This window comes from Streptomyces nanhaiensis, assembly GCF_046614825.1.
Classification (GTDB): Bacteria; Actinomycetota; Actinomycetes; order Streptomycetales; family Streptomycetaceae; genus Streptomyces; species Streptomyces radiopugnans.
In genome coordinates this window covers 1-55,719 of sequence record NZ_JBKJFM010000018.1, presented here as the reverse complement: position 1 = coordinate 55,719, position 55,719 = coordinate 1, and the positions used below count along the sequence as shown (strand labels likewise).

The following is a 55,719-nucleotide window of genomic DNA, read 5'->3' as shown; positions in this document are numbered from 1 at the left end:
AGGGGCCGTCGTCCTCGACTCGGACCCGGCCGCCGAGTACGAGGAGATGCTGGTGAAGCTGCGCGCTCCGCTGCGGGGGTGGCCGCCGCCTGCGACGAGGCCCGCCGCTGCCTGGACACCCTGCGGCTGCTGGGCCGCCTCGGCGAGGGCGCGGCGGCCGGGGACCTGGGCTTCCTGGGGCTGCTGCTGGCCGACGGCCGGGACATCGACGGCTTCGTCCGCCGCACCCTCGGCCCGCTCCTGGAGTACGACGAGCGCCGCGGCACGGACCTGGTGGGCACCCTGGAGGCGTACTTCGCCTCCGGCTCCAGCCCGGCCCGCACCAAGGACGTGCTCCACGTCCACGTCAACACCGTGGCCCAGCGGCTGGAGCGGGTCGGGCGGCTGCTGGGGAGCGACTGGCAGTGCCCGGAGAGGGCCCTGGAGGTGCAGCTCGCGCTGCGGCTGCACCGGATGTCCGCCGCCGTCGCCCGCTGACCGCCCGGGGGGAGGGGCGGTCGGCGGGCGGTCGGCGGGTGACGGCGCTCAGCGGCCGTCAGCGGTCGTCAGCGGCCGTCCACGGAGGAGGAGGCGCCGCGCGCAGACGGCACCCTCCCGGAGACCCCGGGTTCCTCCGGCCCGTCGGGCCCGTCGGGCTCCCCGATCCGCTCCAGATCCCGCATCCGGGTCTCCTTGGCCACCCCGACCGCGAGCACTGTGAGCAGCGCGGCGGCGATCACGTACAGCGCCACCGGCGTCGAGCCGCCGAAGTCCGCCAGCAGGGCGGTGGCGATCAGCGGCGCCGGGGCACCGGCGGCCACCGACGAGAACTGCGCGCCGATCGAGGCCCCGGAGTAGCGCACCCGGGTGGCGAACAACTCGGAGAAGAACGCCGCCTGCGGGGCGTACATCGCGCCGTGGAGGACGAGCCCGACCGTCACCGCCAGCAGTACCGCGCCGAAGGACTCGGTGTCGATCAGCCAGAAGAACGGGAACGCCCACAGGCCCACCCCGGCGGCGCCCAGCAGATAGACCGGCTTGCGGCCCCACCGGTCCGACAGCGCGCCCCACACCGGGATGGCCGCGAAGTGGACGGCGGAGGCGATCAGCACCGCGTTGAGCACCGTCTGCTTCTCCAACTCCAGGTGCTTGGTGCCGTAGACCAGGACGAAGGCGGTGATGACGTAGTAGCTGATGTTCTCCGCCATCCGCGCGCCCATCGCGATCAGCACGTCGCGCCAGTGGTGGCGCAGCACGGCCAGCAGCGGCATGGTCTCCGCCTTCGCCGTCGCGGTCCCGGCGTTCTCGGCGGCCCTGCGCGCCTCGGCCTTCGCCAGGGCGGCCTTGAAGACCGGCGACTCGTCGACCGACAGCCGGATCCACAGGCCCACCAGCACCAGCGCCCCCGACAGCAGGAACGGCACGCGCCAGCCCCAGGAGACGAACGCCTCCTCCGACAGCACCGCCGTCAGCACCGCCAGTACGGCGGTGGCCAGCAACTGGCCCGCCGGAGCGCCGGTCTGCGGCCAGGACGCCCAGAAACCGCGCCGGCGCGCGTCACCGTGCTCCGACACCAGCAGCACCGCACCGCCCCACTCGCCGCCGAGCGCGAAGCCCTGCACCAGTCGCAGCACGGTCAGCAGGACGGCCGCCGCGGAGCCGAGCTGGGCGTGGGTGGGCAGCAGCCCGATCGCGAAGGTCGCGCCGCCCATCATCAGCAGGCTGATCACCAGCAGCTTCTTGCGGCCGAGCCGGTCGCCGTAGTGGCCGAAGACCAGCGCGCCGACGGGGCGGGCGACGAAGCCCACCGCGTAGGTCACGAAGGCCAGCAGCGTACCGACCAGCGGGTCGGACTCGGGGAAGAACAGCTTGTCGAAGACGAGCGCGGCGGCGGATCCGTAGAGGAAGAAGTCGTACCACTCGATGGTGGTGCCGATCAGGGACGCTGTGACGACGCGCTTGAGGGAGCCGGGAGTCGCCGGGGTCGGGGGAGGGGAGGCCATGGGCACCACTTCCGGGCAGCTGGATGGGACGGAACGTGCCGCCACACCGTAGGAAAACGCAGGTCGCGGGCGTATGTGGTGGGACACCACAGTTCCGCGCTGCGCAGTGCGCGCGCCCGCCATGCCGCGGGCCGGGGCGCGGCCGGGGCGCTCCTGCGCCGTGTCCCGGCCCGGTCCCTGTCGGTGCTCGGGCTCACGCTCTTCGCCTTCGGGGCACTGGCCCGGATCACCGGCTTCCTCCCGGTGGTGGTGGCCGGCAGCCTGCTCATCGGCCTGGGCCTGCCCTGGCCGCTCATCAGCGCCCTGACCACGGTCCAGAAGGAGACCTCGGGCGAACTGCTCGGCCGGGTGGCCGCCACCGCGAACACCCTGGTCTTCGCACCCACCGCGCTCGCCCTCCTCGCCGGCACAGCCCTGGTGGCCACCCTGGACTACAGGGTTCAGCTCCTCGCGGCCGGTGCGCTCGTCCTGGCGGCGGCCGTGCTGCTCGCGGTCACCGGCCGTCCCCACGCCGTGCCGTCCGCCGGGCCGAACGAGGATCACCTGCCGCGCCAAGCCGACGCCGCGAAGAAGGGATAGACGATGCAGGACGACCCGAGGAACGAGGGGGACCCACACGCTCCTTCCCGCCCCGCAGTCGGCGGCTCGCCGGCAGCCCACGCCCACCGACCCGTGCAACGCAGCCGGGGACGGCCGCGGTCCGTTCGACTTCTCCGCTCCGGGGCCGACCTGGCGCCCCAACAGGTCATCCCGTCCGGCCGGTCGGCAGTGGACCGATGCCGCCGTTTGATCGCGGGCTTCCTTGTCGACAGACTGCCCCTGTGAAACCGTTTGGTGTGGTTGCCGAGGCGCGGATCGGGAAGCGGCGATGAGCGCCGACCTGCCCTTCTTCCGGTATCACCCGGACCCCTTGGCGAGCGGCTCCATCCGCGCGTCCGCCGAGACGTGCGCGTGCTGCGGCCGCGGCACGGGCTGGATCTACACGGCGACCTTCTACACCGCCGATGAGGTCGGCGGACGCTTCTGCCCGTGGTGCATCGCGGACGGGAGTGCGGCCGAACGCTTCGCCGGGGAGTTCACCGACTCCTACGGGCTCGACGGTGTTGGCGAGGACGTCGTCCACGAGGTCACCCGCCGCACTCCCGGGTTCCATGCCTGGCAGGATCCACGCTGGCTCGTCCACTGCCACGACGCGGCCGCCTTCATGGGCGAGGTCGGCTACACCGAGTTGGCGGCACATCCCGATGCCCTCGACCAACTGCGGGCCGACCTGCGCATCGAGGGCCGGTACGACGAGGACAGGCTCGAGCGCTTCCTGACCCACCTGGGGGAAGCGGCGACCGTCATGCTCTTCCGCTGCACCGTCTGCGGCACCCACCTCGCCTACACGGACGCTTCCTGAAAACCGCATGTCTTGGCGGTTTTGCGGTAACGGGCAAGGGCGGTGCGGGCGGCGGCATCCGGCCGCCCTGGAGATGGCCGGCTCGTTCTCCCAGCGGTGCCTGCCCGGCCGGGTGGGGGACCCAACTCCCTTGCGGTGATGCGCTTGACCCCCAAGGAAGGTCTGGTGCTCGCCGCGCGCGTCCGTGTTCGGCCGTCAAGCGCCACTCCAGGCTGATGACACGGGTGCCTTCGGACATGGCCGGCACGATCTCGGACATGGCGGGCACGATCCCGGTCCGGAAGTGTGTGGTTGCCCGCCGCTGTCCTGTGCGGCCGGACCCTGGTCTTCGCGGTCGGTGGTTGGTGGCCGGGAGCTCCACGCCGTCGGGCGTCGAGCGGCGCGGAGGGCCGGGCGTCGCAAACACCGGACCGTGCGACTAGCGTGCCTGTGCGTGACCCATACCGAGACCGAGATCACCGCGGAGCTGGTCCGGGACCTGTTGCGCGACCAGCATCCCGACCTGGCCGACCGCCCGTTGAGGCTCGGCGCGCGTGGTTGGGACAACCAGCTGTGGCGGCTCGGCGACGACCTCGCCGTACGACTGCCCTGGGCGACGCGGTCCGCGGACGAGCTGCTGCGCAAGGAGTACGCGTGGCTGCCCGTGCTCGCCCCGCGCCTGCCGCTGCCGGTTCCCGTACCGCACCGCCAGGGTGAGCCCTCCGAGCGGTTTCCGCGGCCCTGGATCGTCACCACCTGGGTGCCGGGCGAGCCCGCCGACCGGGCGCCCGTCACGCGCGCCGCGGAGGCGGCCGACACCCTGGCCGCCTTCCTCACCGCCCTCCACCGGCCCGCTCCCGCCGGGGCTCCCGCGGGCCGTTACCACGGGGGGCCACTGGCCGACCGTGCCGAGGGATTCGCCGGGCAGCTCGCCGCGGCCACGGAGGCGGGGCTGGTCCCCGACCCGGACGCCGTCCGCGCCGTCTGGGAGGACGCCGCCGCCGCGCCCGGCTGGGCGGGCCCGCCGCTGTGGCTCCACGGCGACCTGCACCCGGCCAACGTCCTCGTCAAGGGCGGCACTTTCTGCGGTGTGATCGACTTCGGCGACCTGTGCGCGGGCGATCCCGCCTGCGACCTCGCCGCCGCGTGGCTGCTGCTGCCGGACGGCGCCGCCGATCGCTTCCACGCCGCGTACCGGCCGGCCCCGGACGCGGCCACCCTGCGCCGTGCCCGGGGCTGGGCGGTGTCGAAGGCCCTCACCTGCATCCTCATCGCAGACGCCGGCGTTCACGGCCGCCCCGGCGGCAAACCCACCTGGGGCCCGCCCGGCCATGCCGCGCTCGGGCGGCTGACCGCAACGGCCCACCGCTGACCGCACCCCCGACTTCCCGGTCCTTCGGCGAAGGGGGGTGCGTTTGCTCACCGGACCGCTTCGGTGCTCGGGCCGGGCGTGGTCGCGGTACGGGAGGGGAGGGCGACGAGCAGTGCGACCGCGACCAGGATCCCGCTCGCCCACAACGGTCCGAGGACCCCGTTGGCGGTGGTGAGGGTGGCCGCGGCGATCAGAGGGCCGACGACGGCGCCGGTGTTGAAGGCGGCGGTGGCGTACGCCCCGGCCAGGGTGGGCGCTGCGGCGGCCTCGTACAGGACCCGGGTGATCAAGGTGGCGCCCAGCGCGAACGACAGCGCGCCCCGCGCGAACACCAGGATGAGCAGGGCGGCCGGCTCCTCGGCCAGCAGCGCCAGGGCCGGCCAGCCGGCCGGCGACGGTGACCCCGGCGAAGGATCCGGCGCCGAAGAGCACCAGGGCGACCGGGACCCACCACGCGCCCAGTCCGGCGGGCCGGTCACCACCGGGGCGAGGAAGGTGAAACCGGCGAACGTGGCGGCGTTGACCAGCGCGCCCAGCAGCATCGCCCGCAGCAGCGGCGCCCTGGTGAGCTGGGCGAACTCCGCCCGCAGGGCCGTTCCGCCGGCCGTCTCCTGCCGCATGCGTCCGGCCGGGACGCCCGTCAGGATGCCGAGGGCCGCGGAACGCGGCGGGACGGCGGGGAGCTGCGGACTCAGTGGTGCAAGGGGCTGACGGCGTGACCGAAAGCCCCCGCCCTGTCCGACTCAGGACTCGACATGGCCCGCACGCTACCCGGCCGGCGCCCGCCGGAGCACCCCGGTTTCACCGGCACCCGCCGCCGGGCGGACGGTGAGTGTTCCGTCACGCCCTGGGTGGTGCGCCGGAGCCCCTGCTGGAGTTGAATGGGGGCGGACCTTTTGAGCGGACGGGGGTGGGCGTGTTGCGCGCTGTGGTGGGCAGGCCGTTGGTGGCGGTGGCCGCGGTGGTTGCCGTGGTGGCCGCCGGTGTGGGGCTGTACTGGTTCCAGCCGTGGAAGCTGTGGCAGGACGAGACCGTGCGGGAGTCCCTGCCCGCGGCATCGGGCGCGCCCTCCCCGTCGGCGGCCGGCCCGGAAACCGCCGCCTCCGAGCCGCCCGCGCAGACCGGGCCGCGAACGCTCGCCGACGGCGACCTGATCTCCCACGAGCACGCGACGTCGGGGAAGGTGCGGCTGGTCCAACTGGCCGACGGCTCCTACGTCGTACGCCTGGAGGACCTCGACACCAGCAACGGCCCCGACCTGCACGTCTGGCTGACCGACGCGCCGGTCAAGGAAGGCCGGGCCGGCTGGGGGGTCTTCGACGACGGGGAGTACGTCAGCCTCGGCAAGCTGAAGGGAAACCGGGGCGACCAGAACTACGCGCTGCCCGCCGGGGTCGATCCGGACGCGTTCACCAGCGTGAGCATCTGGTGCGACCGCTTCGACGTCTCGTTCGGAGCGGCGGAGCTGGAGCGGGTCTGACGGGGGCACCGGCGGCCTGTCCCGGCGTGGTCATCGCCATCGCCGGGGTGCTGTAGCGGCGATGCGCCTGCCGTGGCGGCGGCGCCCCGCCCCGGGCGGCTCCGGCCGTTCCGCGGCGGCTCCCTGCCACGGGCCGGGGCGACGGGGGCGGGCTCGGGAGCGCAGGTCCTCCAACGGTGCGGACTTCCGCGTGCGCGGGCCTGCCGTGCATACGGGCGTACCGGAGCGACACCCCCGTGGACGTCGCCGGCCGCCCGGGCCGGCGCGGGCCCGGACGGCCGGTGGATCTCGCGGCGGAGGACGTGCCCCCGCCGGTCAGTGGCTGTCGACGAGTCGTCCGGCGAGCCTGTCGTGGATGGCGGCGCTGGCCTTGTTCAGGCCGATGATGGTGACCTCCTTGCCGCGGGCGGCGTACTTGGTCTCGATCGCGTCCAGGGCGGCCACCGAGGAGGCGTCCCAGATGTGGGCGTCGGACAGGTCGATGACGACGGTGTCGGGGTCGCCGGCGTAGTCGAACTGGTAGACCAGGTCGTTGGAGGAGGCGAAGAACAGCTCGCCGGTGACCGCGTAGACGACGCCGGTGCCGTCGGGGTCCACGACGCCGGAGACCTCGGCGAGGTGGGCGACGCGGCGGGCGAAGATCACCATGGCGGTGATGACGCCGACGACGACACCGATGGCGAGGTTGTGGGTGGCGACGACCACGGCGACGGTGACGGCCATCACGGCGGTCTCGCCGACGGGCATCCGCTTGAGGGTCTTCGGCTGGACGGAGTGCCAGTCGAAGGTGGCGAAGGAGACCAGGATCATCACCGCGACCAGGGCGGCCATCGGGATGGTGGAGACCACGGGGCCGAGGGTGACCACCAGGATCAGCAGGAAGACGCCGGCGAGGAAGGTCGACAGCCGGGTGCGGGCACCGGAGGCCTTGACGTTGATCATGGTCTGGCCGATCATCGCGCAGCCGCCCATGCCGCCGAAGAGGCCGGTGACGACGTTGGCGACACCCTGGCCGACGGACTCGCGGGTCTTGTTGGAGTGGGTGTCGGTGATGTCGTCGACCAGCTTGGCCGTCATCAGCGACTCCATCAGCCCCACCAGGGCGAGGGCGAATGCGTAGGGGGCGATGGTGACCAGCGTGTCGGCGGTGAGGGGGACGTCGGGCAGGCCGGGTACGGGCAGGGCCGAGGGCAGTTCGCCCTTGTCTCCGACGGTGGGCACCGCGATGCCGGCGGCGATGGTGACGACGGTCAGGATGACGATGGACACCAGCGGGGCGGGCACGGCCCTGGTCACCCGGGGGAAGAGCACCATCAGCGCCAGTCCGCCGGCCACCAGCGGGTAGACCGCCCAGGGCACGTCGGTGATCTCCGGCACCTGGGCCATGAAGATCAGGATGGCCAGCGCGTTGACGAAGCCGACCATCACGCTGCGGGGGACGAAGCGCATCAGCTTGGCCACCCCCAGCGCGCCGAGCGCGATCTGCATCAGACCGCCCAGGATGACGGCGGCGACCAGGTAGCCCAGCCCGTACTCGCGGTTGAGGGGGGCGATGACCAGCGCGATGGCGCCGGTGGCGGCGGAGATCATCGCCTTGCGGCCGCCCACGACGGAGATGACCACGGCCATGGTGAAGGAGGCGAACAGGCCGACGGCCGGGTCCACCCCGGCGATGATGGAGAAGGAGATCGCCTCGGGGATCAGGGCCAGGGCGACGACCAGGCCGGCCAGCACCTCGGTGCGGAAGACCTTGGGAGAGGCGAGCCAGTCGGGGCGGGAGGGGCGCAGCCGCCGGGCTGCGGAGGTGTCAGCGGACATGCATCCGTTTCCGTATCGGGCGCGCAGGCGGGAAGGCGTACGCGCGCAGCGTGCGCGACTCCGGGTGGGAGCGGGAAGGCCGGTCGGCCGCGGCCGTCTTCGGTGACGGGGGCGCAACCGGGGATCGGCGGACGCGGAGGGCCGCCGGTCGGGCATCATTGCCCGGCAGGATCGGGGGCGGACGGTGTCCCGCCCGGAAACAAACTCTACCCTGACGTGAGGGATGACTACGACCGTGGCCCTGTAAATCGCAGGTGAACGCCGTGCGGGATCTTGTGATTCATATCACCCGGTAGGGTTGAGGCTTACAGATCCGAAAAGTGTTCGGGTATCGGAGGGGAATCGGCAGTGGCGGACGAGCAGCGGATGCAGATCGGTGAGGTGGCCGACCGGACGGGCCTGTCGCTGCGCACCATCCGGCACTACGAGGAGGTCGGCCTCGTCGTCCCCTCCGCCCGCACCAAGGGCGGCTTCAGGCTCTACACCGCCGCCGACGTCGACCGCCTGATGGTCATCCGCCGGATGAAGCCGCTGGACTTCTCCCTGGAGGAGATGCGGGACCTGCTGTCGATCACCGACCGGCTCGCCTCCGGCGAACCGCTGCCGGACGCCGAGCGGGAGCGGCTGCGCGAACGGCTGGACGCCTACCGCAAGGTGGCCGACGCCCGCTGCGAGACCCTGCGCGCCCAGCTCATGGCCGCCGAGGACTTCGCCGCCACCCTCCGCCGCAGGCTCGGCCCGCAGGACTGAGCGGCGGGGCGGGACGCCCCGGTTCCGGGCCCGCCGCGCCTTTCGGCCCCTGCCGCGGAGGGCCCTCACGGCCCGCCTGTCGCCCCGTCCGCGGGGCGAACCGGCAGGTGGGAGAGGTGACCTGCGGGGAGGGGCGGTGGAGCGGCTCCGCGACCCTCCGGTAGCGTCAGGGTATGAGCCATCCACACCCTGAGCTGAAGCCCGCCCCCGAACTGCCCGAGGGAGGGCTGAGGGTCGTCGCCCTGGGCGGCCTGGGGGAGATCGGCCGCAACATGACCGTCTTCGAGTACGGCGGCAAGCTGCTGATCGTCGACTGCGGAGTGCTGTTCCCCGAGGAGCACCAGCCCGGCGTGGACGTGATCCTGCCGGACTTCACCTCCATCCGCGACCGCCTGGAGGACGTGGTGGCCGTGGTGCTCACCCACGGCCACGAGGACCACATCGGCGGCGTGCCCTACCTGCTGCGCGAGCGCGCGGACATCCCCGTCGTCGGCTCCAGGCTGACGCTTGCCTTCCTGGAGGCCAAACTCAAGGAGCACGGCATCAGGCCGCGCACGGCGCGGGTGCGCGAGGGCGACCGGCGGGGCTTCGGCCCCTTCGACTGCGAGTTCGTCGCGGTCAACCACTCCATCCCCGACAGCCTGGCAGTCGCCATCCGCACCGGCGCGGGCCTGGTGCTGCACACCGGCGACTTCAAGATGGACCAGTTCCCGCTGGACGGCCGCATCACCGACCTGCGCGCCTTCGCCCGGCTCGGCGAGGAGGGCGTCGACCTCTTCCTCACCGACTCCACCAACGCCGAGGTCCCCGGCTTCACCACAGCCGAGGCCGATCTGAACCCCGCGATCGAGCAGGTGATGCGCACCGCACCCCGGCGGGTCATCGTCTCCAGCTTCGCCAGCCACGTGCACCGCATCCAGCAGGTGCTGGACGCCGCCCACGCCTACGGCCGCAAGGTCGCCTTCGTGGGCCGCTCGATGGTCCGCAACATGGGGATCGCCCGTGAACTGGGCTACCTGAAGGTCCCGGCCGGCCTGGTGGTCGGCATGAAGGAGCTGGAGAAGCTGCCCGACCACAAGGTCACGCTGGTGTGCACCGGGTCGCAGGGCGAGCCGATGGCGGCGCTGTCCCGCATGGCCAACCGCGACCACATGATCCGCATCGGCAAGGGCGACACCGTGCTGATGGCCAGCTCCCTCATCCCCGGCAACGAGAGCGCCATCTACCGGGTGATCAACGGGCTGACCCGGTGGGGCGCCAACGTCGTCCACAAGGGCAACGCCAAGGTCCACGTCTCCGGCCACGCCAGCGCCGGCGAGCTCGTCTACTGCTACAACATCGTCAGGCCCCGCAACGTGATGCCGGTGCACGGCGAGTTCAAGCACCTCAAGGCCAACGCCGACCTGGCCGTGCGCACCGGCGTCGACCCCGACCGGGTCGTCATCGCCGAGGACGGCGTCGTCGTCGACCTCGTCGACGGGCGCGCCTCCATCACCGGCAAGGTGCCCGCGGGCAACGTCTACGTCGACGGCATGGAGGTCGGCGGCGCCACCGAGGCCTCCCTGAAGGACCGGCTCACCCTCGCCGCCGAGGGCGTGGTGACGGTCGTCGCCATCGTCGACGCCGACACCGGGGCGCTGGCCGAGCCCCCGGACTTCCTGGCCCGCGGCTTCGTCCACGACGAGGAGACGTTCGCGTCGGCCATCCCCGTGATCGAGAAGACCCTCGCCTCGGCGGCCGAGGAGGGTGTGGGGGACGCGCAGCAGCTCGAGCAGCTCATCGCCCGCTCCGTGGCCTCCTGGGCCTTCCGCACCTACCGCCGCAAGCCGATGGTCATCCCCGTCGTCATCGACGCCTGACCGGGCCGGTCCGCCCCGCCGCTTTCCACCCCGCCCGTCCAGCCCGTACCGGAAGGCGACCGCATGAGCCCGCGCTTCGAGGAGATCGACTGGCGCCCCACCCCGATGGGCGACATCAGCCTGCGCCGCCGCCGGGATCCGTCGACCGGCCAGGAGGTGTACGAGGTCAAGCTCGGCGACGAGTTCCTCATGTCCAGCCTCTTCACGGCCGGGGAGGTCGGGCTGGCCCGGCTCGGCCTGGCCGCGCTCCCGGACGGGGGAGCCGGCACAGGCGGCGGCGCCGGGCTGGACGTCGCCGTGGGCGGGCTCGGCCTCGGCTACACCGCGCGGGCCGTGCTGGAGGACCCGAGGGTGCGTTCGCTGGTCGTCGTCGACGCCCTCCCCGACGTCATCCGCTGGCACGAGGAGAAGCTGGTGCCGCTGGGCGAGGCACTGGTGTCGGACCGGCGCTGCCGGCTCGTCCAGGGGGACTTCTTCGCGCTTGCCGCGGGAGCCGAAGGACTGGACCCGCAGCGGCCGGGCCGCCGACTCCACGCGATCCTGCTGGACGTCGACCACTCGCCGCGCCATGTGCTGCACCCGAGCCACGCCCCGTTCTACGAGGAGACCGGGCTGCGCGCCCTGTCCGGGCACCTCCACCCCGGCGGCGTCTTCGCCCTGTGGTCCAACGACCCGCCGGACGAGGACTTCACCGCCGTACTGGCGCGGGTCTTCGCCACCGCCGAGGCCCATGTCGTCCGCTTCGACAACCCCTACCAGCCGGGTGCGGCGGCCAACACCGTCTATGTGGCAGGCAAGGCCGCCGGAGCGTGAGGGCGGTGCGGGGCCGCGACCGGTCCCCCGATCCGGTCGCGGCCCCGCTGCTCTGGGGGGTGGTCAGGCGCCGCAGCAGCCGCCCGCCGGGCTCTGCTCGGTCCGGTCGGCCTGCTCGGCCTGCTCGGTCCGGTCGGTCTGCGGGGCCGGAGCCTCGGTGGTTGCGGTGGCGGTGAGCTGGACGAGTTCCGGTGTGGGGGCTGCGCAGCAGCCTCCGCCGCTCTGGTCGCCGCCCTCGGCCGCCTCGGGGGTGTCGAAGAGTCCGGCGCCGCCGCACACTCCGGTCTCCGGCAGGGTCAGCTCCACGCGGTCGGCCGACTCGATGTCGCCGGCGAGGGCGGCGACGACCGAGCGGACCTGCTCGTAGCCGGTCATGGCCAGGAAGGTCGGGGCGCGGCCGTAGGACTTCATGCCCACCAGGTACACGCCCTGTTCGGGGTGGGACAGCTCGCGGTGGCCGTGGGGGTAGACGGTGCCGCAGGAGTGGACGTTGGGGTCGATCAGGGGGGCGAGCGCCACCGGCGCCTGGAGGCGCTCGTCCAGGCCCAGGCGCAGCTCGGACAGGAAGGACAGGTCGGGGCGGAAGCCGGTGAGGACGATGACCTGGTCCACCGGCTCCAGCCGCCGGCCGTCCTCGCCGGCCGGCACCAGCCGTCCGTGGTCGTCGCGTTCGATCGCCCGGGTGCGGAAGCCGGTGACCGCGTCGGCGTGACCGTCGTCGACGGCGGCCTTGGCGGCCAGGCCCAGCGCGCCGCGGGCGGGGAGCTGGTCGGCTTCGCCGCCGCCGAAGGTGGAGCCGGAGATGCCCCGGCGCAGGATCCAGGTGGCGTGGGTGCCCTTGCCGTCCTCGGTGCGGGCGAGGTCGGCCAGGTAGGCGAGCGCGGTGAAGGCGGAGGCGCCCGAGCCGATCACGGCGGTGCGCTTTCCGGCGTAGCGGGCGCGGACGGCCGGGTCGGCGAGGTCGGGGACGCGGTAGGTGATGCGGTCGGCCGCGGCGCGTTCGCCGAGCGCGGGCAGGCCGTCGCCGCCGGCCGGGCTCGGGGTGGTCCAGGTGCCGGAGGCGTCGATGACGGCGCGGGCCAGGAGGCGTTCCTCGCCGCCGTCGGCGTACCGGAGGTGGACGGTGAAGGGCTGGGCGGCGCGGTCGGTGTCCACGACGCGGTCGCGGCCGGCGCGGGAGACGCCGGTGACGGTGGCGTTGCAGCGCACGCGCTCGCCGAGGGCGTCGGCCAGCGGCTTCAGGTAGTGCTCGGCCCAGTCGCCGCCGGTGGGGTAGGTGGCGGGGTCGGGCCGGACCCAGCCGGTGGGGGCCAGCAGCTTCTCGGCGGCCGGGTCGATGACCTCGCCCCAGGTGGAGAACAGCCGCACGTGGGCCCACTGCCGCACCGCGCTGCCCGCCGCCGGTCCGGCCTCCAGGACCAGCGGGTCCAGACCGTGTTCGGTCAGATGGGTGGCGGCGGCCAGGCCGACGGGGCCTGCTCCGATGACGACGACCGGGTACTGCTGGACGCTCATGGCTTTCTCTCCCTGGTGCGGGCGGCCGGAGCCGGAGGTGCGGGGCGGATCGGCGGATGCGGGGCCGCGGTCTCCACGGGGAAGGGCGTTCCGCCCGGACCACCGGCTCGATCGCTGTCGATGTCCTGGAGCTTGCCACGCTGTATCGACAAACGTCAAGATAGACATGCGTCGAAGCAGGGGGCGTGTGGCCATGCCCTCCCGCCGCCCGGTTCTTCGGCGCTCCCCGGAACGGCACAACGACCCGAAGGGCCCGCATCCCGATGGAAGACGCCGACCTGATCGTCATCGGCGCCGGGCAGTCCGGCCTGGCCACCGCCGCCCTCGCCCCGCGCCGCGGCTTCGCCCGCACCCTGGTCCTGGAGGCCGCGGAGCAGGCGGGCGGGGCCTGGCCGCACTACTACGACAGCCTCACCCTCTTCTCCCCGGCCCGCTACAGCGCGCTCCCCGGCGCGGACTTCCCCGGCGATCCGGACCGGTACCCGAGCCGGGACGAGGTGGTGGCCTATCTGCGTGCCTACGCCCGACGCCTGCCCGCCCGGATCAGCACCTCCACCACCGTCGTCTCCGCCGCCCGCGAGCAGGGCGCCTGGGTGGTGCGGGCCGGGGACGGCCGCCGCTTCACCGCGCGGGCGGTCGTCGCCGCGACCGGCGACTACGGCAACCCCCGTATGCCGGACCTGCCCGGGCGGGCGGAGTACGGCGGCCGCGTGCTGCACGCCGCCGACTACCGCGACCCCGGCGGTTTCGCCGGCCGGCGGATCGTGGTGGTCGGCGGCGGCAACTCCGCCGTCCAGATCGCCGCCGAACTCGGCGCCGTCGCCGACGTCACCGTGGCCACCCGCCGCCCGATCGGCTGGACGCCGCAGCGCCCGCTCGGCAGGGACCTGCACTGGTGGCTGAGGTACACGGGGCTGGACGCCGTCCCCGTGGGCCGGCTGCTGCACAGGGTCCCGGTCTCGGTGCTCGACGACGGCCGCCACCGTGCCCTGCTGCGGGAGCGGGGTGTGGACCGGCGGGAGATGTTCACCCGCCTCACACCCGAGGGCGTGCTGTGGGCCGACGGCACCGAGGAGGCGGTCGACACCGTCCTGGCGGCCACCGGCTACCGGCCCGCCTTCCCCTATCTGGCGGGCACCGGCGTCCTGGACACCGGCGGCCGCCCCCTCCACCGCGGCGGCGTGGCGGCCACCGTGCCCGGACTGGGCTTCGTCGGCCTGGAGTTCCAGCGCTGCTTCTCCTCCAAGACGCTGCGCGGGGCCGGCCGCGACGCCGCCCGCGTCCTGTCCCGCCTCGCCGCCCGCACCCGTCCGTGGCCCGGTTCGGCTGCGGAGCCGGAACGGGTCTGACCGGGAGTGCGAGCGGGGCCGGAGGGCGGCGCGGGGGCGGGGCCGGGGCGCTCACAGCCCGGTGGGGTACGTCTCCTCCTCGCCCGTGCCGTGTTCGTAGCGGTGGAGGGGGTCCAGCGCCCGGGTGCGGTCCAGGTAGAGGAAGGCGTCGTAGCGGTCGGTGAGCACGGTGGGGACGTAGTTGCCCCAGCGTTCGGCCTGCGGCCGGTAGACGACCCCGATGGCGCGGTGGTCGCTCTCCTCGCGGCGCCAGGCCGGCGCGGGGACGCCGGCGCCCCAGACGAACAGCGCCGAGCCGCCGGGCAGTGCCCGGTGCAGCAGGTCCTCCACGCTGCCGTCCCGGGCGGGCGGCACCCGCATCGTCTCCGGTGGCATGCCCCACTGCTGTGCGGCGACCACCGTTCCCCCGTAGGAGCCGAAGCCGACCAGCACCACACCCTCGGCCGCGTGCCGTTCGCGCAGCAACTGCCCGACGTTGACCATGCCCGCGTCGGCCATGTCGGTGGCCCGGGCGTCCCCGACGTGGGTGTTGTGCTCCCAGACCACCGCCTTGGTCCCCGGGCCGTGGTGGGCCGCGAGCCGGTCGAGGGTGTCGGCCATGTGGTGGTCGCGGATGTTCCACGACTCCGGGCCGCCGCGCACCATCGCCCGGTAGTAGCGCTCCGCGCCCGCCAGGATCTCGGCGTTCTGCCGGACGGTGAACTCCGCCGTCCGGCCGCCGTCGGCGCCGGACGCCTGCCTCCGGCCGGCCCGCTCCCGCAGTCCGGTCAGCAGGGAGACCACCTCCGCCCGGCACCCGGCGGGCACCACCTGGGTGGCCAGCGCGTACGACTGCGGATCCCGGGCGTACGGCTCGAAGCAGCGGCAGGCGGCGAGGGCCTGCTCCACCTGGTCGGGGTCGTGTTCGCGCACGTGGTCCAGCACGGCGTGCAGCGACTCCCACAGGCTGTAGACGTCGAGTCCGAAGAAGCCGACGCGCTCCCCGGCGGGCAGGGCGAGGTTGTACCCGCGCAGCCACCGGGCGAACTCCAGCACCTCGGTGTTGGCCCACATCCACCGCGGCCAGCGCCCGAAGCCGTCCAGCACCTCCCCGGGGTCCTCCGGGGTGCCGGGGGCGCCGGTGACGCAGTGGTGCAGGGACTGGCAGTCGGGCCAGTCGCCCTCCACGGCCACCAGCGAGAAGCCCTTCTCCGCGATCAGCCGGCGGGTCAGCTCCGCCCGCCACCGGTAGAACTCCGCGGTGCCGTGGGATGCCTCGCCGACGGCCACGTAGCGGGCGTCGCCGATCCGCTCCAGCAGGGGATCGAGGGAGTGCGGGCCGGTCAGCGGCAGGGCTTCGCCGCGTATCTCCCGCACCTTCCGCATCTCCTGTGCCTCCCGGCCCTCTCGCGCCGCCGTGCCGTCGGCCGAACCCCCGGTGACTGCCATCGCCGTGCTCTCCCTGGTCGCGCGGGTGCCTGCGGGCGGGCCCCGGCCCGCCCGGCTGCCGGTGCCCGGTCCGCGGTACCCCGGGGCGGGCGGCGTAACACCCCTCCCGGGCCGGGGGCCCGGGGCCCGGGGCCCGCGGTTTCCGGCGGCGGGCCCCGGGCACCCGCGACCCGTTCGGATGAACGCGACCGGCCCGTGAAGGGAAGGGTGAGTGCTGATGAAGGCCGTCGTATGGCACGGCGTGGGTGACATCCGGGTGGAGGACGTACCGGAACCGAAGATCCACGAACCGTACGACGCGATCGTGCGGATCACCTCGTCGGCGATCTGCGGGACCGACCTGCACTTCGTGCGCGGCACGATGCCGGGCATGAAGGAGGGGCGGATCCTGGGCCACGAGGCCGTCGGAATCGTGGAGGAGGTCGGAGCGGGCGTGCGGAACTTCCGCCCGGGCGACCGGGTGGTGGTGCCCTCCACGGTCGCCTGCGGGACGTGCAGCTACTGCCGGGTCGGCTACTACGCCCAGTGCGACAACGCCAACCCCGGCGGGCGCCGGGCGGGCACGGTGTTCTTCGGCGGTCCCGAGGCCGCCGGCGGCCTGGACGGGCTGCAGGCGGAGTACGCCCGGATCCCGTACGCCCACGTCGGGCTGGTGCCGCTGCCGGACACCGTCGACGACGCCCAGGCGATCCTGCTGTCCGACATCTACCCCACGGCGTGGTTCGGCGCGCGGCTGGCCGAGATCGGCTCCGGCGACACGGTCGCGATCCTCGGCGCCGGCCCCGTGGGCCAGTCCGCGATCGCCTGCGCCCGGCTGCAGGGCGCCGGGCGGATCATCGTGGTGGACGGCGTTGCCGACCGCCTGGACCTGGCCCGCGACCAGCACGCCGAGACGGTCGACTTCAACGCCGAGGAACCCGTCGAGGCGGTCCTGGACCTGACCGGCGGCATCGGTGTGGACCGGGTGGTCGACGCGGTCGGCGTCGACGCCGAGCGTCCCGCCCGCGGCCCGGCCGCCGAGGCCCTGGCCGGGCAGGCGCAGGATTTCGACCGCGAGCGCGACGAGGTCGCCCCCGAGCAGCGGCCCGACGGCGACACCTGGGTCCCCGGCGACGCGCCGTCGCTGGCGGCCCGCTGGGCGGTGCGGATGGCGGCCAAGGCCGGCACCGTCGGAACCATCGGGGTCTATCCGCCGCAGGTGGAGCACTATCCGTTCGGCGAGGCGTTCATGAAGAACCTCACCCTGCGGATGGGCAACTGCAACCACCGCCGCTACCTGCCCCGCCTGGTGTCCATGGTCGCCTCCGGCGAACTGGACCCCACCCCGCTGCTGACCCGCTGGGCCGAGGTCCCCGACGCCGTCGAGGCGTACCGGACGTTCGACCGCCGGGAGTCGGGCTGGACGAAGGTGGCCCTCGGCGTGGACGGCCACGGCTCGGTCGCCCCCGGCCTCGGTGAGGCGGCCGGTACCGGAGCGGCCACCACCGCGGGGACCGGGCGGACGGGGGGAAGGTGAGCGCCGCGGCAGCGTACGCGGGGAAGCGGGTCCGCGAGACCGGCGGCCCCCACCGCGCCGGGCGCCCGCGGACGGCCCGCGCCGAGCGAGGGGGAACGCCTCCGGCCGCTCCGGCGGGCCCGCCGAGTCCGGGACCGGGCGCCACCGACCGGGCGCCGAGCCCCCGGACGGCGGCCTGAACCGGGCCGCCGTCGGGCCGCAGCCGGACCGCGCAGCGGAAGCGGCCCCTCGCGTGAAGGCGTGCGAGGGGCCGCTTCCGCTGTCCGCCCCGTCTCGCGGGCACACCGGAAAACCGGCAAAACGCCTATGAGATGTCCAATTGGCCATTGAGGCGAAAAACCCCGGTGGGGAACTTATGGCAGCCATGTTCGCCAATGGCTCCTGTCGTGAACAACGCCCCATAAAGGACTGGTCGTTCGGGAGGTGTGCCGGGAATCACACCTTCGTGCTCCTCGTGTGCCCGCCGCTGAGATCCTTAATTGCCGGCGGCCGAAATTCCTGGCCGGAAAGCGTTTTGACGGGTGTGCCGCCCTCCGCGCCCCGGTTTCCGGCCGGTTGCCGGACACGCACGGCGGCCATGTTTGTCGGATCGGTGACAAAGTGAGGGGCCGTCGGATTTCCGGCGCCTTGTCTTCCGTGAATTCCCTGTGTTTATGTGGCCTGGCCTTCGCCGCCCATGGTGGGGGCTCCACCGCCGGGACGCCGAGTCCTGCCGCCCGGCCGGGGAGAGGCAGCAGCCGACCACGGCAGGAGCGGGGAAACCACATACGCGCCGTGCCGCGCCTTCGGCGGCCCGGCTTGGGGTGAAGCCGATTCCCGAAGCCCCTGACGCGAAGGGAACGGCCGGGCAACTCCAGCCCGAATCCGACAGCTAACCCCGCAGGCGTGGGAGAGGAAGCACACCCATGTCCCGTGGTCGTCACCGCCGCCCCCGCACACCCCTGATATCCCGTCAGTTCTCGCGCGTCTCCCTCGCGCTCACCGCCGGCGGCGCGGGCATCGCCGCGCCGCTGGTCGCCGCCGGCAGCGCGAACGCTGCCTCCACCGAGGTGTGGGAGAAGGTCGCCGAGTGCGAGGCCGGCGGCAACTGGTCCATCAACACCGGCAACGGCTACTTCGGCGGACTGCAGTTCTCCCAGTCCAGCTGGGAGGCCGCCGGCGGCACCGAGTACGCGCCGCGCGCCGACCTGGCCACCAAGGAGGAGCAGATCGCCGCCGGCGAGAAGCTGCTCGCCCTCCAGGGGCCGGGAGCCTGGCCCACCTGCGGACCCGCGGCCGGGCTCGGCCGGGACTCCGGCGCCCCGGCCGGCGGCACCGCCACCCAGACGCGCGGTGAGTCCAAGGTGAGAGCCGGGACGGAGACCGGGGCGAAGTCCGCGGCGAAGCCCCGGGGAGAGCGCGGGTCCACCGCCGGCTCCCACACCGTCGCCTCCGGCGACACCCTCCACTCGATCGCCACCAGCCACGGTGTCGAGGGCGGCTGGCAGGCCGTCTACGACGCCAACCGCGAGATCGTCGGCGGCAACCCGCACCTGATCTTCCCCGGCCAGGAACTGGCCCTGTCCGCCCGTTCCTCCGCTGGCGGACAGGAGCGCGCCCCGGAGCGCGCGGACCGGACACAGACCCGCCCGGCCGCCAAGAAGACCGTGCCCCAGGCCTCGCCGAAGGCCTACGCGAACAACCTCGACGGCTGGATCCGCGAGGCCCTGGACATCATGCGTGCCAACGGCATCCCCGGCACCTACGAGGGCATCCACCGCAACATCATCCGCGAGTCCGGCGGCAACCCGAACGCGATCAACAACTGGGACATCAACGCCCAGCGCGGCACCCCCTCGATCGGCCTGCTCCAGGTCATCAAGCCGACCTTCGACGCCTACCACGTCCCGGGCACGGCCAACAGCCAGTACGACCCGGTCGCCAACATCGTCGCGGCCTGCAACTACGCGGCCGACCGCTACGGCTCGATCGACAACGTCAACGGGCCCTACTGAGACGGCCGGGCCCGCGGGCCCGGCGGCCCCGCCCCCGCATCCCCGCCCCTTGTGGCGGCGCGAACGCGCCGCCACAAGGGGCGGGGCCCTTTCGGGGGGAGGCCCTCCACGGGATATCTTGATGTCGAGCAATGTTGCAGACGTGGAGCGGAGCACCCGGTGACTGACTCGACCATCATCTACACACAGACCGACGAGGCCCCGGCCCTGGCGACGTACTCGTTCCTGCCGGTGGTCAGGGCCTACGCCGCCAAGGCGGGTGTCGCCGTGGAGAGCCGCGACATCTCCCTGGCGGGGCGGATCATCGCGGTCTTCCCCGAGTACCTCAAGGAGGAGCAGCGCATCGGTGACGCGCTCACCGAGCTCGGCGAGCTGGCCAAGACCCCCCAGGCCAACATCATCAAGCTGCCGAACATCTCGGCCTCCATCCCGCAGCTCAAGGCCGCCGTCGCCGAGCTCCAGGAGAAGGGCTACGCGCTGCCGGACTACCCCGACGACCCCAAGACCGACGAGGAGCGGGAGATCCGCGCCCGCTACGACAAGGTCAAGGGAAGCGCCGTCAACCCGGTGCTGCGCGAGGGCAACTCCGACCGCCGCGCCCCCGCCTCGGTGAAGAACTACGCCAAGACCCACCCGCACCGCATGGGCGCCTGGACCCCCGAGTCCAGGACGAACGTCGCGACCATGGGCGTGGACGACTTCCGCTCCACCGAGAAGTCCGCGGTCCTCGCCGAGGACGGCGCCCTCCGCATCGAGCTGGTGGGCGACGACGGCTCCACCACCGTGCTGCGCGAGTCCGTACCCGTGCTCGCCGGCGAGGTCGTGGACGCGGCCGTCATGCGGGTGGCCGCGCTGCGCGAGTTCCTCAAGGAGCAGGTAGCCCGCGCCAAGGCCGAGGGCGTGCTGTTCTCGGTCCACCTGAAGGCCACCATGATGAAGGTCTCCGACCCGATCGTCTTCGGTCACGTGGTGCGCGCCTTCTTCCCGAAGACCTTCGCCGAGTACGGCCAGACCCTCGCCGCCGCCGGCCTCACTCCGAACGACGGCCTCGGCGGCATCCTCAAGGGCCTGGAGTCGCTGCCCGAGGGCGCGAAGATCAAGGAGTCCTTCGAGGCCGAGCTGGCCGAGGGCCCCGAGCTGGCCATGGTCGACTCCGACCGCGGCATCACCAACCTGCACGTCCCCAGCGACGTCATCGTCGACGCCTCCATGCCGGCCATGATCCGCACCTCCGGCCACATGTGGGGCCCCGACGGCCGGGAGCACGACACCCTCGCGGTCCTGCCCGACAGCTCCTACTCCGGCGTCTACCAGGCCGTCATCGACGACTGCCGCGCCAACGGCGCCTTCGACCCGGCCACCATGGGCTCGGTGCCCAACGTCGGCCTGATGGCGCAGAAGGCCGAGGAGTACGGCAGCCACGACAAGACCTTCGAGATCCCCGCCACCGGCACCGTCCGGGTGACCGACGGCGACGGCAACGTCGTGCTGGAGCAGACGGTCGGCGCCGGCGACATCTTCCGCATGTGCCAGACCAAGGACGCCCCGATCAGGGACTGGGTCAAGCTGGCCGTCACCCGCGCCCGCGCCACCGGCGCCCCGGCGGTGTTCTGGCTGGACGAGACCCGCGCCCACGACGCCATGCTGATCGAGAAGGTCCGCACCTACCTGGCCGAGCACGACACCGAGGGTCTGCGGATCGAGATCATGGCGCCGGTGGAGGCCACGAAGTTCTCCCTGGAGCGCATCCGCCGCGGCGAGGACACCATCTCGGTCACCGGCAACGTGCTGCGCGACTACCTCACCGACCTGTTCCCGATCCTCGAGCTGGGCACGAGCGCCAAGATGCTCTCCGTCGTCCCGCTGATGAACGGCGGCGGCCTGTTCGAGACCGGCGCCGGCGGCTCCGCGCCCAAGCACGTCCAGCAGCTGGTCAAGGAGAACTACCTGCGCTGGGACAGCCTGGGCGAGTTCCTGGCCCTGGCGGTCAGCTTCGAGCACCTCGCGCAGACCACGGGCAACGCCAAGGCCCAGGTGCTGGCCGACACCCTCGACCGGGCCACGGCCACCTTCCTCAACGAGGACAAGTCTCCCACCCGCCGCATCGGCGGCATCGACAACCGCGGCAGCCACTTCTACCTGGCGCTGTACTGGGCGCAGGAGCTGGCGAGGCAGACCGACGACGCCGAGCTCGCGCAGGCCTTCGGCCCGCTGGCGCAGGAGCTGACCGAGCAGGAGCAGACGATCGTCGGCGAGCTGGTCGCCGTCCAGGGCTCCCCGGCCGACATCGGCGGCTACTACCGGCCCGACGACGACAAGGCCTCGGCCGTGATGCGCCCGTCGGAGACCTTCAACCGGGCCCTGGCGAGCCTGGCCTGACGCGGCGGGCGCGGGGGCCGTCCCTCCGCACCCGCGCCCTTCCCGTGACGCCGCCGCCCCGGCCGGACCCCTCGTCCGGCCGGGGCGGCCTTCCCTGTCTCCCGGGGGCGTGAGCCCGGCGGGCGCCGCCGGTACGCCCGGCCCGCCCGTGCGCTCACTCCGCCCGTGCGCTCACTCCGCCCGTGCGCTCACTCCGCCCGTGCGCTCAGTCCTCCCGTACCCGCAGGACGACCTTGCCCGCCGCGCCGCGCCCGTCGAGCTCGCGCAGCGCGTCCGCGGCCCTCTCAAGGGGGTGGACGGAGCCGACCAGCGGGTCGAGCGCACCGCTCTCCAGATGGGGCAGGATCTCCTCCCACTGCTCGCGCAGGTACTCCGGCCGGGGCAGCCAGAAGGCGCCCCAGCCCACCCCGACGACCTCGATGTTGTTCAGCAGCAGCCGGTTGACCTTCACGGTGGGGATCTCGCCGCCCGTGAAGCCGACCACCAGCAGGCGCCCCTCCGGGGCGAGGCTGCGCAGCGAGTCGGTGAAGCGGTCCCCGCCGACCGGGTCGAGGACGACGTCGACGCCCCGCCCCCCGGTCAGCTCCGCCACCGGCTGCCGGAACCCCTCGGCGAGCACCGTCTCGTGGGCCCCGGCCCGGCGGGCGACCTCCGCCTTGGCCTCGGTGGAGACCACCGCGATCACCCGTGCCCCCAGGGCGCGCGCCATCTGCACCGCCGCCGTGCCCACGCCGCCCGCGGCCCCGTGCACCAGCACCGTCTCGCCCGCGCGCAGCCGCCCCCGGCGGGCCAGCGCGAAGTGGACCGTCAGGTAGTTCATCGGCACCCCGGCGCCGGCCGTGAACGACAGCCGCTCCGGCAGCGGGAAGACGACCGACGGGTCGGCCGCCACCCGTTCCGCGAAACCGCCGAAACCGGGGAAGGCGGCCACCCGGTCGCCCGGCGCCAGGCCGCTGCCCCCGGGGGCGCTGCGGACGGTGCCGGCCACCTCCGAGCCGGGTACGAACGGCGGCTCGGGCCTGAGCTGGTACCGCCCGCGGGTCAGCAGGACGTCCGGGTAGGTCACGCCCGCGGCGTGGACGTCGACGAGCACCTGGCCCGGGGCCGGCCGCGGGTCGCCGGTGTCGGCGACCCGTACGGCGCCGGGGCCGTCCAGGGACACCACCTGTACTGCGCGCATGGGGACGGGGATTCCTTCCGGGAGAGCGGACGGTGGGGGAGCGGCGGGGTCAGCGGTAGGTGAGCAGTGCGCGCCGCTCCCCGGTGAAGTGCGCATGGTCGTTGAAGGCCAGCAGGCTGATGCCGGAGGAGCCCGCGGCGAGGGTGGTGATCGCCGCGTTGACGGCGACCCGGTTCAGTGCCACGACCCCGGCGGGCGGCGCGGACAGCAGCCCTCCGCACAGGGCCGCCAGCACCCCGCCGGAGGTGACCACCACCGCGTCGCGCCCGGGCCCGAGTCCGGCGGCCAGCTCCCGCAGCGCGCCGGCGGCACCGGAGGCGAACCGCTGCCAGCCGCCCTCGCCCGTGTCCGCCATCCACGCCTCCAGGGCCCGGTCGAGGAGTGCCTGTACGCCGCGCGAATCACCGCGCGAGCCGGCGGGGGCGGGGGCGGGGGCGTCGGTGGAGGCGTCGGTGCGGGCGTCCGCGGGCGGGCTCTGCGGGGCGGTGCCGCCGTAGCGTCCGACGAGGCCGATGTGGTCGTACTCGTTCCACCGCGGGTCGGTGCGCGGCGCCCCGGGCAGCCCGGCGGTCCTCACGATGATCTCCGCCGTGTCGCGCTGCCGGGCCAGGGTGCCGCAGACCACGACCGGATCGCGCGGCGCGCGCCGGGCCAGCTCGGCCCCGGCGACCTCCGCCTGTCTGCGCCCGAGGTCCGACAGCACGTCGTACCCCTCGGCCGTGTCGGCGCCGAACGTGGCCTGGCCGTGGCGGACCAGGTGGATGACCGGCATCGCTGCCCTCCTGCCGTCGAAGTGCCGTCGAAGTGCTGTCGAATTGCTCGCCGGTGCCGCCGGTGCCGCCGGTGCCACCGGGACCCGCGGCGCCGCTCAGCGGCCCGCCCGGGCGATGGCGCGGCGGCAGCGCCGGTCGAGGTAGTGCACCGCCAGCCACAGGTTCCGGAACGCCGGGTTGCGGGTCTGCCCGTGGTGGTAGCGGTAGTAGATCTGCTGGGCGATCGCGGCCAGCCGGAACAGGCCGAAGACCTCGTAGAAGGTCCAGTCGCCTGCCGGCAGCCCGGTGCGCTCGCGGTAGCGCTGGACGATCTCGGCGCGGGTGAGCATGCCGGGCAGATGGCTGGGCTGGCGCCGGGTGGCCCGCGCCATCCGGTCGTCGTCGGCCTGGACCCAGTAGGCGAGCGCGCTGCCCAGGTCCATCAGCGGGTCGCCGAGTGTGGCCATCTCCCAGTCCAGGACACCGGTCACACGCAGGTCCCCGGGGTTCAGGACGATGTTGTCCAGCCGCCAGTCGTTGTGGACCACACAGGTGGCCACGTCGTCGGGCCGGTTGTCGGCGAGCCAGGACGTCACCCTGCCGAAGCGCGGGGTGTTCCAGGTGCGGGCCTGGGCGTAGCGGCTGGTCCAGCCCTCCACCTGGCGCCGGACGTACCCCGTCCCCCGGCCCAGGTCGCCCAGGCCGGCGGCCCGGGCGTCCACGCGGTGCAGGTCGGCGAGGGTGTCGACGAAGGTCTCCGAGAGCCGGCGTGCCCGCGCTCGGTCCAGCCTCAGGCCCTCGGGGAGGCGGCCGCGCAGGATCAGGCCGGGCACGCGGTCCATGACGTAGAAGTCGCCGCCGATGACCTCCGGATCCCGGCACAGGGCGCGCACGGCCGGCACGTACGGGAAGACCGGCCGCAGCCGCTCCTGCACGTGGTACTCGCGGGCCATGTCGTGGGCCGAGGACGCCTTGCGCCCGGCCGGCGGGCGGCGCAGCACCAGCTCGGCGCCCGGATAGCGCAGCAGATAGGTGAGGTTGGAGGCGCCGCCGGAGAACTGGGTGACCTCCGGGGTGCCGGCGAGGCCGTCCAGCCGCTCCTTGAGCCAGGCGTCCACCCGGGCGACGTCGAAGGCGTCCTCGGCGCGTACGGCACGCAGGCCGGACCGGGAGGCGGGCGGGCCGGGGGGTTCGGGGGAGGCGGGGGAGCGGCTCATCTCAGCTCATCCTCGCCACGACGCCCAGGGGCAGCCGGCGCATGGCGAAGCCCATGGGCGCCCAGGGCCAGGCGGGCACCTTCGCCTGGGCGCGTTCGGCCTCGATGGCCTTCACCATGGCGCGCACCCCCTTCTCGGTGGAGACCATCAGCGGCGTCCGGCCCGCCGACCCGCTCATCTCGGAGGCGATGTAGCCGGGGAAGAGGGTGGTGACCTTGATGGGGGTGCGCAGCAGCTCGGCGCGGATGCCCTCGGCGAGGGCCGCGACGCCGGCCTTGCTGGCCGCGTACGCGGTGAGGTTGCGGGGCAGGCCGCGCATGGCGCTCATCGAGGAGACGACGACCAGGTGGCCGGCCCTCTGGTCGCGGAAGACCTCCACGGCGGCCTCGCACTGGGCCAGCGCGGCGGTGAAGTTGGTCCGCACGGTCTGGAGGTTGGCGTCGAAGCGCCCGGTGCCGATCGGCTGGCCCTTGCCCAGCCCGGCGTTGACCACGACCCGGTCCAGGGAGCCCAGGTCGGCGCGGAAGGCGCGGAAGACCTCGAAGACGGCGCCGTGGTCGTTGACGTCCAGCGCGCGTACCGAGACGGTGATGCCGGGGTGGGCGGCCAGCAGCTCCTCGCGCAGCCGCTCCAGGCGGTCGGTGCGGCGGGCGCACAGGGCGAGGTCGCGCCCCCTGGCGGCGAACTCGCGGGCCATCTGCTCGCCCAGCCCGGCGCTGGCCCCGGTGATGAGGATGTTCTTGCGGGTGCTCATGCCGTGTGCTCCTGTGTGTCTTCCGTCGTGTTCCCGGCCCTGTTCCCGGCACCCTTCGCGGCGGCCGCCGGCCGGGCCGGTGCCGCCTCCCCGCTCACGGCCGCTCCCGGTGGCCGGAGAGCTCCAGCTTCGCGACGACGCCCAGGTGCACCTCGTCGGGTCCGTCGGCCAGGCGCAGCGCGCGGGCGGCGGCCAGGAAGCCGGCCAGCGGGGTGTCGTCGGACAGCCCCGCCCCGCCGTGCAGCTGGACGGCCATGTCGACGACCTCCTGCGCCATGGCGGGTACGGCCGCCTTGACCTGGGAGAGCTGCCCGAGGGCCCCGAGCGGCCCGGCGGTGTCCAGCAGCCACGCGGCGTGGAGCACCTGCAGGCGTGCCCGGTCGATCGCGATGCGGGCCCGTGCGATGCGCTCCCGGTTGCCGCCGAGGTTGGCCAGCGGCCTGCCGAAGGCGGTGCGGGAGACGGCACGGCGGCAGGCCAGCTCCAGGGCGCGCTCGGCCATCCCGATCAGACGCATGCAGTGGTGGATGCGTCCGGGGCCCAGCCTGCCCTGGGCGATCTCGAAGCCGCGGCCCGGTCCGCCGATGATCGCGCTGCTCGGCAGGCGCACGCCGGTGAAGGACACCTCGCCGTGGCCGTAGGGCTCGTCCAGATAGCCGAGCACCGGCAGCATCCGCTCGATCCGCACCCCCGGGGTGTCCAGGGGCACCAGCACCATCGAGTGCCGCCGGTGGCGGTGGGCGCCGGGGTCCGTCAGTCCCATGAAGACCGCGAAGCGGCAGTCGGGGTGCCCGATGCCGGTGCTCCACCACTTGCGCCCGTCGAGCACCACCTCGTCCCCGTCCAGGACGGCGGTCGCCGCCATGTTGGAGGCGTCCGAGGAGGCGACCTCCGGCTCGGTCATGCAGAACGCCGAGCGGATGCGCCCGTCCAGCAGGGGCTCCAGCCACCGCTCGCGCTGCTCGTCGCTGCCGTGGTGCAGCAGGACCTCGGCGTTGCCGGTGTCGGGGGCGTTGCAGTTGAACACCTCGGGCGCGATGAGGGAGCGGCCCATCACCTCGGCCACCGGCGCGTACTCCACCACGCCCAGCCCGGCGCCGTGGCGCGTGTCGGGCAGGAAGAGGTTCCACAGGCCCTGCTCGCGGGCCCTGGCCTTGAGCTCCCCGACCAGCGGCGGGACCACCCACCGGTCGGCCCGGCCGCGCAGGGCGTCGAGGTACTCGCGTTCGCGGGGGACGATCTCGGTGTCGACGAATCCGGCGACGCGCTCGACGTACTCCCGAGCCCGCGGCGAGTGGGCGAAGTCCACGGCCGGCTCCTTGCTGAAGGGCGCCCGGGGCGCCCGGGGCGGTGTCGTTGCGACGGCGAGCGTAGCCAACATACTGAGCAGTACTCAATAGTGGTGGCGCGGGGTGGCCCGGATCACCTTCCGTCCCGCGCCCGGCGGACGGGACGGTCAGCGGGGCTGGACGAGCGGCGCACCCAAGGGTGCGAGCAGCCGGCCGAGGCCGTCCACGAGGAAGCCCACCAGTTCCTCGGCCGCCACCTCCTCACCGGCCCCGATCGCCATCTCCTCCGCCATCGCCAGCCAGCCGCGCACCGCGAGCCGCACCAGCGGATCGGGGGAGGGATCGCCCAGCGCCGTCAGGATCCGCCCGGCCAGCGCGGCGCGGATGTCCTCGAACACCTCCACCACCAGATCGTCCCCGCCGGCTCCGGCACGCACCAGGGCCACGTAGTTGGCGCGGCGGCGCCGCACGAAGCCGGTGAAACCCTCCACCACGGCGCGCACCCGCTCCTCGGGCCCGCCCTCCTCCGGCAGGCGTGTGTGCCGCAGCAGCCGCTGCCCGGCGGCCCGGACCACCGCGGCGTAGTAGTCGCGCTTGGTCGGGAAGTAGTGGAACAGCAGGCCGCGCGAGATGCCCGCCTCGGCGGCCACCTCGTGGATGGACAGCTCGTGGACGGGGCGGTCGGCCAGCAGCCTCAGTCCGATGCCGATCAGCTGCCCGCGCCGGTCCTCGGCGCTCAGGCGCACCCGGGCGCGGACGGGATCGGCGGTCATGGGGGTGACGGTAACCCGCCGTCGCGCACCCGGTAAACCTCCGCCCGGCGGCGCCGCCCGCCCGTGCCGGGGCGGAGGTGGGCGGGCATGGGAAGGCGCCGGCCAGGACGGGGGGGAACCTGGCCGGCGCCGGTACGGGGCGCGGGTGCCGGGGCGGCGGTCGCCTTCGCGGCGTATGGCACTGCGAGGCTTCAGCCGGACGATCGTCCTCGCAGGCGGTGGGTGAGGCCCGGGGACACTGTCCCGCCCTCCGGCACCCGCGACGAGTACAACCGGCCTGCCGCCGCGGACATTCCTCACCGGGGTGGGTGAATCAGGGAGAAAAACCGATGAGGCGCGTCACATCGGCCGCCCGTGGAATGAGCGGACCGGTGCGGGTACTCGCGGATCATGGACACAACCGCCGAGGTGCTGCCCGAGTCCGCGCTGAGAGAAGCGGTCGACCTCCTGGTGAGGCTGGTGGAGGCGGCGGGCGCCCTGATCATCTTCGTGGGCGCCGTCTGGGCGTTCGGACGCTTCCTGCTCACCATGGTGCGCGGAGCCGGCCCGGACCGCAGGTTCAACAGGATCCGGCTCACCCTGGGGCGTTTCCTGGCGCTCGGCCTGGAGTTCCAGCTCGCCGGGGACGTCCTGCGCACGGCCGTCGCCCCGAGCTTCACCGAGATCGGGCAGCTCGCCGCGATCGCGGCGATCCGCACCGCCCTCAACTTCTTCCTCAGCCGGGAGATCGCGGCCGAGCGCGCCGAGATCGAACGCGAGCGCCGCAAGGAGGCGGACGGCTCCCGCGCCCCCGCGGAACCGGTATGACCACCGTCCTGGACCTGGCGGCGCTGGCCACCACCGCCTTCGGGCTGATGGCCGCCGCGGTGGTGCTCGCGTCCGGGAGGCGGCTCGTGCCGGCGCTGGCCGTCCTCCTGGACTTCCTGACCGCGGCGGGACTGCTGCGGCTGGCCGGCGACCCGGACTGGAGCACCATCGCGGCGGCCGCCGCCGTGATCGCCCTCCGCAGGCTGGTCACCGCCGGTCTGCGCGCCTCGCAGCCAGGCTGACCGTGCGGATACCGGCTCGGTCACAGGGCGGCGCAGGCGCGTTGCGGAAAGCAACCGCGGGGTAGTCGTGCCCGATGTTCTTCGACACCGGATACGACCTGTTGCGTGTGGCCGTCATGGCCGCGTGCTCCTACGCGGCCCTGATCGCGGCGGTGCGGCTCTCGGGCAAGCGCACGCTGGCGAAGATGAACGCGTTCGACCTGGTGGTCACCGTGGCCCTGGGCTCGACGCTGGCCACCATCCTGCTCAACGCGACCGTCTCCCTCGCCGAGGGCGCGCTCGCCCTGGCCCTGCTGGTGGCCCTCCAGTTCGTCAGCGCCTGGACGGCGGTGCGCTCCCGCCGCTTCCGGAGGCTGGTCAAGGCCGAACCGACCCTGCTGCTGAGCGACGGACGCATGCTCGGCGAGGCGATGGCGCGGCAGCGCGTCACCGGGAGCGAGGTGCTCCAGGCGATCCGCTCCCAGGGGGTCGGCTCGGTGGAGGAGGTCGCCGCGGTGGTGCTGGAGACCGACGGCAAGTTCAGCGTGATCACCCGCTCCCGGGCCGGCTCGGGCAGCTCCCTGTCGGACGTCGGGGGAGCGGCCGGGACGCGGACGGCAGGGTGATCCCGGAGAGGAAACCGCCGAACGGAGCCGGGGCGGGGCACGCACCGGGCGAATCGCCGCGAACGGCACCAAGATGGTCTGGGAGATCACGTAAGGAGTTCCCATGGCTCGTCATTCCTCCCCGCGCGGACCGGCAGCCGCCCGGGGCGCCGCGTCCACGCCCGGCCCCACCGGCATGCGGGACCAACTCGTGACCGGTCTGATGATGCTGGCCGGCGTCTGGCTGGTCCTGGCCTCGTGGTTCCTCAGGTACCCCTTCAGCGACGCCGCCGTCGACGCCCAGCGCAACGAGACCGGTGTCGGCATCGTGCTGCTGCTCACCGCCTTCGCCCGGATCGTACGCCCGCGCGGGTGGCTGTCGGATCTGATCGTCCTGCTCCTGGGCCTGTGGCTGCTGGTCGCACCCGTCCTGGTCGACTACGGCGGCCCGGAGAACACCCCCCGGGCGGCCCAGGCCAACGAGGTCGTCATGGGCATCGTGCTCGTGGCGCTGGCCCTGGTGAGCATGCTGCTGCTGTTCCGGGCACGCCGCATGAGCCCGGAGGAGGCCAGGTGAACCGAACGCCGTCCCGGACCCCGCGCGCACCGCGCCGCCCGCTCGTCCCGCTCCTGGCGGCCCTCCTCGCCCTCCCGGCCGCGGGATGCGGCACCGGCGGGGGAGAGGTCGACTCGCCGGGGGCCAACGCACGGATCGGCTCGGTCCTGGTGCGCTACGCCCATCTCGCCGAACCGGCGGACGGCCCCTGGGAGACCGGCGGCGACGTCCCCCTGTACGCGCAGCTGTACGACCAGGAACCGCCCGCCGACCGGCTGGTCTCGGCCGAGTCGCCGGCGGCGCGGTCCGTCGAGATCGTCGGCCGGGGCGGTGAGGTGGTCGAGGACGGGGTGGAGCTGACCCCGGACAGGTCGGTCGGCCTGGAGGAAGGGGGGACCTACCTGGCGCTGCGCGACGTGCGTCAGGAGATCCGGGGCGGCGACTTCGTGTGGGTGACCTTCCACTTCGAGGACGCCGGTTCGCTGTCCATGCAGGTCCCCGCGCAGACGCCCACCTACGATCAGGAGTCCTCACCCCCTGCGCTGCCCACCCTCACCGGGTGATCGCCGGTGGTGCGCGACTCCAGGAAGTAGGCCCCCAGGCTGCCCGCGAGGGTGGCGAAGACGGCGACGGAGTAGACCGCCAGCACGATCTCCAGAACCTTGGGGAAGGCGCCGGGCCGGCCCAGCGGCTCTCCGGTGACGGTGGCCAGCGCGGTGGCGTGCAGCGCCTCGCCCAGGGAACCGTAGGAGCCGAACTCGTACAGCAACTCGCCGCTGCCCAGGACGGTGATCGCCGAGACGGCCGCCAGCCAGCCGATCCGGTCGCCGAGCACCCGGCGCGCCGAGCGGGAGGAGCGCACCACCGAGGAGAGCACCCGGCCGGTGCGCAGCATCCGCACCGAGTGCGCCAGCCGCAGCACCCTCAGGAAGGGCAGCACCAGGAAGAGCAGCTGCCACCAGTTGCGGCGCCAGAAGGCCCCGGTGTCGGGAGCGATGAGCAGCCGGGCGAGGAACTCCGCGGCGAACACCGCCCACAGCAGCCATCCGGCCACGGCCATGGCCGTGCTCAGCGCACTTCCGGGCCGGGCCAGCCGCTCGCCCAGCACGAGCAGCAGGAACAGCACGCCCAGCGCGCTCATCACCGGAGTCGCGCGGTCCAGCAGCTCCTGGGCGAGCCGCTCGCGTTCGGAACGGGTACGGGAGGACGGACGGGAAGGCAGAGCAGGCACACCGCAGCCCTTCCCCCTGCGAGGCCGCGCACTCGCGCCGCCTTCACCGGCCGAGCGCCCCGCCGTCCGGCACACCGTCCGTGCACCGCCCCGCGCACCGCCCCGCACACCGCCTCGTCCCCCGGCCCCGGGGCCGGCCCGACTGGGGAACCGGCCGGACCGCTTGCGGCAAAGCGCTTGTGACGGGCGGAGCACAGTCGGTAACTTCTCACACCCCGGACCGGGGGGAGACACACGAAAACCGGGGGCCCTTGATGGCGACGCCTGCACCCAACCGCTTTCCGGACGACACCGGCGCGGACATATTCGTCCGCGAGTACCCCACCGCCGTGGTGCCCGACGCGCCGGGCTACCTGACCACCAGGCCGCCGCTGCTCGTCCTCTCCGTGCCGGGGCACGGAGAGGAGTACGAGGCCCGCGTCCGCAGGGTCGTCAACGCACTGGTGGACCCGCTGAGCGACGGCGGCAAACTGGTTCCCTACGCCATCCTGCAGGCGGGTTCCGACGGCGACCTGCTGGCCGGGGAGGCGGGCAGGCAGCTCGCGTTCGGTATCCCCGGGAACATGACCCCCGACCGCTTCCCCGACTTCGAGCTGCTGCGGGACACCGTCGCCCACGTCCGCGAGCACCCCGGGGACTGGACGGCCCCCGCCGCGAAGGAGCTCCGGGACCACGCGTACCGCAGGCGGGCCGAACGCGGCGGGCTGCCCGGCCTGCTGTGGTCGCTCGGCGGGAAGGAGGCCCCGCCGGCCACGGGCCTGCGGGGCTGGCTGCTGAGGACGTGGTGGCTGAGCCTGACCAGGACGCTGCCCCGGTGGCTGTGGGCCCGGCGCAAGACGGCACGGCTGGTCAGACCCGGGCGCCTCTCCCTCAACCGCCGCTCCCGCTGGCTCGGCGCGGAGCTGAACGTCCGCCGCAGCGGCGAGGACCTCTTCGAGGTGATGGACGCGGTGGCGGCCCGCCAGGCGCCGCGGCTGGCGCTCCCCGCGGACCACCCGCGCCACGCGGAGGCGCTCCAGGCCGTCGACCGGCTCCTGCTGCGCGCCCTCCTGGAGGACCTGGGCAGGCCCCCGGTCGGCCGCTTCCTGCCCAAGCGCCGACGGCGCAGGGCGCGCCCGGTGATCCTGCTGGAGATGCCCAGGGACGCGACTGACGGGGCCCAGGCGGCCGAGCGCTTCCTGCGCTCCTTCCGGCAGGCGGGCGCCACGGTCGGCGGCCCCGGACCGCTGGTCGTCGCGGTCGGCCGGGTCTCCGGGACGCTCCGGGCGGAGCTGGACCCGGAGGAGTGCAACCTCTCCCAGGCCGGTCTGCTGCTGCACGAGGACGCCCACCGCCCGGTGTGGGTCGGCCTGCGGGAGGAGCCCTTCTCCCGCGCCGGGCTGCCCGTGCGCAGGGTCTCCCCGAGGCGTTTCCGGCTCAGCTGGCGCACCCAGACGTCGGTGGTGGCCGGCGGCACCGCGCTGGCCGTCTCCCTGCTGGGCATCGGCGGCGCCGAACTGCTCTCCGGTCCGAAGCGGGACACCGGGTGCGCCGGCGGGGGCGACACCGCCGTGGCCGAACTGACCGAACCTGTCCCCGTCGAGCCCAAGAAGTGGTACGACGAGACGCGGGCGGTGATCGACCGGCAGAACGCCAGGGCCGTGCGGTTCGCCGAGGAGGAGGACCGGCCGGTCCGCACGGTGGTCCACTTCGGGTCGGACAGGCCCACGGACCGCACCGACACCCTGTTCGACGGGACCATCCCCGAACTGCGCGGCATCGCCATGTGGCAGGGCCGGATACTGGGCGAGGCGCGCGCCGACGAGTCGCTCGTGCCCCTGATCGTGGACGTCCGCACCACGGGCGGGGGCTTCGAGGACGCGGCCGACGAGGCACGGGAGCTGGTCAGGGAGGTCAGGGAGGCCGACCGGCGGGGCGCACAGGACCACCGGACGGTCGTCGGGGTCCTGGGCTTCGCGCAGAGCAAGAAAGCGACCCAGGACGCGCTGGACATCCTGGAGTCGGCGGACATCCCCGTGGTGGGCACCACCGCCACCGCGGACGAGATGCTGGTCAGCCAGACCTACTGGCCCTTCACCCCGCTCAACAGCGACGAGGCGCGGATGGCGGCGGCCTTCGCCAGGACGTCGAACATCGTGGCGAGACCGGGTGGGAAGGACGGCTGCGTCCCGGCCAGGCACGCCGTCGTGGTCCAGAACTCCGACGATCTGTACAGCGCCAGTCTGGCGGCCAAGTTCATGAAGCGGTTCCCGGGCGAGGAGCAGCTCGTCAACTTCTCCCAGGAGGGCGGGTTCCAGGCCGCGCCGCCCGGCAGCCCCAATGTGACGACCGCGGCGCAACTGGCCGACACCGCCTGCAGGATGCTCGGCTCGGCGGGCGGGGAAACGATCGTCTACTGGTCTGCGCGGGCCAGGGACTTCACCGCCTTCGTCAACGCCTTCGACAAGCAGGGCACCTGTGTGAAGGACGGCCTGACGGTGCTGGGCGGCAACGAGCTGACGAACGTCGCGCTGACCGGCGAGTACGCCGACAAGACGTGGCTGCGCCTGTACCACTCCGCCCACCGCCTGCCCGCGACGGACCAGCGGGCGAGCGAGAGGACGCAGCGGTTCGCCCAGGACTACGACGCCTTCGTCGACGGTCCGCCGGAGGCGGACCCCTGGCGCCACGACGGGCACTCCGCGGTGTCCTACGACGCCTTCCACGTGCTCTCCCAGGCGGTGGACGGCGCCCGTTCGGGCCAGGAGATCCACCGCAGCGCCGTCCTCACCGCGCTGCGCGCCGGCGTCTCCTTCGAGGGCGCCACCGGCGCCGTCCACCGGCCCCTCTCCCACAACAGGCCGCCGGCGGACAAGGCGCTGGTGCTCCTGAGGCAGACGGACGGCGGGCCGGTGGTCGTGGGAGTGTGCGGAGCCTACGAGGGGGGCGTGAAGAGCCAGGACCAGGGACCGCTGTGCGCGGTGGACTAGGCGTACCGCCCAGGGCGGCGCGGCCGGCCGCGCCGCCCTGTACCGGAAGGTAACCGGATCACTCTGTAGAGTGATTCCGCGATGGACACGTGGAGCGGAACGGCCGCCGGGAAGACGGCGGCGGGGGAGATACGGGGCGGACCGGCGCACATACCGTGGCAGCCGCCCACCGACGTCGAACAGCGGCTGTACGAGGCGAGGACGCGCGGCGACTGGAGCGCCTACCTCGAAGTCCTGGCCGGGGCCAGGCTCTTCCACGCCGTACCCCGGTCGTGGGCGGACGCCAATCCGGGGTTCTTCACCTTCTTCCCCTACTGGGACCCCAGGGCGCGCAGGCACTGCGTGGCGGTCCTGACGGAGGGGATGCTGCCCTGCCCGGCGCCGGACCCGGTGTTCCTGGAGCGGCCGCTGAAGGGGTACGCCGAGTGGTGGCCGGACTCCGGCCGGTGGCTGGCGGTCAACCCGGGAAGCCCCTGCGAGGCGTACTTCGCCGCCACCCCCGAGCACCGGCGGACATGGGCGGAGCACGCGGCGAGGGTCCCCCGGAACGCGGGCAGGGGCACGCTGCGCACCCTGCGGGTCGGCGGGGTGCAACAGGGGCCCGTGGCGCGCGGCCTGGCCTGCGGTGCCCTGCTGTGCGTGTCCAACGGCTCCCTGTGGAACGCGATGGGGTGGCACGGCACCGGCTACGGCGGCGAACGGGAGCGGCTGGCCGACTGGTGGGGCATCACCACGCGCGAGGAGTGGGCGTCGGCCCAGCAGCGGCTTCTGCGGGGCGAGGCGAGCGACTCGGCCTGGGAGTTCGTGCTGGAGGTCCGCCGGGCGATCGCCCGCGAGTACGGCGGACCGGTCGGGATCGACCACTGGCGCCGGATCGTCGACCGCTTCGTGCGCGCACGCGCCGGACAGGCTGCGGCCGCGCCCGGAGCCGACCACCCCGACCCGGAGGCGGAGACCCGCCGGCTCCAGCGGCTCATCGGCCGCATCGTGCGCTACGAGGCCCGCTTCCGCGCGGACGGACTGCTGGCCGGGAACGGGTACGTCACATCCGTCCTCGCCTGGGACTACGGCCGGGCCTCGAAGATGGCCCGCTGGGGCCTGGGCGCCCGCTTCTGCGACGTGGCCGAGGCCGAGCGGGCCGTGGTGCGGGCGGGCCGGGTCAGCCAGGTCGCCTACGACTCCTGGGAGTCCTTCTCGGCCGGCTACGTCCTCGGCCGCTGCCTGCACTTCGACGAGGAGGAGTTCGGCGACTGGTACCAGGAGATGCTGGCCGCCCACCGGGTCCTGACCACCGACCCGGCCGGCCCCTGGCGCACCATCCCCTGGAAGTGACGGCCCGCCGGGTGCGTGGGCGGGCGGGCGCGGGCGCACGTGCGGGCGGGGCCCGGTCACCGGGCCCCGCCCGCGTCCTCGGGGGGAGGCGTGTCGCTCGCAGTGGTGTTCTGGTGTGCCGGGCACCTCCTACATCTCGGCCCGCCGGGGCAGGAGCCGGCCCTCCCGGTGGCGTGCCCGCTCCCGCCGGAGCGGGCAGACGGCCGTGCGGGGCCCGCCGGGACCCCGCCGCTGCCGTGGGATGCGGCGGCCCCGGTGAGCGGCGCGATCACTCGAGTCGGCTGCCCTCAAGGGTTTCTCCTCTCCTCAGTGCGACCCGCCGTCGCGGCTTCCTGACGGACCGGGTTTCCGCTGACGGACCGTCAGAACGCCGCACTCCGGCGGAGAGCGCCCGACACCACCCCTTCGGGTGAGACGGCGCTGCTCCTCCGTACCGGAGTCGAACACCTGTAGGACTCCTGCGGGGCGCCGCTGGGACGGCGATGCGACCGCTTCCGCCCCTGACATCCGGCCCGGTGCCCCCTGCGGTGCTTCCGCGGCCCGCCGGCCGCTCCGGCCGCCCGCTCACCCGGACGCCCTCGCCCACCGGAGGGCCGCGGGGCGGCTGCCGGTGCATGACAAGAACGGATCAGGGCAGCCGCACGGGCATGCTGGACAGAATCCTGACCGTCACCGCCGCTCTCGCCCTGGTGTTCGCGGTCTTCTCCGTGCGCATCCAGCGTGCCCCGCTGAGCGGGCCGATGCTGGCGCTGCTGGCCGGGATCGCCTTCGGCCCCGAGGCGCTGGGCGTCCTCGACCTGCCCACCGTGGTGGAGGGGCACAGGGAACTGCACGAGTTCTCCCGGCTCCTCCTGGCGGTGTCGGTGATGGCGATCGCCCTGCGCTATCCGTTCCGCGACGTGCGCTCCAGGGTGAAACCGGTGACCGTGCTGCTGGTGGCCGCCATGCTGGGGATGGCGCTGATCACCACGGCGCTGTCGGCCGCCGTCCTCGGAGTCGGCCTCGGCGCGGCGGCGCTGCTGGGCGCTGCCCTGTGCCCCACCGACCCGGTGCTCGCCTCCAGCGTGGTCACCGGTGAGCCGGCCGAGAAGACGATCACTGCCCGCACCCGGCAGGTGCTCTCCCTGGAATCGGGCGCCAACGACGGTCTCGCCCTGCCCCTGGTGCTGGCCGCGGTGGCGATCGCCGGAACCCTGAGCGGCACCGACGCGCTGCTGGAGTCCCTGTGGCAGGTGCTGGGCGCGGTCGTCTTCGGAGCGGTGGCGGGCGTGCTGGGAGGCAGGGCGCTGCGCAGCGCGGAGGAGCACCGGACCGTCCAGTCCGGCCCCCTGCTCGTCTACACCCTGCTGCTGGCCCTGCTCGTCCTCGGCGCGGCCGGGCTGATGCGCCTGGACGGCGTCCTCGCCGTCTTCGTCAGCGGACTGGCCTTCAACGCGACGAGCTCGGTCAGCGAGCGCGCGGACGAGGACAAGAACGACGAGGCGGTCAACCGCTTCCTCGTCCTGCCGCTGTTCGTCGTGCTCGGTGCCATGATCCCGTGGCGCGAGTGGGGTGAACTGGGCTGGTGGCGCTGCGTCCTGCTGGTCCTGGGCGTCCTGCTGCTGCGCCGCCTGCCGGTCCTGCTGGCGCTGAAGCGGCCGCTCTCACTGACCTGGCGCGACACCCTCTTCATGGGCTGGTTCGGCCCCATCGGCGTCTCGGCCCTGTTCTACCTGACCATGGAGGCCCACCGGCTCGGCGCCGACCCGGTGGTACTGGCCGCCGGAACCCTGGTCATCGCCGCCAGCACCGTCGCGCACGGCGTCACCACCGCTCCCGGCCTGTCCCTCTACGCCAGGGCGGGGGAGAGGAGCGGTGAGGCGGCGCGATGAACGTGCTGACGACGGTGGCCGGCTGCGCCCTGGTCGCCCTGGCGCTGGCCGACGCCGTGATCACCTCGCTGTCGATGGTCACGGGCACCGGCCCGACCCGGCGGCCACCGGCCCGCTGCTGTCCGCCATGGACCAGGGTGCTGGACACCCTGCAGGGGCAGTTCTTCAGCCGGGCCGAACAGGAGTTGCCCGCGCCCCCGCTGTCGGTGCTGCGGCGGGCGGGCGTCCCCGCGGTCGGCGAGGAGCGGTACACCGCCGGTGCGCGGGAGCACGCCCGGCGGCGGCGCAGCGTGCGGGGGTTCCTCCACAGCGACGGGTGGTGGGACGACCGCGACGGCCGCGGCCACCGCGACGGCCGGGTGTGAGGCCCCTCCACCGCCCTCCGGGCCGGGAAGCCCCGGTCAGTGGGCGTCCTCGGACAGGGCCAGGCGCTCGGTGAAGGTCTTCCCGCCGTCGCGGGACTCGTAGACGCCGCCGGCGGTGGCGGCCAGGACGCGCTCGGGGGTGACCGCGGTCAGCGCCTGCGCCTGCCCGCCGGGCACCGTGCCGGTCTCCGTCCAGTTCTCGCCGCCGTCGGTGCTGCGGTGCACCGTGCCCTGGGGGTCGATCCCGTACAGCCCGCCCTTCCCGGCCCAGGACAGGTACGCCAGCACCGGTTCGGCGCCGCCTGCGAAGGTCTCGCCGCCGTCGGTGCTGCGGGCCACGCCGTCGGCGGTGGTGGCCAGCACGGTGCCGGGGTCCTCGGGGCTGACGGCGATGTCCAGGGCGGACAGTTCGGCCCGCTCGTCCCAGTCCTCGCCGTCCTCGCTGACGCGCAGCATCCCGTTCGTGCTGTCGTAGCCGTAGACGGTGCCGCCGACCTGCTCCAGGGCGTGGAAGTCGACCTCGCCGGCCAGGGAGAGGGCCTTCCAGGTCTTCCCCGCGTCGGTGCTCCTGATCAGGCCCCGGTTGGCGGGCTCGTCGCTGCCCTCGGCCGGGTGGCCGCTGCCGAGGAAGGTGTCCGGTCCGGCGACGGCGAAGCCCATGTAGTCGGCGGTGTCGCCCATGCGCTCGGTGGAGCCGTCGCCGTCGACGGCGAGGACGCCGCGGTGGGTGGCGACGTAGAGCTTTCCGTCCCCGGGGTTGATGCCCAGGCCGTGGATGTGGCCGACGCCTGCTCCACCGTCGTGGGAGTGCGCGGCGGAGGAGTCCTGGTGGTCGTCCGTGCCGCCTGCGCAGCCGGCCAGGACGGCCGCCAGCAGGGCCGTCGCGGCGGCCAGGGAGCGGGGACGGGGACGGGAGCGGAAGCGGACGGGCATCGGGGGATCCTGTGGTCGGTGGGTGCGGTGCCACCCGCCAATCTACGCCGACTGCCGCGGGGTCCGGCGGGGAGGGCGCCGGTCCGCCCGTACGCGGGGCCGCCCCGGCCGCGGGGGCCGGGGCGGCGAGGGCGGCGCTCCTCGGTCTCAGAGGGTCGCCAGCAGTTCGTTGCAGGCCTGCTCGCAGCGGCGGCAGGCCTCGGCGCAGATACGGCAGTGCTCGTGCATGTCGGCGTGGCGCTCGCACTCGTCCGCGCAGGACTTGCACACCATGGCGCAGGCCTGGAGCTGGGTCCGGGTGATGTTGGCGTCGTAGCCGGTGTGCCGGGACAGGATCTTGCCGGTGGCCTCGCAGATGTCCGCGCAGTCCAGGTTGGTGCGGATGCACTTGCGCAGCTCGGCGACCATGTCCTCGGACAGGCAGGCGTCCGCGCACGCCGTACAGGCCTGCGAGCAGTCGAAGCACTCGGCGATGCAGCGTTCCATGGCCTCGCGGTTCACACCGCCGAGGTCGGCCGGATAGGTGCGCAGCATCTCGCTGACCATCGTCGTCATGGTTGTTCCCTTTCGCGCGGTTCCGTTTCATGCCTGCGGGCCCTCCGGCGCGGAGCGGCCGGAGGGCCCGCGGTGCCGTGCGGACGGGTAACACCCCGAAGCGGTTCGTAAACCGGGGACCGGTATCCGTGTCGTGCGGATCCCGGTCCCCGGAGCCGGCCCTACTTCCGGCCGAGCAGCTTCTCCATCGTGTCGATCTCCGCGTTCTGGGCGGTGATGATGTCGTCGGCCATGGCCTTCGCCGGGCCGTAGGAGCCGTTCTCCTTCTGGTCCTCGGCCATGGTCACCGCACCCTTGTGGTGCTCGATCATCATCTCCAGGAAGGCGGTGTCGAAGGCCTTGCCGGAGGACTTCTCCAGCTCCGACATCTCCTCGGGGGTCATCATTCCGCTCATCCCGTGGGAGCCGTGGCCGGAGTGGTCCGTCCCGTCCATGCCCTCCGTCTCCGGGGGCACCTGCTCGCCCCAGGACTCCAGCCATCCGGACATGGTCTCGATCTCCGGGTCCTGGGCCTTCCTGATCTCCGCCGCCAGGTCCTTGACCTCCTGCGAGGCGGCCCGGGTCCCGGCCATGTCGGCCATCACCACCGCCTGCCGGTGGTGGGGGATCATCCCCTGGGCGAAGGAGACGTCGGCGGCGTTGTGGGAGCCGGCCGAGGCCGGGGCGGAGGCGTCCGCGGTGGGCTTGCCGCCGTGGCCGCCGTGGCCCGCGGGAGAGGATTCCTGGGAACCGCAGGCGGTCAGGACGGCTGCGGCGGCCGCGGCGGTCACCGCGAGGGCGGCGCGGCGCAGGACGAAGCGGTGTGCGGTCATGGTGATACGAACTCCTGCTGTGGAAGGGAAACCCCGCAGACGGGGGTGAAGGGCGCGTGGCGCGCGGTACCGCACCCGGGGCGGGGCGGGGCCGCGCGGAGGCGCGCCTATATGCGCAGGAGTTGCAGTTCGCTCAGTGACGGAGGAGCGCGGTCGGCCGGGGCCGCCGAGGGCGCCGGCCCCGCTGCGGCCGCATCCGCGGCCGGGGCGGCGGATGCGAGGAGCGTGGGCAGGACGGGCGGGCCGGAGGTGCCCACGGCCGCGCAGGTGGCGTCGGCGTGGTTCGGGTGCCCGTTCGTCCCGTGGTCCGGGTGCGCGCAGGCATCGGCCGCGGCGCCGCCGGGGGAGCCGTGCGCGGTGGTGTCCGCGTCCGCGGGCATCGCGTGACCGGCCGCGAGGGCGGCGCGGGGAGCGTCCGGCGGGGCGGCCGCACCGACCGGGCCAAGGCCGTGCATGGCGACCACTCCGGTCAGCACCGCCAGAACCAGCAGCACCATGCGGATCCGGGCCCGGTGGGGGCGGATCGGTGGGTGCGGTCGCCGGTTCACACGGGCATTCTACGGCCGCGCCGCGAGGGGAGCCGTGAGCGGGGTGTACGCGGACGGTGACCGGGGTGGTTTCGCGAACGTACGACCTGGTACGACTGATTCGACATGTGTCAACATAAGGGCATGCCGAACACGAAGGCGTCGCCGGTTCCGAAGGTGGAGCCGTGCTGCCCGCCGCTGACCGAGCGCCCGCTGACGGCCGAGGAGGCCGAGCGGACCGCCGCGATGTTCAAGGCGCTGGGCGATCCGGTGCGGCTGCGGCTGTTCTCCCTGGTGGCCTCGCACGACGGCGGCGAGGCCTGCGTGTGCGACATCTCCGACGTCGGCGTCTCCCAGCCCACCGTCTCCCACCACCTGAAGAAGCTCCGTGAGGCCGGACTGCTCACCTCCGAACGCCGCGGCACCTGGGTGTACTACCGCGTCGATCCGTCGGTGCTCGCCGCCTTGGGACGGTCCCTCGTCTCCGCGGGGATCTGATCTCCGCCCGCCCGGGGCGGCCGGGCGTCACAGGGCGAGGTCGCGGTCGGCGGGGACCTCTTCGACCGTGCGTCGGCCGACGCACGGCGAGCACGGGGCCGGTGGCACGGTAGTAGTGCGGGGCGGTGATGCCGAAGCACAGTGCCCAGCCGCGCCAGTGCGCCCGGGTCGCGTCGTCCACCCCGGCCGCCTCGCGGAGCAGGTCGTGCGCACCGGCGGTCAGCAGTGCCCGGGCGGGCATGGTGCCGCACGCCGGATCGCCGACGCCCACCCCGCCGAAGTCGATGACGGCGCTGGGCCGGTCCCGCCGGGCCGGCAGGTTCCCCGGCAGGAGATCGCCGTGTACCCGGACAGGACCGCCCTCCCACCGCGGAAGACGCAAGGCCGCCTCCCACGCGGCGGTCGCGAGCTCCCCGTCCACCGTGCCGTCCGCCCCAGGCCGCGGACGCCCGCGCGTACGCCGCCGTCGCGGACGGCCACCGGACCGCCGCGCAAGGACGGCGGGCCGCCGCCGGCGCCGACCGAGCGCAGGGCCGCGGTGAAGCGGACCGGCTCCACAGCCGCCTCGCGCGGATCGGCCACGGGTGCGTCGAAGACGTTCTCGCCGTCGAGCCGGCGGAACACCGGCCACGGCAGGGGGTAGTCCTCGCCGGGGATCCCCCTGGCCGGCGGCACCGGTACGGCGAGCGGGAGTCCGGGAGCCGGCAGCGGCAGCCACCGCTGCTCCCTGTCGGCCTGGCGGGCGCCCCGGGCGAGGCGCGGCGGGCGTACGGCCATGCCGTCGCCCAGCCGGTACATCGCGTTGTCGGTGCCGGTGGAGCGGACCTCGGTGGCGGGCGGGTCCGGCGCGTCCGGCCGGCGTGGCACGGTGTCAGCGGGGCCTGATGTTGTGGTTGAGCCGGAAGACGTTGTCCGGGTCGTACTCGGCCTTGACCGCGGCCAGCCGCCGGTGGTTGTCCGGCCCGAACCCGGCGACGACGCGGTCCTCGCCCTCGTGCCCGATGAAGTTGAGGTAGACCGTGCCGGCCGACCAGGGCCTGACGTCGGCACGCACGTCGTGGGCCCACCGCCTGACGCGGTCGTCGTCGGCCGGGTCCTCCCACAGCCCGAAGGGGTGGACCACCCACGGCGCCCGCCGCCAGGGGATCGGGTGGTCCCCGGGGCCCCGAGCGACCGCGCCGCCCTGGGGGAAGAGCACGTGCTGGGAGGGGGAGGGCACGAGCAGGTCGTCGGCGCGGGCGCAGAAGGCGTCCACCGCCGGGTCCGGGAAGGAGGCCAGGTACTCGGCCGACCAGTAGTTCCGGTAACCGGGCGGGTCGTCGAGCATGCACTGCAGGTCGGCGTAGGACAGCTCGGTGATCATCTCGGCGTCGTGGTCCATGTCGAGCACGGGCTCGGCGACGTCGCGCATCTCCTGCATCCCGCCCGCGTAGGTGACCAGCACCGCGCAGGCGAGCTTCCCGGCCATGTCCGCGGGAACGAACTCCTCGGGCGGCGCGGTCAGGTAGATGAGCCCCCCGCCGACCTCGTCCGGGGCGGACTCCAAGAAGCCGCGGTAGGTCCGCGCCACCTCCGGGCCGGCCTCGGGCCGCCACATCAGCAGGGCCGCGGTCACCGCCGGGAGCGGGTGCAGCCGCAGGGTGAAGGAGGTGGCCACGCCGAAGTTGCCGCCACCGCCGTGCAGCGCCCAGAACAGCTCCGGATTCTCCTCGCCGCTCGCGCGCACGGTGCGGCCGTCCGCGGTGACCAGCTCGACGGACAGCAGGTTGTCGCTGGCCAGCCCGAACCTGCGGTCCAGCCAGCCCGTCCCGCCGCCCAGCACGAACCCGCCCACCCCGGTGGTGGAGACCCGGCCACCGGTCGTCGCCAGACCGTACGGCTCGGTGGCCCGGTCCAGATGGCTCATGACGGCGCCGCCGCCGACCCGCGCGGTGCGCCTGCCGGGGTCGACCACGACCGTGTGCATGCGCCGCAGGTCGACGACGACGCCGCCCTCGGTCAGGGCCATGCCCGCGACGCTGTGACCGCCGCCGCGTACCGCGATCTCCAGACCGTTCTCCCGCCCGAAACGGATCGCCTCGGCCACGTCGCGCTCGGTCTCGCACTGGGCGATGACGGCGGGACGCCGGTCGATCATCGAGTTGAAGACCTTGCGGGCCTCGTCGTAGGGCGCGTCGCCGGGAGTGAGGACGCCGCCGGCGAAGCCGGCGCGGAGGTCGGTGAGAGCCGTGTCGCGCATGTCGTGGGTCACCGTGCAGCTCCCTTCCCGGGGCACTGGCAGGCCTCATCCCCACCGTAGCTCCGCGCCGGTCCCTCCGGCGTCCGATCGGCCTCCGGCCACCGGAGGGAGATCGCGTACAAAATCGATCATGGAACGTTCATAAATAAACAACAAGGGAGCGGGAAGTGCACGGGGTGCAAACGCGGACACACTCGCCGGTTCACCGGAGAACCCGAGGTCGGCGCGTGTATCCGGGGTGCGCCGATGACGCCATGTTGACGCTGTGTCGAATTATTAACAACGTGAGAAAAGATGTGTTCTTTTGATGCGTGGATCGTGTGTTCCCTGCTAAGGTCATGCCCGTTCCAGGACGCAGCGGGGGCCTGGAGCGGTGTTTCATCTCTGAAAATGCGGAGGTGGAGGTCGGTGGCCGTCGAGGCGCTCACAGCAGCTCCTGGCATATTCGGTCCGAGCGGTTCGTCGGGGGGCGGTCCGAGGCCCTTTCCTCGCGGCGCCGCGGAGGCCGGCGGGTCCGGTCGGACGCCGGAGGCCGGGGGGCGTCACGAGGCGGCGGGCGGCGGGTCGCGCCGGCGGCCCGCGCGGACCGCTTCGAGCCCTCGCGGCGAGGGCCGGTCGCCCGGCCCGTTACCCGGGACCTCCGGCCTCTGAGGAAGGGTGGCGCGGGGGGTTGACGCATCGGTGACGATGCGTCAGAACTATTGATTCAAGGCCCAGTTGGCCGGTTTGGTTGACCGGTCCGGGCTGTTCGGCGGCCGGGAGGCCGACGGCGGGGGCGGAGCCCCCGGTCCGCCGGCCGGGGGTACCCTTCGCCCCTTTCCCGAAGTCCCGGCCCAAGCCTTCTTCCCGGTCGTTCCGCTCGGCTGCGGGCCGTCCGCGTCCGCCGGCCAGAGGCGGGTCCCGGGCTCCCGCCAAGGCGGTCCGAGCGGCCGGGTGTGCCTCGTCGCAACATTCTCGTTCCCGTTTTTAACTGAGTCGTTAATCAATTTTTCTACGCGGGTAACCCTTGCCTTCTCCGGCTCCGGAATGGGCCGGTGATCAATCCGTCCTGCCTCGGGGCGGAATTCGGGCATACGGTGTCGGCCGCCTGAATCGGGCTGCCCTGCACCGAAATGAATTAAGGGATGAAGCCGTCGGCTCGTGCCGGGCGGTCCGAAACAGCCTGCCCGCTCGCAGCCCGCCCGTGTGGAGATGTGAGCGCAATGCGAGGAGAACGCTGTGTTCACCCTGTCCGTCGAATGCCGGGCAACCGTGTCCGGCCCCTTGGATCCCGTGAGGAGACACCGATGAAACCGCAGGTCGCCGTCATAGGAGGCGGGGCGGCGGGCATATCGGCAGCCTGTGGGCTGTGCGAGGACGCCCGGGTGACGCTGTTCGAGTCCGAGCCGCGGCTGGGCGGGCACGCCAACACGGTCGAGGTGGAGGACGCCGGCCGCACCTTCGGGCTGGACACCGCCTTCATCGTCTACAACGAGCCGCACTACCCGAAGATCACCCGCTTCTTCGCCGACCTGGGCGTGGCCACCCAGAGCCACCCGGGGAAGTTCTGCTTCTTCGACCTGGACGCCGGGAGCGCCTACGTCTCCGACGACTTCGAGCAGCCCGAGGAGGAGGTGCGGGCGCGGTACCCGGACGAGTTCGTCCGCCTGTGGCAGGAGGCCCGGCGCTTCCTCGACGAGTCCCCCCGGCACTTCATCCGCAAGCAGGCCGACATCCCGCTGGGGGAGTACCTCGACCGCAACGGCTACTCGGAGGAGTTCCGGTACGGCTTCATCGTGCTCATCTCCACCGCGGCCTGGTCGGTGCCCGCCGACCGCATCTGGGACATGCCCGCCTCCACGGTCATCGCCTTCTTCTTCGCCCACGGCGCCGAGGGCCTGGGCGGCCGGACGGCTCCCTGGCGGACGGTGACAGGCGGCAGCGTCTCCTACGTCCGCGCCGCGGCCGCCCGGCTGCGCGCGGCCCGCGCCCGGATACGGCCGGCCACCCCCGTGGTGGGCGTGCGGCAGGAGCCGGACGGCGTCGTGGTGCGGACCGCAGCCGGAGCCGAGCGCTTCGACTACGCGGTCCTGGCCACCCACGCGGACGACTCCATGAGGATGCTGGAGAACCCCACCCCGCGGCAGCGGATGCTGGAGGCGTTCGCCTACCACCCCACCCGCGCCACCCTGCACACCGACGCGTCGGTGATGCCGGAGGACCGGACCGCCTGGCGGAGCTGGAACTACGGCCGGAGGAACCAGGACGGCCGGCAGGTCTCCTGGGTGAACTACTACCTCAACGACCTCCAGTGCCTGGAGGGCACCAGGGACTACTTCCTCACCCTGGACTCCGGGGTGGACATCCGCGACGAGCACGTCATCGAGGAGATCTCCTACCGGCACCCGGTCTTCACCATGGAGGCCCGCAGGCTCCAGAGCGAGATCTACTTCCTCAACGACCCCGCCGGACGCCTGATGTTCGCCGGCTCCTACTTCCACTCGCGCAAACTCGGCCCGGACGTCATCGGCCTGCACGAGTCCGCGTTCGACTCCGGCCTCGCGGCGGCCGAGGCGATCCGTGAAGCGCTGCACAGGTCCCGCGACGCGGCCGCCTGACCCCGTGCCGGCACAGCACGCGTACCGCCGGGTCTCCGCCCGCCCGGCCGCCGCGTGGCTGGTGGCGGAACTGACCCAGATGCTCGGAATCCAGGCCGCCGACGCCGCGGCCTCGTCCCGGCCCCCGAGGCCGACCAGAAGGAGAGAACCCGTGTCCGACACCCCGTCCGCCGAGACCGCCAAGGCCACCGCGGAACCGCTCACCCCCGAGGCCGTCCAGGAGTGGTTGCTGGAGAAGGTCGCCCACAAGCTGGGCGTCGCGCCCGCCGAGGTCGACCCCGAGCAGTACTTCGACGAGTTCGACCTGGACTCCACCGAGGCGCTGGTGCTCTCCGGGGAACTGGAGGACTGGCTGGGGTTCGAGCTGGAGACCACCGCGCTGTGGTACCACCCGACCATCGCGCAGCTGTCCCGCTACATCGCCGAGAAGCAGGCCGAGCATGCGGCCTGAACGCCCCCGGCCCGAACTCGTCCGGACGTTCCGGAGCGGCTCCGCACCGGAGCGCGCCCGGGTCCTGGTGATCCACCCCGGCGCCCTGCCCACCGCCGACTACGCGGGTCTGGCCGACGCGCTCCCGCCCGGCACCGGGCTGCACGTGGTGGACCTCGAGCAGATCCCCGAGTACTTCCGGGCCGCGCTGGACAGCGGACGCGTCACCACCTCGATCGACCGGCTCGCCGCCCGGGCCGCCGGGGAACTGCGCGCCCGAGGGCTGCTGTCGGAGCGCTGGGTCCTGCTCGGCTGGTCCTTCGGCGGGGTGGTCGGGCACGCGCTCACCGGCCTGCTCGAGGAGGACGAACGGCCCCGCCGGCTGGTGCTGCTGGACAGCATCGCGCCGGTGCCCGGCTACGTGCAGCCCGAGGACGCCATCGGGCACGGGCTGGCCCTGCCCTGGTTCTGCATGTACCTGGCCGCCAAACGCGGCGGCGATCCGGGCGCCCTGCCCACCGCTTTCCCGGACGACCCGGGCGACCGGCCGGACGCGGCGCTGGAGCAGGTGCTGCGGGCCGGGCTGGACAGCGGCATCCTGCGGCCCGGCACCACCCTCCCGGGCCTGCGCAAGGTCTACGACACCTACCTCGACGGCCTCCGGCGCAACAACCGGCTGGCCGCCGCACACCGGCCGCGCCCCGTCGGCCTGCCCCTGGTCCTGCTGCGCCCCGAGCGCGGTCTCCTCGCCACCCCCGAACCGCTCGGCTGGTCCGGGCTCGGCGCGGACCTCGGCACCGGGCTCACCCCCGGGGACCACTACTCGATGCTGCGCGACCCGGAGGCCCTGCGGCGCATCGCCGCCGCGGCCGTCCCCGAGACGGCCCCCGCCCCGGGATGACGGGCGCCCCGCCGCTGCCCGCCACACAGGAGCTCTCCCCGACACAGGTTGGAGTCCCCATGGTTCAGCAACCTTCCGCCAGGAAACTTTCCGACACCCCGATAGCCATCGTCGGTCTGGGCGCCCTCTACCCGCGCTCCGGCGACCTGAACGAGTTCTGGAAGAACCTCGCCGAGGGCAACGACTGCATCGAGGAGGTCCCGGAGACCCACTGGAAGATCTCCGACTACTACGACCCCGACCCGTCCAAGCCGGACAAGACCTACGCCAAGCGCGGCGGCTTCATCCCCACCGTCCCGTTCTCCCCCATGGAGTTCGGCCTGCCGCCCAACACCCTGGAGGTCACCGACGTCCTCCAGCTGCTCAGCCTGGTGGTGGCCAAGCAGACCCTCAAGGACGCCGGGGCGCCCGGCTCCGGCTGGTACGACGCCTCCCGCACCGGCTGCATCCTGGGCATCACCGGGGCCAACTCCCTCACCCAGCCCCTGGCCACCCGCCTGCAGACACCGGTGCTCAAGGAGGTGGTGCGCAGCTGCGGCCTGACCGAGCGGGACGCCGAGGAGATCGCCGACAAGTTCACCAAGGCCTTCGCCCCCTGGGAGGAGAACTCCTTCCCCGGGATGCTCGGCAACGTCGTCGCCGGGCGCATCGCCAACCGCTTCGACCTCGGCGGCACCAACTGCACCGTGGACGCGGCCTGCGCCAGTTCGCTGGCCGCCGTGCGGATGGCCGTCTCCGAGCTGGTGTCCGGCCGCGCCGACCTGATGCTCACCGGCGGCTGCGACGCGGAGAACACGATCTTGATGTACATGTGCTTCTCCAAGACCCCGGCCTTCTCCCGCTCGGGCCGCATCCGGCCGTTCGACGAGGAGAGCGACGGCACCCTGATCGGCGAGGGGCTGGGAATGCTGGCCCTCAAGCGCCTGGCCGACGCCGAGCGCGACGGCGACCGCGTCTACGCCGTGCTGCGCGGCATCGGCACCTCCAGCGACGGTCGTTTCAAGTCCATCTACGCCCCTCGCGTGGAGGGCCAGGTCACCGCGCTGCGCCGGGCCTACGAGGACGCGGGCTTCGGACCCGAGCAGGTCGGCCTGGTCGAGTGCCACGGCACCGGCACCAGCGTCGGCGACCTCACCGAACTCTCCGCGCTGCGCGAGGTGTACGCCTCGGCGACCGAGGAGCGGCAGTTCGCGGCGGTGGGCAGCGTCAAGTCGCAGATCGGGCACACCAAGGCGGCCGCCGGCGCGGCCGGGCTGATCAAGCTCTCGCTGGCGCTGCACCAGAAGGTGCTCCCGCCCACCATCAACGTCGAACGGCCCCGCGAGGCGGTCGACTTCCCCAACTCCCCCTTCTACGTCAACACCCTCGCCCAGCCCTGGATCGCCGACCCGGCGCGCGAGCGCCGCCGCGCCGCGGTCTCCTCCTTCGGGTTCGGAGGCACCAACTTCCACTGCGTGCTGGAGGAGCACGACCCGGAGGGCGAGGGACTCGCCGTCCTCGCCCCCGCCGCCCGCGTCCACCTCTGGCACGCCGAGGAGCCGGCGGCGCTGCTGGAGCTGCTGGAGTCGGACGCCGCACCCGCCGACGGCACCGAACCGGTTCCGGCCGGTCACGCCCGGCTGGCGCTGGTGGCCACGGGAGCCGAGGAGGCGGCCGAACTGCGCGCCGCGGCCGCCAGGGAGCTGCGCGCCCGGCCGGAAACCGAGGAGTTCGTCCTGCCGCGCGGCGCCTACTACCGGCGCACCGCGCTCCTGGGCGGGCAGGGGGGACGGGCCGGCGCCGGCCCGGTGAAGGCGGCCGCGCTCTTCGCCGGGCAGGGCAGCCAGTACCTGCGCATGGGGGCGCGCGCCGCCATGGCCGTGCCCCCGGTGCGCGCGGCGTACGACGCGGCCGCCGCCGAGTTCGCCGGCGACGAGCCGCTGGGCCGCACCGTCTTCCCGCCGCCGGCCTTCGACGACGAAACCCGCGCGGCACAGGAGGCCGCGCTGCGCCGTACCGACTACGCCCAGCCCGCCATCGGCGCGCTCTCGGCCGGCCAGTACCGCTACCTGAACGAACTGGGCTTCACCCCCGACGGAGCGCTCGGTCACAGCTTCGGCGAGCTGACCGCGCTCTGGGCGGCAGGCAGCCTCACCGACCAGGACCTCCACCGCCTGGCCCGGGCCCGCGGCCGTGCGATGGCGCTGCGGCCCGAGGGAGCGGAGGACCCCGGGACCATGGCCGCCGTCTCCGCGGACCTGGAGACGGTCGAGAAGATCGCGGCCCGCCACGAGGACGTCGAGGTGTGCAACGTCAACGCCCCCGACCAGGTGGTCGTGGGCGGCGGTACGGAGGCGGTGCGCGCCTTCGCCGAGGACTGCGGCAGTGAGGGGCTGACCGCCCGCGAACTGCCCGTCGCCGCCGCCTTCCACACCCGCTACGTCGCCCACGCGGTGGGTGCCTTCAAGGAAGCGGTGGAGGCCACCCGGGTGCGCCCGCCGGCGTTCCCGGTGTACGCCGACGCCCCCGGCGCCTCCTACGGGCGGCGCATCGCGGGCAACCGCGAGGTGCTGGTCGGCCAGCTCACCGCCCCGGTCCACTTCGCCCCGCGGGTCACCGAGATGTACCAGGACGGCTTCCGGGTCTTCGTCGAGTTCGGCCCCAAGTCGGTCCTCTCCGGCCTGGTGCGCCGCACCCTCGCCGACCGCGAGGACGTCGTCGTCCTCAGCGCGGACCCCGGCCCCAAGGGGGACGGCGACCGCGCGCTCAAGCAACTCGCCGCACGGCTCCTCGTGCTCGGCGCACCCCTGACCGACTGCAACCGCTACACCGCTGACATCGAGCCGGCCCGTCCGGCAGAGGGGATGACGATTCCGTTGAACGGTGTGAACCACGTTTCCGAGCAGCGCAGGCAGGCCTACCAGGAGGCCCTGGAGAACGGCTACCGCGTCGAAGGCGCCGCGGGCGCCCCGGCCACCGGCACCGAGCCCGCCGCGCCGCGGCGGGAGCCGGCCGCCGCGGCGGCCCCGGCGGCGTCCGCCCCGCAGGGCGGCACACCCCGCGCCGCCGGCCTTCCGGGCACCGGCGCGGTCGCCTGGGAGCACCTGTCCATGCACCGCGAGTACCTCGGCAGCCAGCTGCGGGTGGCCGAGCGGTTGACCAACCTGCTGGACGGCTCCCTCGACGACAGGGTCCTCACCGGCATCACCGCCATCAGCCAGCAGGGCGTGGCGATCGGGCAGAGCCATGCCCAGGCCAGCGAGGTGCTGCGCAGCTTCGCGCTGCTGGAGAGCGGTATCGCGCCCGTCCCCGCCGACTCCCACGCCTACGCCCCGGCGCAGAACTGGCTCCCGGCGCAGGAGTGGGCCCCGGCCCTGCCGCCGGCTCCCGCCGAGCCCGCGGAGATGGAGCCCCGGTACGCTCCCGCGCACGCCCCGGCCCCCGCCATGCAGGCTCCCGCTCCTGCCGCGCCTGCTCCGGCTCCCGTCGCACAGGCTCCGGCCCCCGTCGCGCAGGCTCCCGCTCAGGCCCCCGCCGCGCAGGCTCCCGCTCCGGCCCCTGCCGCCCAGGCCCCGGCACCCGCCGCCGTCACCGAGGAGGACGTCCGCAAGGCGCTGCTGGAGAGCGTCGCCGAGAAGACCGGCTACCCGGTGGACATGCTGGAGACCTCCATGGACGTCGAGGCCGACCTGGGCATCGACTCCATCAAGCGTGTCGAGATCATGGGCTCGCTGCGCGACCGCTTCCCCGGTTCCGCCTCCGCCGACCCCGAGAAGCTCGCCGAACTGCGCACCCTGGACGACATCATCGCCTTCGTCTCCGGCGCCGCCGGCGCCGGAACCGTCGCCGAGGAGGCGATGTCCGCCCCAAAAGCCTGAGCCCGGGCCTGGGACGGCGGCACGCCCGGCTGCGCACCCTGCCCGCCCCCGACCTCCTGCCGGACGCCTACCGGGACGCCCCGTGCGCGCTCCTGGCCGGTGACACCGGCAGCGGCCCCCTGGCCGCCCTCGCGGACGCGCTGCGCGCCCGCGGCTGGACGGTCCGCACCGGCACCCGTCCCCCCGGGGACGGCGACCGGCTGGACCTGGTGGTCGCCGAGGTCGAGGCCGACGGGCAGGAGGCCGCGGCCACCGCGCTGCGGGACACCCTGCTGCTGGCCGGCTCCGTCCAGCCCCTGCTGGAGCGGAGCGCGGCCGACGGCGGCCGGGCGGCGTTCCTCACCGTCACCAGGCTCGACGGGCGGATGGGCATGACCGGCGCCGCCGGGGTGGAACGGGCCGTCCTGGGCGGCGTCCCGGGCCTGGTGAAGACCCTCGCCATCGAGGCCCCGTCGCTGCTGTGCCGCGCGGTCGACCTGGACCCGGACCTGCCCGCCGACCGGTGCGCGGAGCTGCTCCTGGCCGAGGCGCACGACGCCTGCGCCGGAACCGTCCAGGTGGGACTCGCCGCAGACGGCGCCCGCCGTACCCTGGACCTGGCCGAGACACCCGGCGACCTGCCCGGCGAGCCCGGCGCCCCCGAGCCCGGTCCGCAGGACCTGCTGGTGGTCACCGGCGGGGCGCGCGGAGTCACCGCGGCCTGCGCCGTCGGCCTGGCCCGCGCCCACCGCCCCGGGCTGCTGCTGCTCGGCCGCACCGAACTGGCCGACGAGCCCGGCTGGGCCGAAGGGGTGCCGGAGAGCGGGCTGCGGGCCGCCGCGGCCGCGGAGCTGAAGCGGGCCGGGCACAAGCCCACTCCCCGCGAGGTCGGCCGCATCGCCCGCGACCTGGCCGGGCAGCGGGAGATCCGCCGCACCCTGGCGGAGCTGGAGGAGGCCGGGGCACGGGCGGAGTACGCCGCGGTGGACATCACCGACCCCGAGGCCGTGGCACGGGTCCTGGCCCCCTACGCCGACCGCGTCACCGGAGTGGTGCACGGGGCCGGGGTGCTCGCCGACGCCCTGATCACCGCCAAACGCGGCGAGGACGTGGACCGGGTGCTGCACACCAAGCTGGCGGGGCTGCGCCACGTACTGCAGGCGCTGCCCGCCGGGAGGCTGCGTCACCTGCTGCTGTTCTCCTCGGTCGCCGGGTTCTTCGGCAACCGCGGCCAGTCCGACTACGCCATGGCCAACGAGGCGCTCAACCAGCTCGCCTGCGCGCTGCGCCGGGAGACGCCCCGGGCCCGGATCACCTCCGTCAACTGGGGTGCCTGGGCCGGCGGCATGGTCACCCCGGAGCTGGAGCGGATGTTCGCCGAACGCGGTGTGCCGCTGATCCCCCTGGAGGAGGGGGTCCGGTACTTCACCGAGCAGTTCGGTGCCGGGCACAGCGGCGACACGGTGTGCGTGGTGGGTCCGGTGACCCCGCTGTCCGCGCCGGAGCCCGCCGGCTTCCCGGCCGGGGGAGTGGAACTCCACCGCTCCCTGGCGCCCCTGGCCGGTGATCCGGTGCTCGCCGACCACGCCATCGGCGGCCACCCGGTGCTGCCCGCCACGGCGGCGCTGGGAGCGGTCCTCAACGCCGTCCACCAGGTGCTGCCCGGCACCCCTGTGGGCCGGGTGACCGGCTTCGCGGTGCACAAGGGCCTGGTCCTGGACGACGACCTGCCGGCGGGGCTGCGGCTGGCGGTCCGGCCCGCCTGCACGCAGGGGGCCTGGGACGTGGCGATCCGCGACAGCGAGGGCCGGCCCCGCTACCGGGCGCGGGCCGTGGCCGGCGCCCCGGACCCCGCACCGGCCCTGGCCGGCCTGCCGGCGCCCGGCACCGGGCGCCCGGTCACCGCGTACACCGACGGCACCCTCTTCCACGGTCCCCGGCTGCGCGGCCTGACCGAGGTCCTGGACGACGGGCAGAGGCTGGTGCTGGCTTGCCGGCTGCCCGAGCGGCCGATCGCCGACGGCGCCTGGCAGGCCCCCGGTTACAGCCCGGTGCAGACCGACCTGCTGCTCCAGGCGGTGCTGGTCTGGGCCCGGCTGCACCGCGGCCAGGCGGTGCTGCCCAGCGCGATCGGCGAGGTGCTGCGCCACGCCGAACTGCCCGGCGGGCAGACGTTCCTGGTGGTCGTGGACGGGGTGGCGGAGACCGCGGGCGGCATCCGCTGCACCGTCACCGCGTGCACCCCGCAAGGACGCGTCCTGCTGGAGTGCCGCGGCGTCGAGGCCGTCCACGCCCCCGGCCTCGAGGCGAAGTTCCGTCCCGCGTCCGGATGAGCGCGTGAGCGCACGACCCGGACGGCCGGCGGTGCGGGAGGGCCGAGGCCGCCCTCCCGCACCGCCGGGCCGGCCGCCGGCCGGCTTCCCGCCCGCCCCAGAACCCACCACTGAGCGGAAGACACGGAGAGAAATGTCGCGTTCACCTCACCGGGACGAGCCGGTGGCCATCGTCGGCATGGCCTGCCTGCTCCCGGGCGCACACAGCCCCGAGGAGTTCTGGACCGGGCTGCTCGCCGGGACGGACCACCGCACCGAAGGCGGCCCGGAGGTCTTCGGAACCAGCCCTGACGTGCCAGGAGGCTGGGGCGATCCGGACCACCGCGTCACCGCCGTGCGCGGCGGTTTCGTCACCGAGCCCGCCATCGACCTGGACGGCCTGCGCCTGCCCGCCGACCGCCTGTCGGGCCTGGACCGCGTGGTCCGGTGGTCCCTGCACACCGTGCGCCGGGCGCTCGCCGACGCCGGACTGGACACCCGCCCCGACGCCCTGGCGCGCACCGGCCTGGTCCTGGGCAACTACGCCTTCCCCACCGAGCAGTCGGTGCGGATGTGCGTCCCGCCGGTGCGGCAGGCCGTCACCGAGGGCCTCTCCCGCGCCGGACTGCCGCTGCCCGCGGCCCCGCCCGGCACGGAACCCGAACCCGCCCCCGAGAACCTGTGGCCCTTCGGGGGACCCGCCGTGACCACCGCCGACGCCCTCGGCCTCGGCGGCCCCCGGCTGGCCCTGGACGCGGCCTGCTCCTCCGCCCTCTACGGCGTCTCCCTGGCCCGGGACTACCTCGCCACCGGCCGGGCCGACACCATGGTCGCCGGAGCGGTGTGCGCGCCCGACCCGCTGCTGATCCACCTCTCCTTCTCCGACCTGCGCGCCTACCCCGACAACGGCGTCAGCCAGCCCTTCGACGGCCGCTCCACCGGCATCGTCACCGGCCAGGGCGCCGGGGTCGTCGTCCTCAAACGGCTCCGTGACGCACTGCGCGACGGCGACCGGGTGTACGCGGTGCTGGAGGCCGTGGGCCTGGGCAACGACGGCGCCGGCCGCCACCTGCTGAGCCCCAACGAGTCCGGGCAACTGGCCGCCTACCGCCAGGCGTACGCCGGCATCGACCCGGCCACCGTGGACTACATCGAGTGCCACGCCACCGGCACGCCGCTGGGCGACGCCACCGAGCTGCGCGGGCTGACCGCCTTCTTCGCCGGGAACGGCGGCGTGCCGCCGCTGCTGGGATCGGTCAAGGGCAACGTGGGGCACCTGCTGACCGTGGCGGGCTTCACCAGCCTGCTGAAGGTCGTCCTCGCGCTGCGGCACGACACCGTTCCCGCCACCCCGGGGGTGACCGACCCGCTGCGTCCCAAGGGCGGCGAGGCGGCCGCCGAGCGGATCGTGCGCGAGAACACGCCCTGGCCCCGGGGAGCTGTGCCGCGCCGCGCGGCGGTCTCCGCGTTCGGCTTCGGCGGCACCAACGCCCATCTGGTGCTGGCCGGCCCCGAGGCCGCCGCCGGTCCCCTCCCGGCGCCCGCCCCCGTGTCCGTGACCGCCTCCGCCGGGACGGACGAGCAGGCCCCCGCACCGCGCCCTCTCGCCAGGCTCGCGGTGACCGGCCTGGGCGCCCGCCTCGGCGCGCTGTCCGGCACCGGCGCGCTGCACCGCGCCGCGCGTCCGGGCCGGTCCGCCCTCACCGAGCGCCCGCCGCACCGCTGGTACGGCGCGGACGGGCTCACCCGCGGTCCGCTGTCCGGCACGCCTGCCCAGGACTCCGCCGTGCCGGGCGGCTACCTGGACCGCATCGACGTCCATCCCCGCGTCTACCGCATACCGCCCAACGAACTGGCCCAGGCCAACCCCCAGCACCTGGCCCTGTTCGAGGCCGCCGAGCAGGCCCTCACCGACGCGGGCTACCCCGCCCCGCCGCCCGGCACCAAGGCCGACGAACTGCCCGAGCGGCGGGTCGGCGTGGTTGTCGCGATGGAGATGGAACCGCGCACCCACACCCACCGGGCCCGGTTCGACATCGGCGCCCACGTACGCGCGGAGTGCGAGCGTGCCGGGGTGCGCCTGGGCCGGGAGGAGCTCGACCGCCTGGAGGAGGCGGTGCGCGGCGCCGTGCACGAGCCGATCGGCGCCAACGAGGTGCTCAGCTACATCGGCAACATCATGGCCAGCCGGCTGTCCTCGTCGCGCAACCTGACCGGGCCGTCCTTCACCGTCGCCGCGGACGGGACGGCCGGGGTCCGGGCGCTGGAGGTGGCCGGACTGCTGCTGCTCGACCCGACCGTCGAGGCGGTGCTGGTGGGCGGGGTGGACCTGGCCGCCGGGGCGGAGAACACCCGGGCCCGGGCCCGGATGGCCGCCCGCGACGGCCAGGAGCCGCCGCCGCTCGGCGACGGGGCGGCGGCCGTGGTCGTCACCCGGGCCGGGGAGACCGGCCGCAGGGTGTACGCGACGGTGGACGCCCTGCGCGTGCACAGCGGTGACGGCGGCCGGGGCCACGGCCCC

Annotated in this window: 44 protein-coding genes, 2 pseudogenes and 1 riboswitch; of the genes and pseudogenes, 28 read left to right on the top strand and 18 right to left on the bottom strand. The window is 73.9% G+C overall.

What is annotated here, in order from left to right; all coding sequences use genetic code 11:
* Window positions 1-477 (top strand): PucR family transcriptional regulator (locus tag ACLIYP_RS07705; protein ID WP_412712390.1); only part of this gene is annotated, 477 nt, incomplete at its 5' end.
* Window positions 478-545: 68 nt separating this feature from the next.
* Here ACLIYP_RS07705 and ACLIYP_RS07700 read toward each other — a convergent pair.
* Window positions 546-1,982, bottom strand: coding sequence for an MFS transporter (locus ACLIYP_RS07700; protein WP_412712389.1), 1,437 nt, complete (start codon window positions 1,980-1,982; stop codon window positions 546-548).
* 78 nt (window positions 1,983-2,060) lie between these two features.
* Here ACLIYP_RS07700 and ACLIYP_RS07695 point away from each other — a divergent pair, with 78 nt between their 5' ends.
* From ACLIYP_RS07695 to ACLIYP_RS07685, 3 genes are all read left to right on the top strand, one after another.
* Window positions 2,061-2,561, top strand: a complete 501-nt coding sequence (locus tag ACLIYP_RS07695) for a hypothetical protein (protein ID WP_412712388.1) — start codon at window positions 2,061-2,063, stop codon at window positions 2,559-2,561.
* A gap of 289 nt (window positions 2,562-2,850) precedes the next feature.
* Window positions 2,851-3,384, top strand: coding sequence for a CbrC family protein (locus tag ACLIYP_RS07690; RefSeq protein WP_412712387.1), 534 nt, complete (start codon window positions 2,851-2,853; stop codon window positions 3,382-3,384).
* A 433-nt stretch (window positions 3,385-3,817) separates the two neighbouring features.
* On the top strand, window positions 3,818-4,735 hold the full coding sequence (locus tag ACLIYP_RS07685) for an aminoglycoside phosphotransferase family protein (RefSeq protein WP_412712386.1): 918 nt from the start codon (window positions 3,818-3,820) through the stop codon (window positions 4,733-4,735).
* A gap of 47 nt (window positions 4,736-4,782) precedes the next feature.
* On the opposite strand, the pseudogene ACLIYP_RS07680 reads toward ACLIYP_RS07685, so the two are convergent.
* Window positions 4,783-5,394 (bottom strand): annotated as a pseudogene (locus ACLIYP_RS07680) (MFS transporter); the annotation flags it as partial.
* A 251-nt stretch (window positions 5,395-5,645) separates the two neighbouring features.
* Between ACLIYP_RS07680 and ACLIYP_RS07675 the strand changes: the two are divergent.
* Window positions 5,646-6,215 carry a DM13 domain-containing protein gene (locus ACLIYP_RS07675; RefSeq protein WP_412712385.1) on the top strand — a complete coding sequence of 190 codons (570 nt, stop codon included), beginning with the start codon at window positions 5,646-5,648 and terminating at the stop codon, window positions 6,213-6,215.
* A 315-nt stretch (window positions 6,216-6,530) separates the two neighbouring features.
* Here the strand turns inward: ACLIYP_RS07675 and ACLIYP_RS07670 are convergent, their stop codons facing one another.
* On the bottom strand, window positions 6,531-8,033 hold the full coding sequence (locus tag ACLIYP_RS07670; RefSeq protein WP_412712384.1) for a SulP family inorganic anion transporter: 1,503 nt from the start codon (window positions 8,031-8,033) through the stop codon (window positions 6,531-6,533).
* Between the two features lie 366 nt (window positions 8,034-8,399).
* Here ACLIYP_RS07670 and ACLIYP_RS07665 point away from each other — a divergent pair, with 366 nt between their 5' ends.
* The 3 genes from ACLIYP_RS07665 (at window position 8,400) to ACLIYP_RS07655 (ending at window position 11,455) form a co-directional block, all read left to right on the top strand.
* Window positions 8,400-8,783 (top strand): MerR family transcriptional regulator, encoded by a 384-nt coding sequence (locus ACLIYP_RS07665; protein WP_412712392.1) that lies wholly within the window; start codon window positions 8,400-8,402, stop codon window positions 8,781-8,783.
* 173 nt (window positions 8,784-8,956) lie between these two features.
* A complete protein-coding gene (locus ACLIYP_RS07660) occupies window positions 8,957-10,642 on the top strand; it encodes a ribonuclease J (protein ID WP_412712383.1) in 1,686 nt (561 codons plus the stop codon).
* A 63-nt stretch (window positions 10,643-10,705) separates the two neighbouring features.
* The gene (locus tag ACLIYP_RS07655; RefSeq protein WP_412712382.1) at window positions 10,706-11,455 is read left to right on the top strand and encodes a spermidine synthase family protein; all 750 of its coding nucleotides are present in this window, start codon (window positions 10,706-10,708) and stop codon (window positions 11,453-11,455) included.
* 63 nt (window positions 11,456-11,518) lie between these two features.
* Here ACLIYP_RS07655 and ACLIYP_RS07650 read toward each other — a convergent pair whose 3' ends face one another.
* Window positions 11,519-12,970: an FAD-dependent oxidoreductase gene (locus ACLIYP_RS07650; protein WP_412712381.1), complete on the bottom strand. Its 1,452-nt coding sequence runs from the start codon at window positions 12,968-12,970 to the stop codon at window positions 11,519-11,521.
* A gap of 263 nt (window positions 12,971-13,233) precedes the next feature.
* On the opposite strand from ACLIYP_RS07650, the gene ACLIYP_RS07645 reads away from it, so the two are divergent.
* The gene (locus ACLIYP_RS07645) at window positions 13,234-14,319 is read left to right on the top strand and encodes a flavin-containing monooxygenase (protein ID WP_412712380.1); all 1,086 of its coding nucleotides are present in this window, start codon (window positions 13,234-13,236) and stop codon (window positions 14,317-14,319) included.
* A gap of 51 nt (window positions 14,320-14,370) precedes the next feature.
* Here ACLIYP_RS07645 and ACLIYP_RS07640 read toward each other — a convergent pair whose 3' ends face one another.
* Window positions 14,371-15,747, bottom strand: a complete 1,377-nt coding sequence (locus ACLIYP_RS07640; RefSeq protein ID WP_412712379.1) for an erythromycin esterase family protein — start codon at window positions 15,745-15,747, stop codon at window positions 14,371-14,373.
* A 217-nt stretch (window positions 15,748-15,964) separates the two neighbouring features.
* Here ACLIYP_RS07640 and ACLIYP_RS07635 point away from each other — a divergent pair, with 217 nt between their 5' ends.
* The 3 genes from ACLIYP_RS07635 to ACLIYP_RS07625 all read left to right on the top strand — a co-directional run bounded on the left by ACLIYP_RS07635 (window position 15,965) and on the right by ACLIYP_RS07625 (window position 21,636).
* Window positions 15,965-17,263: a zinc-dependent alcohol dehydrogenase gene (locus ACLIYP_RS07635; RefSeq protein WP_412712378.1), complete on the top strand. Its 1,299-nt coding sequence runs from the start codon at window positions 15,965-15,967 to the stop codon at window positions 17,261-17,263.
* Between the two features lie 725 nt (window positions 17,264-17,988).
* Window positions 17,989-18,162: riboswitch (cyclic di-AMP (ydaO/yuaA leader) on the top strand.
* 6 nt (window positions 18,163-18,168) lie between these two features.
* Window positions 18,169-19,257, top strand: coding sequence for a transglycosylase family protein (locus tag ACLIYP_RS07630; RefSeq protein ID WP_412712377.1), 1,089 nt, complete (start codon window positions 18,169-18,171; stop codon window positions 19,255-19,257).
* Between the two features lie 159 nt (window positions 19,258-19,416).
* Window positions 19,417-21,636, top strand: coding sequence for an NADP-dependent isocitrate dehydrogenase (locus tag ACLIYP_RS07625; protein WP_412712376.1), 2,220 nt, complete (start codon window positions 19,417-19,419; stop codon window positions 21,634-21,636).
* A 205-nt stretch (window positions 21,637-21,841) separates the two neighbouring features.
* Here the strand turns inward: ACLIYP_RS07625 and ACLIYP_RS07620 are convergent, their stop codons facing one another.
* The 6 genes from ACLIYP_RS07620 to ACLIYP_RS07595 all read right to left on the bottom strand — a co-directional run bounded on the left by ACLIYP_RS07620 (window position 21,842) and on the right by ACLIYP_RS07595 (window position 27,601).
* The gene (locus ACLIYP_RS07620) at window positions 21,842-22,816 is read right to left on the bottom strand and encodes an NADPH:quinone oxidoreductase family protein (protein ID WP_412712375.1); all 975 of its coding nucleotides are present in this window, start codon (window positions 22,814-22,816) and stop codon (window positions 21,842-21,844) included.
* Between the two features lie 49 nt (window positions 22,817-22,865).
* Window positions 22,866-23,588 (bottom strand): histidine phosphatase family protein, encoded by a 723-nt coding sequence (locus ACLIYP_RS07615; protein ID WP_412712374.1) that lies wholly within the window; start codon window positions 23,586-23,588, stop codon window positions 22,866-22,868.
* Between the two features lie 96 nt (window positions 23,589-23,684).
* Window positions 23,685-24,785 carry a phosphotransferase family protein gene (locus tag ACLIYP_RS07610; protein ID WP_412712373.1) on the bottom strand — a complete coding sequence of 367 codons (1,101 nt, stop codon included), beginning with the start codon at window positions 24,783-24,785 and terminating at the stop codon, window positions 23,685-23,687.
* A gap of 1 nt (window position 24,786) precedes the next feature.
* Window positions 24,787-25,539, bottom strand: coding sequence for an SDR family oxidoreductase (locus ACLIYP_RS07605; RefSeq protein WP_412712372.1), 753 nt, complete (start codon window positions 25,537-25,539; stop codon window positions 24,787-24,789).
* 94 nt (window positions 25,540-25,633) lie between these two features.
* Window positions 25,634-26,848, bottom strand: a complete 1,215-nt coding sequence (locus tag ACLIYP_RS07600) for an acyl-CoA dehydrogenase family protein (protein WP_412712371.1) — start codon at window positions 26,846-26,848, stop codon at window positions 25,634-25,636.
* Between the two features lie 147 nt (window positions 26,849-26,995).
* A complete protein-coding gene (locus ACLIYP_RS07595; RefSeq protein WP_412712370.1) occupies window positions 26,996-27,601 on the bottom strand; it encodes a TetR/AcrR family transcriptional regulator in 606 nt (201 codons plus the stop codon).
* 390 nt (window positions 27,602-27,991) lie between these two features.
* Between ACLIYP_RS07595 and ACLIYP_RS07590 the strand changes: the two genes are divergently transcribed.
* The 5 genes from ACLIYP_RS07590 to ACLIYP_RS07570 all read left to right on the top strand — a co-directional run bounded on the left by ACLIYP_RS07590 (window position 27,992) and on the right by ACLIYP_RS07570 (window position 30,353).
* Window positions 27,992-28,408 (top strand): DUF1622 domain-containing protein, encoded by a 417-nt coding sequence (locus ACLIYP_RS07590; RefSeq protein WP_412712369.1) that lies wholly within the window; start codon window positions 27,992-27,994, stop codon window positions 28,406-28,408.
* On the top strand, window positions 28,405-28,650 hold the full coding sequence (locus ACLIYP_RS07585) for a hypothetical protein (RefSeq protein ID WP_412712368.1): 246 nt from the start codon (window positions 28,405-28,407) through the stop codon (window positions 28,648-28,650). Before ACLIYP_RS07590 ends, ACLIYP_RS07585 begins: the two co-directional genes overlap by 4 nt.
* 74 nt (window positions 28,651-28,724) lie before the next feature.
* Window positions 28,725-29,255, top strand: a complete 531-nt coding sequence (locus ACLIYP_RS07580) for a DUF421 domain-containing protein (RefSeq protein WP_412712367.1) — start codon at window positions 28,725-28,727, stop codon at window positions 29,253-29,255.
* A 103-nt stretch (window positions 29,256-29,358) separates the two neighbouring features.
* Window positions 29,359-29,811 carry an SPW repeat domain-containing protein gene (locus ACLIYP_RS07575; RefSeq protein ID WP_412712366.1) on the top strand — a complete coding sequence of 151 codons (453 nt, stop codon included), beginning with the start codon at window positions 29,359-29,361 and terminating at the stop codon, window positions 29,809-29,811.
* Entirely contained in the window at window positions 29,808-30,353 is a 546-nt protein-coding gene (locus ACLIYP_RS07570; protein ID WP_412712365.1) for a copper chaperone PCu(A)C, read from the top strand. Before ACLIYP_RS07575 ends, ACLIYP_RS07570 begins: the two co-directional genes overlap by 4 nt.
* Here the strand turns inward: ACLIYP_RS07570 and ACLIYP_RS07565 are convergent.
* The gene (locus ACLIYP_RS07565) at window positions 30,311-31,021 is read right to left on the bottom strand and encodes a hypothetical protein (protein WP_412712364.1); all 711 of its coding nucleotides are present in this window, start codon (window positions 31,019-31,021) and stop codon (window positions 30,311-30,313) included. The genes ACLIYP_RS07570 and ACLIYP_RS07565 overlap by 43 nt on opposite strands.
* Before the next feature lie 254 nt (window positions 31,022-31,275).
* Here ACLIYP_RS07565 and ACLIYP_RS07560 point away from each other — a divergent pair, with 254 nt between their 5' ends.
* From ACLIYP_RS07560 to ACLIYP_RS07545, 4 genes are all read left to right on the top strand, one after another.
* Window positions 31,276-33,990 (top strand): ABC transporter substrate-binding protein, encoded by a 2,715-nt coding sequence (locus ACLIYP_RS07560; RefSeq protein ID WP_412712363.1) that lies wholly within the window; start codon window positions 31,276-31,278, stop codon window positions 33,988-33,990.
* A gap of 81 nt (window positions 33,991-34,071) precedes the next feature.
* The gene (locus ACLIYP_RS07555; RefSeq protein ID WP_412712362.1) at window positions 34,072-35,322 is read left to right on the top strand and encodes a DUF1266 domain-containing protein; all 1,251 of its coding nucleotides are present in this window, start codon (window positions 34,072-34,074) and stop codon (window positions 35,320-35,322) included.
* A 647-nt stretch (window positions 35,323-35,969) separates the two neighbouring features.
* Window positions 35,970-37,193 (top strand): cation:proton antiporter domain-containing protein, encoded by a 1,224-nt coding sequence (locus tag ACLIYP_RS07550; RefSeq protein WP_412712361.1) that lies wholly within the window; start codon window positions 35,970-35,972, stop codon window positions 37,191-37,193.
* Window positions 37,190-37,558, top strand: coding sequence for a hypothetical protein (locus tag ACLIYP_RS07545; RefSeq protein WP_412712360.1), 369 nt, complete (start codon window positions 37,190-37,192; stop codon window positions 37,556-37,558). The genes ACLIYP_RS07550 and ACLIYP_RS07545 overlap by 4 nt, the downstream gene beginning before the upstream one ends.
* A 36-nt stretch (window positions 37,559-37,594) precedes the next feature.
* On the opposite strand, the gene ACLIYP_RS07540 is transcribed toward ACLIYP_RS07545, so the two are convergent.
* The 4 genes from ACLIYP_RS07540 to ACLIYP_RS07525 form a co-directional block, all read right to left on the bottom strand.
* Window positions 37,595-38,491 carry a F510_1955 family glycosylhydrolase gene (locus ACLIYP_RS07540; RefSeq protein WP_412712359.1) on the bottom strand — a complete coding sequence of 299 codons (897 nt, stop codon included), beginning with the start codon at window positions 38,489-38,491 and terminating at the stop codon, window positions 37,595-37,597.
* Between the two features lie 147 nt (window positions 38,492-38,638).
* On the bottom strand, window positions 38,639-39,046 hold the full coding sequence (locus tag ACLIYP_RS07535) for a four-helix bundle copper-binding protein (RefSeq protein ID WP_412712358.1): 408 nt from the start codon (window positions 39,044-39,046) through the stop codon (window positions 38,639-38,641).
* 161 nt (window positions 39,047-39,207) lie between these two features.
* Window positions 39,208-39,858, bottom strand: a complete 651-nt coding sequence (locus tag ACLIYP_RS07530; protein ID WP_412712357.1) for a DUF305 domain-containing protein — start codon at window positions 39,856-39,858, stop codon at window positions 39,208-39,210.
* A gap of 107 nt (window positions 39,859-39,965) precedes the next feature.
* Window positions 39,966-40,406, bottom strand: a complete 441-nt coding sequence (locus ACLIYP_RS07525; protein ID WP_412712356.1) for a DUF6153 family protein — start codon at window positions 40,404-40,406, stop codon at window positions 39,966-39,968.
* A 123-nt stretch (window positions 40,407-40,529) separates the two neighbouring features.
* Here ACLIYP_RS07525 and ACLIYP_RS07520 point away from each other — a divergent pair, with 123 nt between their 5' ends.
* Window positions 40,530-40,883 carry an ArsR/SmtB family transcription factor gene (locus ACLIYP_RS07520; RefSeq protein ID WP_412712355.1) on the top strand — a complete coding sequence of 118 codons (354 nt, stop codon included), beginning with the start codon at window positions 40,530-40,532 and terminating at the stop codon, window positions 40,881-40,883.
* Here the strand turns inward: ACLIYP_RS07520 and ACLIYP_RS07515 are convergent.
* Window positions 40,789-41,660 (bottom strand): annotated as a pseudogene (locus ACLIYP_RS07515) (phosphotransferase). The gene ACLIYP_RS07520 and the pseudogene ACLIYP_RS07515 sit on opposite strands and share 95 nt — an antisense overlap.
* Before the next feature lie 94 nt (window positions 41,661-41,754).
* The gene (locus ACLIYP_RS07510) at window positions 41,755-43,122 is read right to left on the bottom strand and encodes an FAD-binding oxidoreductase (protein WP_412712391.1); all 1,368 of its coding nucleotides are present in this window, start codon (window positions 43,120-43,122) and stop codon (window positions 41,755-41,757) included.
* A 1,286-nt stretch (window positions 43,123-44,408) separates the two neighbouring features.
* Between ACLIYP_RS07510 and ACLIYP_RS07505 the strand changes: the two genes are divergently transcribed.
* From ACLIYP_RS07505 to ACLIYP_RS07480, 6 genes are all read left to right on the top strand, one after another.
* Window positions 44,409-45,719, top strand: coding sequence for an NAD(P)/FAD-dependent oxidoreductase (locus ACLIYP_RS07505; RefSeq protein ID WP_412712354.1), 1,311 nt, complete (start codon window positions 44,409-44,411; stop codon window positions 45,717-45,719).
* Window positions 45,720-45,870: 151 nt separating this feature from the next.
* On the top strand, window positions 45,871-46,170 hold the full coding sequence (locus tag ACLIYP_RS07500; protein WP_412712353.1) for an acyl carrier protein: 300 nt from the start codon (window positions 45,871-45,873) through the stop codon (window positions 46,168-46,170).
* A complete protein-coding gene (locus tag ACLIYP_RS07495) occupies window positions 46,160-47,050 on the top strand; it encodes an alpha/beta hydrolase (RefSeq protein ID WP_412712352.1) in 891 nt (296 codons plus the stop codon). The genes ACLIYP_RS07500 and ACLIYP_RS07495 overlap by 11 nt, the downstream gene beginning before the upstream one ends.
* A 59-nt stretch (window positions 47,051-47,109) precedes the next feature.
* A complete protein-coding gene (locus tag ACLIYP_RS07490) occupies window positions 47,110-50,907 on the top strand; it encodes a beta-ketoacyl synthase N-terminal-like domain-containing protein (protein ID WP_412712351.1) in 3,798 nt (1,265 codons plus the stop codon).
* A gap of 209 nt (window positions 50,908-51,116) precedes the next feature.
* Window positions 51,117-53,219, top strand: coding sequence for an SDR family NAD(P)-dependent oxidoreductase (locus ACLIYP_RS07485; protein WP_412712350.1), 2,103 nt, complete (start codon window positions 51,117-51,119; stop codon window positions 53,217-53,219).
* A 133-nt stretch (window positions 53,220-53,352) separates the two neighbouring features.
* On the top strand, window positions 53,353-55,719 hold a 2,367-nt coding region (locus tag ACLIYP_RS07480; protein WP_412712349.1), incomplete at its 3' end, for a beta-ketoacyl synthase N-terminal-like domain-containing protein.

Bases quoted from the DNA above. Each gene is read 5' to 3' on its own strand.
- ACLIYP_RS07700 (WP_412712389.1), bottom strand. From the start codon at position 1,982: ATGGCCTCCCCTCCCCCGACCCCGGCGACTCCCGGCTCCCTCAAGCGC.
- ACLIYP_RS07690 (WP_412712387.1), top strand. From the start codon at position 2,851: ATGAGCGCCGACCTGCCCTTCTTCCGGTATCACCCGGACCCCTTGGCG.
- ACLIYP_RS07670 (WP_412712384.1), bottom strand. From the start codon at position 8,033: ATGTCCGCTGACACCTCCGCAGCCCGGCGGCTGCGCCCCTCCCGCCCC.
- ACLIYP_RS07665 (WP_412712392.1), top strand. From the start codon at position 8,400: ATGCAGATCGGTGAGGTGGCCGACCGGACGGGCCTGTCGCTGCGCACC.
- ACLIYP_RS07660 (WP_412712383.1), top strand. From the start codon at position 8,957: ATGAGCCATCCACACCCTGAGCTGAAGCCCGCCCCCGAACTGCCCGAG.
- ACLIYP_RS07655 (WP_412712382.1), top strand. From the start codon at position 10,706: ATGAGCCCGCGCTTCGAGGAGATCGACTGGCGCCCCACCCCGATGGGC.
- ACLIYP_RS07650 (WP_412712381.1), bottom strand. From the start codon at position 12,970: ATGAGCGTCCAGCAGTACCCGGTCGTCGTCATCGGAGCAGGCCCCGTC.
- ACLIYP_RS07645 (WP_412712380.1), top strand. From the start codon at position 13,234: ATGGAAGACGCCGACCTGATCGTCATCGGCGCCGGGCAGTCCGGCCTG.
- ACLIYP_RS07640 (WP_412712379.1), bottom strand. From the start codon at position 15,747: ATGGCAGTCACCGGGGGTTCGGCCGACGGCACGGCGGCGCGAGAGGGC.
- ACLIYP_RS07635 (WP_412712378.1), top strand. From the start codon at position 15,965: ATGAAGGCCGTCGTATGGCACGGCGTGGGTGACATCCGGGTGGAGGAC.
- ACLIYP_RS07630 (WP_412712377.1), top strand. From the start codon at position 18,169: ATGTCCCGTGGTCGTCACCGCCGCCCCCGCACACCCCTGATATCCCGT.
- ACLIYP_RS07620 (WP_412712375.1), bottom strand. From the start codon at position 22,816: ATGCGCGCAGTACAGGTGGTGTCCCTGGACGGCCCCGGCGCCGTACGG.
- ACLIYP_RS07615 (WP_412712374.1), bottom strand. From the start codon at position 23,588: ATGCCGGTCATCCACCTGGTCCGCCACGGCCAGGCCACGTTCGGCGCC.
- ACLIYP_RS07610 (WP_412712373.1), bottom strand. From the start codon at position 24,785: ATGAGCCGCTCCCCCGCCTCCCCCGAACCCCCCGGCCCGCCCGCCTCC.
- ACLIYP_RS07605 (WP_412712372.1), bottom strand. From the start codon at position 25,539: ATGAGCACCCGCAAGAACATCCTCATCACCGGGGCCAGCGCCGGGCTG.
- ACLIYP_RS07595 (WP_412712370.1), bottom strand. From the start codon at position 27,601: ATGACCGCCGATCCCGTCCGCGCCCGGGTGCGCCTGAGCGCCGAGGAC.
- ACLIYP_RS07590 (WP_412712369.1), top strand. From the start codon at position 27,992: ATGGACACAACCGCCGAGGTGCTGCCCGAGTCCGCGCTGAGAGAAGCG.
- ACLIYP_RS07585 (WP_412712368.1), top strand. From the start codon at position 28,405: ATGACCACCGTCCTGGACCTGGCGGCGCTGGCCACCACCGCCTTCGGG.
- ACLIYP_RS07580 (WP_412712367.1), top strand. From the start codon at position 28,725: ATGTTCTTCGACACCGGATACGACCTGTTGCGTGTGGCCGTCATGGCC.
- ACLIYP_RS07575 (WP_412712366.1), top strand. From the start codon at position 29,359: ATGGCTCGTCATTCCTCCCCGCGCGGACCGGCAGCCGCCCGGGGCGCC.
- ACLIYP_RS07560 (WP_412712363.1), top strand. From the start codon at position 31,276: ATGGCGACGCCTGCACCCAACCGCTTTCCGGACGACACCGGCGCGGAC.
- ACLIYP_RS07555 (WP_412712362.1), top strand. From the start codon at position 34,072: ATGGACACGTGGAGCGGAACGGCCGCCGGGAAGACGGCGGCGGGGGAG.
- ACLIYP_RS07550 (WP_412712361.1), top strand. From the start codon at position 35,970: ATGCTGGACAGAATCCTGACCGTCACCGCCGCTCTCGCCCTGGTGTTC.
- ACLIYP_RS07545 (WP_412712360.1), top strand. From the start codon at position 37,190: ATGAACGTGCTGACGACGGTGGCCGGCTGCGCCCTGGTCGCCCTGGCG.
- ACLIYP_RS07540 (WP_412712359.1), bottom strand. From the start codon at position 38,491: ATGCCCGTCCGCTTCCGCTCCCGTCCCCGTCCCCGCTCCCTGGCCGCC.
- ACLIYP_RS07535 (WP_412712358.1), bottom strand. From the start codon at position 39,046: ATGACGACGATGGTCAGCGAGATGCTGCGCACCTATCCGGCCGACCTC.
- ACLIYP_RS07530 (WP_412712357.1), bottom strand. From the start codon at position 39,858: ATGACCGCACACCGCTTCGTCCTGCGCCGCGCCGCCCTCGCGGTGACC.
- ACLIYP_RS07520 (WP_412712355.1), top strand. From the start codon at position 40,530: ATGCCGAACACGAAGGCGTCGCCGGTTCCGAAGGTGGAGCCGTGCTGC.
- ACLIYP_RS07510 (WP_412712391.1), bottom strand. From the start codon at position 43,122: ATGCGCGACACGGCTCTCACCGACCTCCGCGCCGGCTTCGCCGGCGGC.
- ACLIYP_RS07505 (WP_412712354.1), top strand. From the start codon at position 44,409: ATGAAACCGCAGGTCGCCGTCATAGGAGGCGGGGCGGCGGGCATATCG.
- ACLIYP_RS07495 (WP_412712352.1), top strand. From the start codon at position 46,160: ATGCGGCCTGAACGCCCCCGGCCCGAACTCGTCCGGACGTTCCGGAGC.
- ACLIYP_RS07490 (WP_412712351.1), top strand. From the start codon at position 47,110: ATGGTTCAGCAACCTTCCGCCAGGAAACTTTCCGACACCCCGATAGCC.